The sequence below is a fragment of the Yoonia vestfoldensis genome (assembly GCF_002158905.1).
Taxonomy (GTDB): Bacteria; Pseudomonadota; Alphaproteobacteria; order Rhodobacterales; family Rhodobacteraceae; genus Yoonia; species Yoonia vestfoldensis_B.
Window position 1 is genome coordinate 1,568,914 of the sequence record NZ_CP021431.1, and the last position, 56,702, is coordinate 1,625,615.

55 protein-coding genes, 1 tRNA gene and 1 pseudogene (2 of these 57 only partly in view) are annotated in these 56,702 nt (G+C 55.6%); 15 read left to right on the top strand and 42 right to left on the bottom strand.

The window, feature by feature from the left end; genetic code table 11:
- From LOKVESSMR4R_RS07710 to LOKVESSMR4R_RS07720, 3 genes are all read left to right on the top strand, one after another.
- Positions 1-1,276, top strand: partial view of a DNA primase family protein gene (locus tag LOKVESSMR4R_RS07710; RefSeq protein WP_420645910.1) — the 3' portion only. Its footprint begins 89 nt before the window's first position; the window shows 1,276 of its 1,365 coding nt (coding positions 90-1,365); its start codon lies beyond the left edge, outside the window; it ends in the stop codon at positions 1,274-1,276.
- Between the two features lie 1,104 nt (positions 1,277-2,380).
- On the top strand, positions 2,381-2,659 hold the full coding sequence (locus tag LOKVESSMR4R_RS07715) for a hypothetical protein (RefSeq protein ID WP_237331934.1): 279 nt from the start codon (positions 2,381-2,383) through the stop codon (positions 2,657-2,659).
- 9 nt (positions 2,660-2,668) lie between these two features.
- Entirely contained in the window at positions 2,669-3,229 is a 561-nt protein-coding gene (locus tag LOKVESSMR4R_RS07720; RefSeq protein WP_157898159.1) for a hypothetical protein, read from the top strand.
- 392 nt (positions 3,230-3,621) lie between these two features.
- Here the strand turns inward: LOKVESSMR4R_RS07720 and LOKVESSMR4R_RS07725 are convergent, their stop codons facing one another.
- On the bottom strand, positions 3,622-4,914 hold the full coding sequence (locus tag LOKVESSMR4R_RS07725) for a hypothetical protein (protein ID WP_087207218.1): 1,293 nt from the start codon (positions 4,912-4,914) through the stop codon (positions 3,622-3,624).
- Positions 4,915-5,310: 396 nt separating this feature from the next.
- On the opposite strand from LOKVESSMR4R_RS07725, the gene LOKVESSMR4R_RS07730 reads away from it, so the two are divergent.
- Complete coding sequence (locus LOKVESSMR4R_RS07730; protein ID WP_157898160.1) at positions 5,311-6,333, top strand: helix-turn-helix transcriptional regulator; 1,023 nt, start codon at positions 5,311-5,313, stop codon at positions 6,331-6,333.
- A gap of 24 nt (positions 6,334-6,357) precedes the next feature.
- Here LOKVESSMR4R_RS07730 and LOKVESSMR4R_RS07735 read toward each other — a convergent pair whose 3' ends face one another.
- Positions 6,358-7,479: a hypothetical protein gene (locus LOKVESSMR4R_RS07735; RefSeq protein WP_087207221.1), complete on the bottom strand. Its 1,122-nt coding sequence runs from the start codon at positions 7,477-7,479 to the stop codon at positions 6,358-6,360.
- Positions 7,480-7,678: 199 nt separating this feature from the next.
- Here LOKVESSMR4R_RS07735 and LOKVESSMR4R_RS07740 point away from each other — a divergent pair, with 199 nt between their 5' ends.
- On the top strand, positions 7,679-9,142 hold the full coding sequence (locus tag LOKVESSMR4R_RS07740) for a hypothetical protein (protein ID WP_157898161.1): 1,464 nt from the start codon (positions 7,679-7,681) through the stop codon (positions 9,140-9,142).
- Between the two features lie 524 nt (positions 9,143-9,666).
- Here LOKVESSMR4R_RS07740 and LOKVESSMR4R_RS07745 read toward each other — a convergent pair.
- A complete protein-coding gene (locus tag LOKVESSMR4R_RS07745) occupies positions 9,667-9,948 on the bottom strand; it encodes a hypothetical protein (protein WP_087207225.1) in 282 nt (93 codons plus the stop codon).
- Positions 9,949-10,493: 545 nt separating this feature from the next.
- Between LOKVESSMR4R_RS07745 and LOKVESSMR4R_RS07750 the strand changes: the two genes are divergently transcribed.
- On the top strand, positions 10,494-11,030 hold the full coding sequence (locus tag LOKVESSMR4R_RS07750) for an ADP-ribosylglycohydrolase family protein (RefSeq protein ID WP_157898162.1): 537 nt from the start codon (positions 10,494-10,496) through the stop codon (positions 11,028-11,030).
- On the opposite strand, the gene tnpC is transcribed toward LOKVESSMR4R_RS07750, so the two are convergent.
- The 8 genes from tnpC to LOKVESSMR4R_RS07795 form a co-directional block, all read right to left on the bottom strand.
- Positions 11,022-12,512, bottom strand: coding sequence for an IS66 family transposase (tnpC, locus tag LOKVESSMR4R_RS07755; RefSeq protein ID WP_420645907.1), 1,491 nt, complete (start codon positions 12,510-12,512; stop codon positions 11,022-11,024). The genes LOKVESSMR4R_RS07750 and tnpC overlap by 9 nt on opposite strands.
- A gap of 123 nt (positions 12,513-12,635) precedes the next feature.
- On the bottom strand, positions 12,636-12,989 hold the full coding sequence (tnpB, locus tag LOKVESSMR4R_RS07760) for an IS66 family insertion sequence element accessory protein TnpB (RefSeq protein WP_087206430.1): 354 nt from the start codon (positions 12,987-12,989) through the stop codon (positions 12,636-12,638).
- Positions 12,986-13,417: an IS66-like element accessory protein TnpA gene (gene tnpA / locus LOKVESSMR4R_RS07765; RefSeq protein ID WP_087206431.1), complete on the bottom strand. Its 432-nt coding sequence runs from the start codon at positions 13,415-13,417 to the stop codon at positions 12,986-12,988. The genes tnpB and tnpA overlap by 4 nt, the downstream gene beginning before the upstream one ends.
- Before the next feature lie 340 nt (positions 13,418-13,757).
- Positions 13,758-15,194, bottom strand: a complete 1,437-nt coding sequence (locus LOKVESSMR4R_RS07775) for a DUF2779 domain-containing protein (RefSeq protein WP_237331935.1) — start codon at positions 15,192-15,194, stop codon at positions 13,758-13,760.
- 147 nt (positions 15,195-15,341) lie between these two features.
- Positions 15,342-15,773: a hypothetical protein gene (locus LOKVESSMR4R_RS07780; RefSeq protein WP_087207228.1), complete on the bottom strand. Its 432-nt coding sequence runs from the start codon at positions 15,771-15,773 to the stop codon at positions 15,342-15,344.
- 149 nt (positions 15,774-15,922) lie between these two features.
- Entirely contained in the window at positions 15,923-16,438 is a 516-nt protein-coding gene (gene nusG / locus LOKVESSMR4R_RS07785) for a transcription termination/antitermination protein NusG (protein WP_257790138.1), read from the bottom strand.
- A 370-nt stretch (positions 16,439-16,808) separates the two neighbouring features.
- Positions 16,809-17,306, bottom strand: coding sequence for a hypothetical protein (locus LOKVESSMR4R_RS07790; RefSeq protein ID WP_157898163.1), 498 nt, complete (start codon positions 17,304-17,306; stop codon positions 16,809-16,811).
- Complete coding sequence (locus LOKVESSMR4R_RS07795) at positions 17,303-17,983, bottom strand: hypothetical protein (protein ID WP_087207234.1); 681 nt, start codon at positions 17,981-17,983, stop codon at positions 17,303-17,305. The genes LOKVESSMR4R_RS07790 and LOKVESSMR4R_RS07795 overlap by 4 nt, the downstream gene beginning before the upstream one ends.
- A gap of 473 nt (positions 17,984-18,456) precedes the next feature.
- On the opposite strand from LOKVESSMR4R_RS07795, the gene LOKVESSMR4R_RS07805 reads away from it, so the two are divergent.
- Positions 18,457-19,362 (top strand): tyrosine-type recombinase/integrase, encoded by a 906-nt coding sequence (locus LOKVESSMR4R_RS07805; protein ID WP_087207238.1) that lies wholly within the window; start codon positions 18,457-18,459, stop codon positions 19,360-19,362.
- Positions 19,363-19,367: 5 nt separating this feature from the next.
- Here the strand turns inward: LOKVESSMR4R_RS07805 and LOKVESSMR4R_RS07810 are convergent, their stop codons facing one another.
- A complete protein-coding gene (locus LOKVESSMR4R_RS07810; RefSeq protein WP_237331936.1) occupies positions 19,368-19,802 on the bottom strand; it encodes a helix-turn-helix domain-containing protein in 435 nt (144 codons plus the stop codon).
- 116 nt (positions 19,803-19,918) lie between these two features.
- On the opposite strand from LOKVESSMR4R_RS07810, the gene LOKVESSMR4R_RS07815 reads away from it, so the two are divergent.
- The gene (locus LOKVESSMR4R_RS07815) at positions 19,919-21,010 is read left to right on the top strand and encodes an IS630 family transposase (RefSeq protein ID WP_087207240.1); all 1,092 of its coding nucleotides are present in this window, start codon (positions 19,919-19,921) and stop codon (positions 21,008-21,010) included.
- Positions 21,011-21,034: 24 nt separating this feature from the next.
- On the opposite strand, the gene LOKVESSMR4R_RS20120 is transcribed toward LOKVESSMR4R_RS07815, so the two are convergent.
- The 16 genes from LOKVESSMR4R_RS20120 to LOKVESSMR4R_RS07885 form a co-directional block, all read right to left on the bottom strand.
- Positions 21,035-22,180, bottom strand: coding sequence for an O-antigen ligase family protein (locus tag LOKVESSMR4R_RS20120; RefSeq protein ID WP_157898164.1), 1,146 nt, complete (start codon positions 22,178-22,180; stop codon positions 21,035-21,037).
- 103 nt (positions 22,181-22,283) lie between these two features.
- Positions 22,284-23,690, bottom strand: a complete 1,407-nt coding sequence (locus tag LOKVESSMR4R_RS07820) for a hypothetical protein (RefSeq protein WP_087207242.1) — start codon at positions 23,688-23,690, stop codon at positions 22,284-22,286.
- Positions 23,687-24,127, bottom strand: a complete 441-nt coding sequence (locus LOKVESSMR4R_RS07825) for a methyltransferase domain-containing protein (protein WP_087207244.1) — start codon at positions 24,125-24,127, stop codon at positions 23,687-23,689. The genes LOKVESSMR4R_RS07820 and LOKVESSMR4R_RS07825 overlap by 4 nt, the downstream gene beginning before the upstream one ends.
- Positions 24,128-24,130: 3 nt before the next feature.
- Positions 24,131-24,457, bottom strand: a complete 327-nt coding sequence (locus LOKVESSMR4R_RS20125; RefSeq protein WP_157898166.1) for a hypothetical protein — start codon at positions 24,455-24,457, stop codon at positions 24,131-24,133.
- 46 nt (positions 24,458-24,503) lie between these two features.
- A complete protein-coding gene (locus LOKVESSMR4R_RS07830; protein ID WP_157898167.1) occupies positions 24,504-25,292 on the bottom strand; it encodes a 6-hydroxymethylpterin diphosphokinase MptE-like protein in 789 nt (262 codons plus the stop codon).
- Positions 25,293-25,465: 173 nt separating this feature from the next.
- A complete protein-coding gene (locus tag LOKVESSMR4R_RS07835) occupies positions 25,466-26,170 on the bottom strand; it encodes a cytidylyltransferase domain-containing protein (RefSeq protein ID WP_087207248.1) in 705 nt (234 codons plus the stop codon).
- Complete coding sequence (locus LOKVESSMR4R_RS07840) at positions 26,124-27,071, bottom strand: glycosyltransferase (protein WP_257790139.1); 948 nt, start codon at positions 27,069-27,071, stop codon at positions 26,124-26,126. The genes LOKVESSMR4R_RS07835 and LOKVESSMR4R_RS07840 overlap by 47 nt, the downstream gene beginning before the upstream one ends.
- A gap of 250 nt (positions 27,072-27,321) precedes the next feature.
- A complete protein-coding gene (locus tag LOKVESSMR4R_RS07845; protein ID WP_157898168.1) occupies positions 27,322-28,017 on the bottom strand; it encodes an FkbM family methyltransferase in 696 nt (231 codons plus the stop codon).
- Positions 28,018-28,071: 54 nt separating this feature from the next.
- Positions 28,072-29,535 carry a mannose-1-phosphate guanylyltransferase/mannose-6-phosphate isomerase gene (locus tag LOKVESSMR4R_RS07850; RefSeq protein ID WP_420645904.1) on the bottom strand — a complete coding sequence of 488 codons (1,464 nt, stop codon included), beginning with the start codon at positions 29,533-29,535 and terminating at the stop codon, positions 28,072-28,074.
- Between the two features lie 30 nt (positions 29,536-29,565).
- Positions 29,566-30,546: a GDP-L-fucose synthase family protein gene (locus LOKVESSMR4R_RS07855; protein ID WP_087207256.1), complete on the bottom strand. Its 981-nt coding sequence runs from the start codon at positions 30,544-30,546 to the stop codon at positions 29,566-29,568.
- Between the two features lie 7 nt (positions 30,547-30,553).
- Positions 30,554-31,540 carry an NAD-dependent epimerase/dehydratase family protein gene (locus LOKVESSMR4R_RS07860; RefSeq protein ID WP_087207258.1) on the bottom strand — a complete coding sequence of 329 codons (987 nt, stop codon included), beginning with the start codon at positions 31,538-31,540 and terminating at the stop codon, positions 30,554-30,556.
- Positions 31,533-32,972: a nucleotide sugar dehydrogenase gene (locus tag LOKVESSMR4R_RS07865; RefSeq protein ID WP_204248741.1), complete on the bottom strand. Its 1,440-nt coding sequence runs from the start codon at positions 32,970-32,972 to the stop codon at positions 31,533-31,535. Before LOKVESSMR4R_RS07865 ends, LOKVESSMR4R_RS07860 begins: the two co-directional genes overlap by 8 nt.
- Entirely contained in the window at positions 32,900-34,186 is a 1,287-nt protein-coding gene (locus tag LOKVESSMR4R_RS07870; protein ID WP_204248742.1) for a WcaI family glycosyltransferase, read from the bottom strand. The genes LOKVESSMR4R_RS07865 and LOKVESSMR4R_RS07870 overlap by 73 nt, the downstream gene beginning before the upstream one ends.
- A gap of 7 nt (positions 34,187-34,193) precedes the next feature.
- Positions 34,194-34,880 carry a sugar transferase gene (locus LOKVESSMR4R_RS07875; RefSeq protein ID WP_087207260.1) on the bottom strand — a complete coding sequence of 229 codons (687 nt, stop codon included), beginning with the start codon at positions 34,878-34,880 and terminating at the stop codon, positions 34,194-34,196.
- A 3-nt stretch (positions 34,881-34,883) separates the two neighbouring features.
- Positions 34,884-35,780 (bottom strand): UTP--glucose-1-phosphate uridylyltransferase, encoded by an 897-nt coding sequence (locus tag LOKVESSMR4R_RS07880; protein WP_204248743.1) that lies wholly within the window; start codon positions 35,778-35,780, stop codon positions 34,884-34,886.
- Positions 35,777-36,790, bottom strand: a complete 1,014-nt coding sequence (locus LOKVESSMR4R_RS07885) for a LysM peptidoglycan-binding domain-containing protein (protein WP_087207262.1) — start codon at positions 36,788-36,790, stop codon at positions 35,777-35,779. Before LOKVESSMR4R_RS07885 ends, LOKVESSMR4R_RS07880 begins: the two co-directional genes overlap by 4 nt.
- 710 nt (positions 36,791-37,500) lie before the next feature.
- Between LOKVESSMR4R_RS07885 and LOKVESSMR4R_RS07890 the strand changes: the two genes are divergently transcribed.
- A complete protein-coding gene (locus LOKVESSMR4R_RS07890; RefSeq protein WP_157898169.1) occupies positions 37,501-38,337 on the top strand; it encodes a hypothetical protein in 837 nt (278 codons plus the stop codon).
- Positions 38,338-38,683: 346 nt separating this feature from the next.
- Here the strand turns inward: LOKVESSMR4R_RS07890 and LOKVESSMR4R_RS20130 are convergent, their stop codons facing one another.
- The 5 genes from LOKVESSMR4R_RS20130 to LOKVESSMR4R_RS07915 form a co-directional block, all read right to left on the bottom strand.
- Positions 38,684-39,244 carry a hypothetical protein gene (locus LOKVESSMR4R_RS20130; RefSeq protein ID WP_157898170.1) on the bottom strand — a complete coding sequence of 187 codons (561 nt, stop codon included), beginning with the start codon at positions 39,242-39,244 and terminating at the stop codon, positions 38,684-38,686.
- Positions 39,245-39,385: 141 nt separating this feature from the next.
- Positions 39,386-41,524, bottom strand: a complete 2,139-nt coding sequence (locus tag LOKVESSMR4R_RS07900; protein ID WP_087207269.1) for a GumC family protein — start codon at positions 41,522-41,524, stop codon at positions 39,386-39,388.
- A complete protein-coding gene (locus LOKVESSMR4R_RS07905) occupies positions 41,521-42,321 on the bottom strand; it encodes a metallophosphoesterase (RefSeq protein WP_157898171.1) in 801 nt (266 codons plus the stop codon). The genes LOKVESSMR4R_RS07900 and LOKVESSMR4R_RS07905 overlap by 4 nt, the downstream gene beginning before the upstream one ends.
- Before the next feature lie 8 nt (positions 42,322-42,329).
- Positions 42,330-43,553 carry an O-antigen ligase family protein gene (locus tag LOKVESSMR4R_RS07910; RefSeq protein WP_157898172.1) on the bottom strand — a complete coding sequence of 408 codons (1,224 nt, stop codon included), beginning with the start codon at positions 43,551-43,553 and terminating at the stop codon, positions 42,330-42,332.
- A gap of 115 nt (positions 43,554-43,668) precedes the next feature.
- Positions 43,669-44,349: a hypothetical protein gene (locus LOKVESSMR4R_RS07915; protein ID WP_087207275.1), complete on the bottom strand. Its 681-nt coding sequence runs from the start codon at positions 44,347-44,349 to the stop codon at positions 43,669-43,671.
- A gap of 133 nt (positions 44,350-44,482) precedes the next feature.
- Between LOKVESSMR4R_RS07915 and LOKVESSMR4R_RS20135 the strand changes: the two genes are divergently transcribed.
- The 3 genes from LOKVESSMR4R_RS20135 (at position 44,483) to LOKVESSMR4R_RS07930 (ending at position 46,692) form a co-directional block, all read left to right on the top strand.
- A complete protein-coding gene (locus LOKVESSMR4R_RS20135; protein WP_157898173.1) occupies positions 44,483-45,265 on the top strand; it encodes a hypothetical protein in 783 nt (260 codons plus the stop codon).
- Positions 45,265-46,092 (top strand): hypothetical protein, encoded by an 828-nt coding sequence (locus tag LOKVESSMR4R_RS07925; protein ID WP_087207279.1) that lies wholly within the window; start codon positions 45,265-45,267, stop codon positions 46,090-46,092. The genes LOKVESSMR4R_RS20135 and LOKVESSMR4R_RS07925 overlap by 1 nt, the downstream gene beginning before the upstream one ends.
- A gap of 312 nt (positions 46,093-46,404) precedes the next feature.
- Positions 46,405-46,692, top strand: coding sequence for a MarR family transcriptional regulator (locus tag LOKVESSMR4R_RS07930; RefSeq protein ID WP_087207281.1), 288 nt, complete (start codon positions 46,405-46,407; stop codon positions 46,690-46,692).
- 459 nt (positions 46,693-47,151) lie between these two features.
- On the opposite strand, the gene LOKVESSMR4R_RS07935 is transcribed toward LOKVESSMR4R_RS07930, so the two are convergent.
- The 9 genes and pseudogenes from LOKVESSMR4R_RS07935 to LOKVESSMR4R_RS07975 form a co-directional block, all read right to left on the bottom strand.
- Positions 47,152-47,228: transfer RNA gene (locus LOKVESSMR4R_RS07935), tRNA-Arg, on the bottom strand.
- 48 nt (positions 47,229-47,276) lie between these two features.
- Positions 47,277-48,500: a cysteine desulfurase gene (locus tag LOKVESSMR4R_RS07940; protein WP_087207282.1), complete on the bottom strand. Its 1,224-nt coding sequence runs from the start codon at positions 48,498-48,500 to the stop codon at positions 47,277-47,279.
- Positions 48,497-49,090, bottom strand: a complete 594-nt coding sequence (locus LOKVESSMR4R_RS07945; protein ID WP_087207284.1) for a Yip1 family protein — start codon at positions 49,088-49,090, stop codon at positions 48,497-48,499. Before LOKVESSMR4R_RS07945 ends, LOKVESSMR4R_RS07940 begins: the two co-directional genes overlap by 4 nt.
- Positions 49,087-49,590, bottom strand: a complete 504-nt coding sequence (locus tag LOKVESSMR4R_RS07950; protein WP_087207286.1) for a hypothetical protein — start codon at positions 49,588-49,590, stop codon at positions 49,087-49,089. Before LOKVESSMR4R_RS07950 ends, LOKVESSMR4R_RS07945 begins: the two co-directional genes overlap by 4 nt.
- The gene (locus LOKVESSMR4R_RS07955) at positions 49,590-50,876 is read right to left on the bottom strand and encodes a SufB/SufD family protein (RefSeq protein ID WP_087207288.1); all 1,287 of its coding nucleotides are present in this window, start codon (positions 50,874-50,876) and stop codon (positions 49,590-49,592) included. The genes LOKVESSMR4R_RS07950 and LOKVESSMR4R_RS07955 overlap by 1 nt, the downstream gene beginning before the upstream one ends.
- Positions 50,876-51,631, bottom strand: a complete 756-nt coding sequence (sufC, locus tag LOKVESSMR4R_RS07960; RefSeq protein ID WP_087207290.1) for a Fe-S cluster assembly ATPase SufC — start codon at positions 51,629-51,631, stop codon at positions 50,876-50,878. The genes LOKVESSMR4R_RS07955 and sufC overlap by 1 nt, the downstream gene beginning before the upstream one ends.
- A 25-nt stretch (positions 51,632-51,656) precedes the next feature.
- Positions 51,657-53,180, bottom strand: a complete 1,524-nt coding sequence (sufB, locus tag LOKVESSMR4R_RS07965; RefSeq protein WP_087207292.1) for a Fe-S cluster assembly protein SufB — start codon at positions 53,178-53,180, stop codon at positions 51,657-51,659.
- A gap of 10 nt (positions 53,181-53,190) precedes the next feature.
- Positions 53,191-54,222 (bottom strand): cysteine desulfurase family protein, encoded by a 1,032-nt coding sequence (locus LOKVESSMR4R_RS07970; RefSeq protein ID WP_087212846.1) that lies wholly within the window; start codon positions 54,220-54,222, stop codon positions 53,191-53,193.
- A 75-nt stretch (positions 54,223-54,297) separates the two neighbouring features.
- Positions 54,298-54,758: pseudogene (locus tag LOKVESSMR4R_RS07975) on the bottom strand (Rrf2 family transcriptional regulator).
- Between the two features lie 166 nt (positions 54,759-54,924).
- On the opposite strand from LOKVESSMR4R_RS07975, the gene LOKVESSMR4R_RS07980 reads away from it, so the two are divergent.
- The 3 genes from LOKVESSMR4R_RS07980 to LOKVESSMR4R_RS07990 form a co-directional block, all read left to right on the top strand.
- Entirely contained in the window at positions 54,925-55,578 is a 654-nt protein-coding gene (locus LOKVESSMR4R_RS07980) for an alpha/beta hydrolase (protein ID WP_087207294.1), read from the top strand.
- Positions 55,579-55,631: 53 nt separating this feature from the next.
- Positions 55,632-56,225 (top strand): HD domain-containing protein, encoded by a 594-nt coding sequence (locus tag LOKVESSMR4R_RS07985; protein WP_087207295.1) that lies wholly within the window; start codon positions 55,632-55,634, stop codon positions 56,223-56,225.
- A 133-nt stretch (positions 56,226-56,358) separates the two neighbouring features.
- Positions 56,359-56,702, top strand: partial view of a DEAD/DEAH box helicase gene (locus LOKVESSMR4R_RS07990; protein WP_087212849.1) — the start only. Its footprint extends 1,843 nt past the window's final position; 344 of the gene's 2,187 nt are visible here — the first part of the coding sequence; it begins with the start codon at positions 56,359-56,361; the stop codon falls past the right edge of the window.

Here is a 56,702-nt window from a genome sequence, read left to right on the forward strand (position 1 = left end):
GAATGGGGCCTGCTTCCGTGATGCCGATCGGGACAGTGTGCAGGCGCATGTCTGGAAGTATCTTGATGCCGCGCGGCGGCTGGGAAAAGAAGGGGAGGTGCTGCTGTATCAGCCAAACCGCACGGCTGTCGATAACGTGGTAGAAGCCTTCAAGGCGGTGTGCAACCTGCCAGGGCATGTCGAGGCCCCGACGTGGTTGATTGACGGCAAGAACCGCCCCGATCCGCAGGAACTGCTACCGGTTCGGAATGGCCTGTTGCACCTGCCAAGCGGGCGGCTGTCCAGTCCGACGCCAAGCTTCTTCTGCCTGAACGCCTCGGCGGTCGCGTTTGATCCAGATGCGCCCGAGCCTGTTGAGTGGCTGAAATTCCTCAAGATGATCTGGCCGGACGATGTGCAGGCGATCGAGGCCCTGCAAGACATCTTCGGATACCTCCTGTCACCGGACACCTCGCAACATAAAATCCCACTGATCATCGGCCCAAAGCGATCCGGCAAGGGCACCATCGCCCGCGTGCTGACGGCGCTACTGGGACGGGACAGCGTGACTGCCCCCACTCTGGCAAGCCTTGCCACGAACTTTGGATTGGCCCCGCTGATCGGGAAGTCAGTGGGGATCATAGGGGATGCGCGGCTGAGCAGGAAAGCTGACCAGTCAGCGATCGCTGAGCGCCTGCTCTCGATCTCGGGTGAGGACAGCATCACAATCGACCGGAAGCACCTAACCGCTTGGACGGGGCGGCTGGGGGTTCGGTTCGTTATCATGTCCAATGAACTGCCCCGCCTCTCGGATGCGTCTGGTGCACTGGCCTCCCGCTTTCTTGTGCTGCCCATGAACAATTCATTCTATGGTAAAGAGGACCGGGGATTGGGAAATCGGCTGATGACCGAACTGCCGGGCATTCTGAACTGGTCACAAGCTGGGTATCTCAGGCTGCGCAAGCGCGGATACTTCGTGCCCCCTGACAGCGCGATTCAAGCTGTAGAGGAACTGGAGTCCCTCGGATCACCGATTTCTGCGTTTGTGAAGGAACGCTGCACCGTCGCCCCCGGCCTTCGCTGCGCAGTGGATGACATGTTCGCGGCTTGGCAGTCCTGGTGCGCCAGCAATGGCAGAAAGGAACCGGGCACGGTCCAGAGTTTTGGGCGCGACCTCCGGGCCGCTGTCAATGGGCTTGCCGTGACCCGCCCGGGCGCAGGGGTGATGCGGGTGCGGCACTATGAAGGGATCGACCTTGGCGGGTCAGTGTCATCCGGTTCGCCTGAGGACTGGTGACGACCGCCCTTGTCGGGGTAAGGGTTTGGGCTGGTGCGATGCGCCGGCCCATTTCTTTGGCGGATTACGTCCGTCCGCGATCGTCCGCGACCCGGACCATCCTTACACAATACTCACCTCCCTATTTCACTTCATTTTTCTCAAGTGCGTATTGTTGAAAGGTCGCGGACGTGTGCGGACGTAACTATTTTCAGAGCCTGATAAAAGCTCTCAGTCCTCTGCCGGGCTGCAACCTCAGCTAAAGGATCACCGGCATGGGAGAGATCGTCAAAGCCGAGACAGTACTGATACGAACACAAGAAAAACCGCGACTGGCTTCAAGAGAGAAGCCCATGAACGCGACACCTGCGCCTCATAGAGCCTTACAGGCTGTTAATTACCACTGAGAATTGACCCGACATTGTCACCGAGATCTGACCACCCAGTTATTATGTTCTGCGTATTATGATGTCGTCAATGCTGGTGTCTCCTTTCGTTTCTTTTCGCCGTCTCGGAGCTGGCCTTGAAGCGATAGCTGTCGTTTCCGGTTGCCGGGTCAATTCTCAATGGCAATTAACTATTCTATGCTTTAGATGAAACGAAATAGGCAGAGCTACCTCACGTCCACTCAACCTGATATATCCTTACCTCAGCTCTTTGATTTTGGGCGCTTGTCGATAATCTCATGGCGCGGGGCTGACAGCATAACCCTCAGCAATGCACTGCCCCTGACCATGCCTTTAACGCGCGATAATCCAGTTCGGGGTCACTTGCCGTAATTCTACTGAACAACCGTGTGGGGCCTAAAAGATCAAAGAAAGCAGAAACAAGTATGGCATGTCGTGCGACCGTAATTCATCATAACGCTTGCCCCTTGGCGCAACGCACGCCTTAGGTTTACGTCACCAGCCTGAGTAATGCTGACCTGCCACGGGATATTACCTATCCACTGCGCAGGTCTCACCCTGGCCAGCACGGGTTGCACAAATCGGAACAACGAGAATACGTGGACTTTCTGCGCAAAAGCGGTATGATACTTAAGGCAAGCAGAGGATTAATTGACTTGCATTCTTACTTTGACTTTGTGACGGCCAACATCATTTTCAAAATATGGATCATCTCGCGTTGAACAACAAAATTGCAGGGCTGCGCAACATGCTTTGGCAAATGGAAGTTGAGTTCGGGCTTGAAAAGCTCCCTCAGCCTCAAAAAGACGTGTTCTATGCGGCCTGTCTGACCGCAGATGACAACAAGGTCGTACACAGCGACACCGTCAAACGGCACCCCATGCTCGCACTCATGTCACGGCCAACTTTCTACCGGGCCCTCAAGGAACTTGTCGACAAAGACCTTATGGTAAGAGAAGGGCAGCGCAAAGATGGCCGCTACCTTGTGAAACGCTAGGACGGCTCTGTGCAGTCTTCTGTGATCGAGAGCTGGTTGGTGCCGCTATTTGTTGTGTCACTTTTGTATGTCGGGGCCTTTGCCGTGACATTTTCGGTGCTGATGCCCGTCCAGCGTATGGTGCTGCCGGAGCTGGCGAACAACGCCAGCATCCTTTTCCTCCCGCACGGTGTCCGCGTCCTGACAGCTTGGCTCTTTGGCTGGCGTGCAGTGGTGCTGCTGGCGCCCGGCGGCCTTCTGACGCATGCGTATCTGTATGGCACTGCAGGGTTTTCAAGCGGTTATTTTTTCGCCGCACTTTTTGGAATTTTCTGCGCAACATCGACCTTCTGGATTTTTGCAAAGCTGGGGATGGATTTTCATCAAGAGCAGGCAACGATGATATCATGGCGCGAAATCGTGCTCGCCGGAAGCTTTGCATCTGTCATCAATGTGGCTGGGACATCTTATTTCTACGGCTCCGACATCAGGTCATCGTCTGCATATTTTATCGGTGACCTTGGAGGGCTGCTGGCCTGTATGGTGATATTGATGTTGGGATTTCGATGGATGCGTACGGCACGCACATAACAAGATCTACATCACGCCTCATCCAGCCTGCGCGTTTCGCATGATGGCGGGCAGGACTGGCCAACGCGCTGCAGTTACGCCGCCGCATGACAGGCTGTCGCCGCGCCCGTTTTCCTCAGCTGAGCGCGGCGGTGGGACTGTTGTTAAGTCTTATCGGGAATTTGGTACAGGCGCAGACATGGAAGCAGGCAATATTGCACCTCGCGCACCCAACGCGGGGAGGACGTTCTACTCACATCAAGTCAAAACCACGGGGCTGGCGCACCGCTTACGATTGGTTCAGACGCGCGAACCGCTCCAAATGAGGAGGCCAATCAGACGCGGTCCACCAAGCTATTATAGACGAACCCGGTGGTACCACGCTCCATGCGCGGCTGGATAAATCGTAATGTCTAACGCAATTGGTAGCCCGGGCTCGAGTGTTCGGCGGCAGAGTTGCCAAAGCTAAGATTAGCGGGCGCAGGAAAGGCCTTCAGAAATGCCTCGAGACAAATAGGGAGGCTAGAAGACAGAGTATCCGTACACCAATTGACCCGCACATCATGCGCGTCAGAGGTTCCCGCGATAGCGAACTTTATATCTGACTTTCCAAGCGCGTCTTTGGCGAAGGGCTTGAAATAGGGATCCGCGCTGCCAGACCGACGTATAGGAGAATTGCCAGAATAGTAATCAGAGAGCGGTTTGCCTTTGATCTTAAGATCACCAAAATAGGCCTCAAACCTGCGCGCCCCGGCTATACCGTCGACCTTGGGGCGGACATTCAGCATCACATCGTCGCTGTGCATCGAGAGCTTCAGTTGTAAACGGTAGGGCCGATCGTCGTTCGTTGAAAAGGTCAGGCAGGGATCAGAAGCGCCCTCGACGCTGTAGTGAGCTGGCGTCTCATCTAGTCCTGTCCGCTTGGCCAAGCTCATCGCTTGAGGATAAAGGCCGATACCTGCTAAATTACTCTCAAGGGCAATTTGATAGGGCTCATTGGCCAGCAAATGCAGTCCGGGCTCGATCCGATTGGAAATAATCTTGGCGAAAGGGTCAGATAATACCTGCGTAACGGCGCGCGTCCAGACACGTAGATGCGCTGGGTTATGCATAACTAGCCCTGCGTTTTTTCCGAGGATACGAACCTGGCTCACCAAGGAATTCCCTTGGGTCTTGTTGGAGAGCGCATAGGGTCCGAGCTGGCAAGTGATGAGAAAATACTCTGCAGCAAAGGATTGCAGTTCCGCATAAGGACCTGTCCACTGCCCGAGTTTATGAACGAGCGTGTTGGTTGCGATCTCAGCAAGAGCTGTATTTTTTACAGGAGAGTTGAGCCCAAGACCGGAAACCCATGTGTCTATCATCCGCTCTTTCGAGCTTGAGGCGGGCTTTGCTTTTCCTGGTGTGCGTGCCTTGACGTGATCGACCCAGCGCAGATTGCGGCCCTTGCCCACATAAAAGCAGTTTTCCCAAGACAGCGGCGTCTCGTCGGCGAAGTAGGCGTAAACGTAGTGAGCGGTTTTATCCTTCGGAAAACGCGCTAGAGGCACCTCGGGAGATAGCATAAGAATATCTCGAACGGCCACAAAGCACGCCTCAATGCGCTCCATGCTGTCGCTCCCGACCAAAAGCAATATCTTTTGAGGGTTAATAAACGATGGAGCCGGACTTGCCTCGCAGATCTGCGTGGTGCCATCATCCTGCATTATACCTACAAACACTGCTCACCCTGCCTTTTGTTCAGCAAACTTCTCTGTCTCACACGCTAAAGTCTGGCGGCTTTGTCGCCTGGCGATATACTGCGATCCCGACGCTCCGATCAAAACTCGCAACACGCTTACCAAGCTCCCTTTAACCAGCTAAAGCCTCGCTACAGCTATGCGATAGCTATCCTCAAAACCTCTGTCAGCCAATAGTCTTCGGGAGGTTGGCGTGAGTACAGGCAGCCATTGTCGTCGTAAACTGTGCGGGAACCTCACCGTTCATAAGCTGATTTGCGCAACAAATCAGGGTTTAAGATAAGTTGATCCTTTCTTTGCGTGCGATTGAATAGAGCAGATAGGGGTGCCATAAATGGTCATGCCTTCTTGGAGAAGCAAGTGATGATAAAGGTTGAGAGGGCTTCAGTTGACCGGCAGCGTCCTGCAAAAGACATGCTGCGATTGATACAATTACTCGCTGCAGAAAAAGCGTTTGGTGTGACCTTGGCCGAAATTATGGCCCAGATGGAATGGACAAAACGCACAACGCAACGCTATCTTGCCGCGCTGCAGGACATCGAACCGGATCTCAGCTATCACGTAGATGAAGATACAAATGCAAAACATTGGTACCTACCTTCACCGCGTACACGCATTCCACCAGTTACCGCAGAACAGCTATCGAGTTTAACTGCAATTGCGGCGTTCATGAAGGCACAGGGGCATGCAAGTTATGGGGACATGCTCGAAGAACTTCGTCAGACCCTTCAGGCAGGTCTAGATCGTTCTGCAATGGTGCGCCTAGATCCAGACTTGGAAGTTTTAGACGATAGTGTGAAAATTGTTCACCGGCCCGGTCCAAAGGCATCCTTTGATCCGCTGGTTAGGACCGCCCTTCTGCAGGCAATTACGACTGGTAGTAAAGTGAGTTTTGGGTACACAAATGTTCGAGGTCTCAAATCATCACAAAAGATAGTATCTCCTTATGCGCTGACGGTAGGCCCCAGGACATACCTCATTGCGCATGATGAGTCCGCTTCAGCAACGCGCAATTATGCTCTGTCCGGGATATCAAATCTTAAACTGCTCAGCTCACCGGCAACCGAGCCTGATTTTGATATTAAAGCATATGTATCGCGTTCATTCGGGGCGTTTCATGATGGTATCGCCGAAAAGTGGGTGCTGCGCTTCAGCGCGGGGATGGAATACGAGCTTTCGAACTATCAGTTTCACCCAACCCAGACGATGGAGACTTTGGAAAGCGGGGAAATTGAAATTAGCTTTTACTGCGAGAGCATTCGCGAAGTTGCCTACGAATGCCTACGCTGGACTGAAAGTTTGACTTGGGTTGGACCGGAGCGCCTGCGAGGTTTGCTAACGAGCATATGCAGTGAAGTTGCCGCGGCGTGCCGAGGTGACAACTAGAGCCTGTTGCGGCGCTTGTTCGTGCTAGGCTACTTGCGCAAAATAAGAAAAGTCGAACTCCATGTCATCGATGCTAGGCTCAACCCCTACAAAACTGAAAGCATCCTCAAGTAGGAATGGCTCGAGCATTGAGGCAAAACCATTGATTTTCTGAACACCATTTTCTGCGAAATGGTTTATAATCATCTTTTGAAGCTTTACCGTCGGCTCTCGGTTGCCTTTCAGTTTGATTTCATCAACCTGCCAATGACCGCGATATTTATGGATCGAGACGACAAGATCTTTGTTCCACACATAGAACTGCTTTTCGCCACGCAGCGCGATTGGGACGAAGTTGCCAAGGCAGTTGTTGAATTCCTTTGCGACCTTTTCGAGCTCCAAGCCACACGTGATGTAACGCAAGCGCTCTGTATCGGGTACAATTTGCGGCGGGAAAGGCAGACGGATGTAAATTTCCTTGATCGCTGCTGGAACATTCCTGTTGTTTTTTATGGCTATGAGTAGTTTTTCCTCAACGTCTGGTTTGTCTTGAAATTTGGCTAATTGCATCTCGTTCATCAACCGGACAAAGTCTTTAACGCTTTGTTGATCTTTCAGGCTATTAGCAAAACCCACATTCCGAAGGTCGGCTGGCAGGGCATGAAGATGCCGGATCGTACGCGCTTGCAGTTTTTCAGCCCCTAGCATTTGCCGGCGCAATGTCGGGCCCCCGATCCGCGCAATGTCGTATAGCATCAAATATACTTCGCGGTCCTGCGCTTGTGTGCCAAACCGAGACAGCAGTGCCTCAAAGCTATTGGGTAAGTCGTTGAAGGCAGCTTTTAGAAGTTGGGTAGATTTGGTGTTCAATAGGTCATGACGCAGTTTGACGACCGCTTTCCCCCCCGTTTTGAGGGTATCTTGCATAATTTCTGATGCGATGACGGCATGCCACACTTGGCGTCGGCGATCATTTGTCAACAGATAGATCATTTGCAGGTGGTCGGGAAAGATTTTAGCAACATCGTCATAAAGGTTGCAGGCGATTCTCTTGACAAGTTGCTGATAGTCTTTGGTGATTTGCGCAAACTGCAAAACTTGGATGGCTTGTTGTTTCTTGAGTTCCTCGCTTGCAGGTCCGGCATAATTGATCTGGTTCTTGAACATGTGTGCTCCTTTGTCATCAAATATAGACAATAACACACAGGGGTGACACTTTTGGTCACCGCCAAACCATGCCGGAGTTACCGATTGCGCACTACCGCTGCATGATTGGTTGGCTATCATTTGGCTTCCCTATCATGTCTCAAATCATATATGATCGGAAGTAAGTTATTTGAAATCTGGTGTCACAATGAACCTAAGCATGACTGAAGTTCTGTGCGATACTTCATTGTTTGAGGATCATTTTTGTTCTCCAACGACCGTCAAAAACCTGCGAGGGGTGCCCACGCAGGTCTTGCAGAAAGTCATGCTGGAACTTCATCAACATACAGCGTGCAATGTATTTGCGTCACCTCGGACTTGGACGCCTGCTGGAAGTGAGCAATGCATTGTTGTGGCGGGGTCACTTGGGATTGACGGAAGAACAAGGGGAAACCGGATTGGTCTTTGCGTCGATCGTCAGCCCGATGACAAAGATGATCCTGGCGCCATTTACCTGTGGACGAACACCGCATTGGTGAATGAAATAACTGCAGATGGCTTGGTGAGCCATAACTTTGCAAAGATGTGGGTTAACTGGCGATCCTTGGGCGAGACGAGGCCGGAAAAGTATCTACGCTTGTCGGTGCCTGTTGCCCAAAAAAACAACAGCGGATGGAATGTGAGTTTTGATAGTGATATTGGCGAGCTTATCGCATTCCTCACCGCACTCAGGGGTCGATACGAACCAAAGCCCGCCACATCAAAAGCATTGTCGTCAACTCTGAAGCTGTTTGGCCATTCAGACGGGGCAATAACACCTGCGATCATCGATGCGTATCGACATCCTGACGAAGATGCCCCCGACACTGACGCCGAGTTCGACCAGCCCAAGCCCAAGAGCGTCGTCAGAAACCTTGGCCGCAGCAAGCAAGCACTTCTCAAGAGCCCCCAACCATCCGATGCATACACAGGCAATGCCCGCGAAGTCATCATTCGCAGATTTGAGGCGCACTCGCTTTTTTCGGCACAACCAACGATGCCACCAGCGCCGTCAGTACCATTCATGGATACTGCTTTTCGTTGCCTGAACCTTGATCCTGAACCTTTCCAAGCCGCGGGCCTATATGGGATCTTTTTTAAAGTTACCGCCGCGCAAACGCCCAGCCTGATTTATGTTGGCCTTTACCGGAATGGTAAGGTTGGGTCGGGCCCTGTTTTCGGGGGAAATGTCCTGAGGGATCGGTGGGTGAAACATATTGCAACATGCTCGATGCGCGGGGCAAATGTTGGTATTGGGAAAAGAACGGCCCAGACGATGCGCTTGGACCCCAATCACGACTTTGCCGCCCTTGGCGAGCCGAACGTCGCGGAGCTGATCGTCAAGGACACTGGCTGTAACGCAGGTGAAAACCGCGCACTATTTGCCAAAGGGCAATGGTCCGTTCTACGTGACGCAACGGGCAAGGATATTCTTCCCCTTTTCAGCTTCTCCTATGTGAGGTTAAGCGCCTTTCATGGCGTTGAAGGTGATGACGGCATTAGAAGGCGCGTCAGCGCAGCCGAGGATCGGGTGAAGAAGGAACTTGCACCGATCTGCAACGGAGAGACTTTGCTCGGGCAGCACAAAACACACGTCACGCCGGAACAATTTGAGACATCTGCAACTTTAGCATTGTCCGCGTAAGGTAAAAATTCGGCGCCTCCGATGTCAGCTTTGGTCCATATCTGCAAGTCTAGTTGACCTGCAATCGAGATAGGATTGCGCTGATATTTGAAGGGCGATCACATGTCATATGGGAGCGCCAGCGCTTACAGCAATTAGGCTTGTCGTCAGGGCAAACAGACCCGACAAAATCCCAAATGCTGCTGGATACTGCGCAAGCATCAAGGGAAAGCGGACGGTCCCAAAATGACTGTCAATGCATTCAGTAGCGCGCCACCGCTATGCGGATGACCGCGAGCCGGCCCCAAACTGCACGAAAGAAGCAGGATTGGTCTACCCGCTGCGCTGAAAACTTCACCTTTGGACTATGGTTAAGCGGCATCCTGGGACGATCCATGCTGTTCCAGCAGCTTGCGCGATCGTTAACGCTGCTGGGGGCCCAAAACACTTTTCAAGCGGGCATTTTCAGGTCAGCTTAACGTCATCCGGCAGCCCACTTGTGAAATATCGGGTAGCCGAAGGAAGCTATCTCAATACTTACAATACTAATATCCTGAAAGTCGTTCCGTAACAATTTGTACTAGATCTTTTAACAACAATATATAATCGGTTTGGCCATCTACCTGGACTTTGTCATCCAGTTCTTTCGCCATGATATTTAACGCATCGTTTACTTCAATCTCACATTCGAAAGCCTTATTTTCAAAATCAGCAGTCATGTTATCTATTTCATCAGTGAAATCTACTTCGCCAGATGTAAGATTTTGGAATGTCATATTTTCATGGATGTGTTTTTCGATCTCTGCAAGAAAGTTAGCGTCAGACATTGGTCTCGTGTCCTTATATTTTTTAAACTATCTAATATTCCCAAAGTGGGGTACATTCTGACATCAAGATCGCCTGAATCGACCTTCTGGACAAGCCTTTTTTGCTCTTCAAGGTATATGCGGTCGCATATGTTATCACGGTTAGCTGATCCTGCGAACCCGTATCACTTTGGCTGAGTGGTAATGTTTGACAGCCTTGGGAACCCACCTGTCGTGCCGCTCTAAAAAAGCGCCGCTGCCGAGCAAATGCATTGTGACGGCACAATCGGAGCAGTACACTTTGAGCATCCTGAGGGATCGCAGCTGACGTTCAGAGAATAAAACTACTGTTCATCTGGCAAGATTGGATTATTTAGACGTTTGCGACACCCTGCTTGCGCAATGTCGACTTATGGTTCCAGCTCTAACATAAGTGTCGCGTCACAATGCGAAAGCAATCAAGCTTATCGAGGAGTTCAAGCCTGCCCAATATAACGCACCCCGCGCACACAGATATCCTTTTTACAGGGTTGAAGCTCGGCGACCGCCATGGTGGGCCAACCCGCATGGCAGAAATTCTATTTGCAAGCCTCTCGGAAACACAGACCTTCGATCCCGACGACATCACTGCTCGCTATCTTGCTTGGTGGAAAGAAGATGCCTTTGATACCGGGCCAACATTCGCAGAGGTCTTTAAACGAATTGAATGTGGACTGGATCGAGAGAAGGCAGTCCATGAGGCTGATATTGCGCAAGACGGCCATACCGCGGGCTGTAACCCGGCGCATCGAATAGCCCCACTCGCCTTGTTTCCCTTTATTATGACAGCCGACATAGGAAGGTTTGCACGGCAAGAGGCAATGATTACTCACTACCATCCGCTTGCAGGTGATATGTCCGCCCTGATGGCTTTGATTTGTCGTCTTGCAATAGACGGATATTCTTGGGACGAAGTGAAAAGAATATCAAAAAAAATAGAGCCAAGTGCTTGGGCTGCCGTCGATAACGCAAATATTTCCGCTGGAGGTTTTGCACCAGATGTGATGCGGACTGCATTGCATTTTCGTAAGCGTTCTCAGGAGAGCACTGTCGGTTCAGCTTGACGGCTTGAAGTTCCACGGGAGCAGATCATCGAGGCGGCTTTGCGGGTGGCCATTAGCGATCGCTGTGAGGGTTGCTTTGAGATAGGCGAAGGGCTCGACGTCGTTGATCTTGCAGGTCTCGATCAGTGAGGCGATGCGACCCCAAGCGATGCCACCTTCGTCATGACCGGCGAAGAGCGCGTTCTTGCGATTGAGAGCAATGGGGCGGATCAGGTTTTCGACGCGGTTGTTGTCAATCTCGACGCGGCCATCGGCCAAGAAGGTCTGCAGCCCATCCCAGTGATTATGGATGTAAGTCAGCTTTTCACCCAACCGGGATTTAGCGGAGATCTTGCGGCGTTGGGCCTGCAGCCAATCGCCGAAGGCCGCGACCAGTGGAGCACTGCGGGTCTGGCGGGCCGACAATCGCTGGCTGGGAGAGATGCCACGGATATCGGCTTCGACAGCATAGATCTCGGCGATGCGGCGCAGGCCCTCGGCGGCGATCTGTGATCCATCGCGGTCGAAGACTTCCTTCAGCTTGCGGCGCGCGTGCGCCCAGCAATGGGCCACCTGAATGGGATCGCCGCCCTTGCGGGTCGGCTTGGTCAGCCGGTTGTAGCCCTGGTATCCGTCGATCTGCAGGATGCCGTCAAAACCTATCAGGAATGTTTCGGCATTCTCGCCCGCCCGACCGGGTGCATAGAAGTAGACCACACCGGGCGGGTCCTCACCGCCCCATGGCCGGTCATCGCGGGCAAGAGCCCAGAGATAGCCGGTTTTGGTCCTTCCGCGACCCGGATCCAGCACCGGGGCGGTGGTTTCGTCCATGAACAGCTTGTCTGATCGTTTCAGGTGTTCACCCAGCCGGTCGACGACGGGCTTGAGGTGGAATGCCGCCTTACCCACCCAATCGGCCAGCACAGCGCGGTGCAGATCGAGGCCTGCCCGCGCCAGGATCTGGCTCTGGCGATACAACGGCAGATGGTCGGCATATTTGCTGACCAGCACATGGGCGAGCGTCGCTTCTGTCGGCAACCCGCCCATGATTAGGTGGCAGGGCGCCGGTGCCTGGGTCACGCCGTTTGTGCAGGTCCGGCAGGCATATTTCGGGCGCACGGTGACAATCACACGCAACTGCGCTGGCACGATATCCAGCCGCTCGCTGCGGTCTTCACCGATCTTGTGCATGACGCCACAGCCACAAGGGCAGATCAGGCTGGCGGGTTCGATAATCTCTTCGATGCGCGGCAATGTGGCCGGTAGATTGCCGATGGTCCGCTTTGGCCCGGGCCTGGTTGCCGTCTTGCTATCTGCCTTGGCGGCAAGATGTTCCTTCTGCACCTCGACCTCGGCCAACGCGATGGACAGATCCTCAAACGCCAGCTGCCGTTCATCCTCGGTCAGCTTTTCCGACCGCTTCCCATGCAGGGCATGGTTCAACTCGGCAATCAGATGCTGTTGGCGTTGGGTAATATCCTGAAGTGCGGCGATCGTTTCCATCAAGGTCGCAACCACCGCGCGCTGCGCGGCAGGGATGGTGGAAAGGTCAATGACAGGCGTATCAATCATAGCCCGAGACTACGATTAAACCCCAGTAAAATCACGCAAAAACATATGGTTGATTCATTCTGCCGCAGCAGGTGGGCGCATCTCCAGCGCCTTGACCTTACGCCAGTCCAGACCGGCAAACAGGGCCTCAAACTGGGCGTGGTTCAGCGCCATCACCCCGTCTTTGATCGCAGGCCAGGTGAAGGTCATGTCTTCCAACCGCTTGTAGGCCATCACCAATCCGGTGCCATCCCAATACAAAAGCTTCAGCCGATCCGCCCGGCGCGACCGGAACACAAACACCGTGCCGGTGAACGGATCCTTACGCAGCACCGACGACACGATTGCCGCCAGACCATCATGACCTTTCCTGAAGTCCACAGGTTGCGTCGAGACCAGAACCCGCACGCGGTTTGACGGGAACATCATGGCCGCGCCCCGATTGCCCGCACGATCTCGGCAATCCGGTCAGAACTGGTGGTGCCATCGACCCGGATTGTCACACGACCTATCGCAATCTCGATGGGTTTACAGGACAACCCGTCAGGCTTTGTGAGCTGCCCGGCGACAGCCGGCACATCCGCACCGCCGCCACCATCCGACACGACGATCGGTGCAAAACAGAAGCTGTCATCTTCAACCGCAGGCAAAACCAACCGGCCGTCACGTGCCCGACTACGCCATTCCGATAAATGGTTCGCCCGCAGCCCATACCGCGCCGCAACTTCATTCACGCTCACACCTGGCTGCAAGCTCTCAGCAACGATCCGCGCCTTTATCTCTTCCGGCCAGCGTCGCTGTCCGTTGGTCCTTATGTCCACCCCGTAATCCCGGAGAAACTCCAACGTAGTCGCCATCGCGAAACTCCTGCACTGATCTCCATCGCACATGGAATCGCAGGTCAGACAATCTGTTGGAAGGTGAGGGCCAGCGACCGCTTACGCATTTTCTGGATGGCCAAGACAGCATTCAGCGGGCGATCGATTTCGCCGGTCAGGCGAACTATGCACCTGTTTTGGTAGGTACAATTGATTGCCTGCGACAGTCTTCTGTCGCAGCCTCGCTGGGCAGGTAGGACAGGTCAAGGGCAAGCCCTTGAAGGCGCTTTTCGAAATTTCCTGCGCCATAACCGCAAGCATGATCTCTCAGGCAAAGTCGTGCTGCTAAAGTATGAACTACGTGGATCTCATACCTTCTTCATTTCATTAGCCGGTCAATAAACTGATAAATACGCACCATCGCTAGAGTATCGAGCTTGCAGTACTCTAGCAGGGATTGGCGCATTTTATTTTTCTCTGCAGATTCCGTAAGAGCGATCATCTTTCCCCACGCCTCCATGGCTTCGCCACCGTCTTTGACCTTCAAATTTTGATAAGACAGCTCAGGGATCAAGACAGGAAGCACTTTTTTAATCGACGTCGATCCATCAAAACCGACATCAACGTATCCGGTCTTGAAGATGTCCATAAGGTCGACAGTCCTATCAACAACGTCGAGCAAGAAGTCTTTGGCATGGGGTAACTGCTTGCCCATGTTTTTGTTCTGAGTGTTCTCAAAGCCCTTATTCCAAGCGAAAACAGAGCCGGTGGGCTGAATTGCATCACGCAGAGCCTTTACGAGATCATCGGGCTTCATAGGGCGATCTGCAAGGTATTCTGAATGTTCCAGCCGACCATCCTCCTGAAGAACATGTAGTGAAAACTGGAAAGGAAGCTGTTCTTGAGGCCCATATCCGTCGATAATGGGCACAGCAGACAAAAACGTCTCATAATCCAAAAAATGCAGTGGATACTTCAGCTGAGCAAAGAAGGCGCGAATTTCCACCTTATCAACAAACGGGTTGCCCTCGTTGTGCGCTTTGACAATTAAAGACTGCTGCGTCGAGACCTCATTAGGACAAATGGAAGCGAGGTCGAACCGCCCTTCGTCAACGAACGCAGCGAGTTTTTCCCCGAAGAGCCTCGGAAGCGAGTATATCGAAGGCTTTGGTATTGATGGATTGAAATAGTCAAAACTATCGCAATGATTTGCCCTGCTCAGGTAGCGACAGCTGCAGGAGTTTTCGTCGATTGTTTCACGCCGAAGAAAGCCAAGGGCGGTGTTGATCTCGGCTTGCGTTTCATGGAGCAGCGCCTTCACGCGGACCGTTTCATCTGCAAAGGTTAACAACCCGTTTAGATCAATATCGCCGCTTCGAACGTAGCCTTTGTTCAGATGAACAATCCAGACTTTTCCAACGCGTTCTCCGGCGCGCTGAGCAGTCACAACCTGAAAAGCTGCGTCCTTGAGGTGACTGTGTGAGCTGTCGTCTTTGACACTCGTTGAGGATTTAATTTCAAAGATGTCTACACTTCCATCGGGATTGGATTTGACAATATCACAGCGGGCGTACAATCCATCACTCGTCAGGAAGTCTCGCTGAAAATTATAGGCCCCAGCGTCTGAGTACTGTGAAACAGCCTTCTTGGCATACGCCTCAACTTCGTAACCCTCATCTGCAAGCTTCACTAAAAAGCTTGAGGAACTGCCCGCAGGATAAACGTCCGGTCGATTATGTTTGAGCCACAATGACTTGGGACAATTCTGATACTGAATAAAATCGCTTTTGGTAAGAATAAAGTTCGCCTTAACCATTCAAATCCTCAAATCTGTCTCATGGGTGCTGACATCATACGAGCATGAAACGCATTTGGCACAGCAAGGCCTCATACAAAGGCCGGATCAGTGTGCACTTTAGTTGCTTCATATTGGGCGCAAAGGCTGGCGACGATGCCAGCTGCATCACACTAGAAAATGACGCCCATATCCATCTTTGTTCAAATTACCGTCGGTGACGGCCTTTGACATCACGGCCGGCATCGCGCCGACGTTTACATTTTCCATGTTCTCCTTAACCCAATCGGCAACCTCCCTTGCGGTAAGGCCCTGTGGATTTGCTTCTAGTGCCTTTCGATATGCCTTTATAAGGGTGCCCGGTGCTTGGCGCGTTCCTCTGTTTTTAAGGCCTCGTGTCCCTTCGCCAAGGTCAGTGATGAGTTTGTCGCGAAACTTCACAAGTTCGGATTGAATTTGGTTTAAATAAGCGAGCTGGTTATTGACATCGGTAAGCTGTTGCCGGATCCCATCACGTGCCGCCGACAATTCTGCCAACTGCTTTTTTTGTTGCTCGCGCAATCTTTGCATTTGGGCTGCGAGTGTTTCGTCAAACTCCATTTGATCTGGCTCCTGTTTGTATAATAGAAGATGGTACACGAAATTTAATCACGCGCGAAGCTTTAGACGCGCTCGTATCTAATGATATGCACACAACATCATCGCAGTAGCTTCTCAAACTCGACGAAAGCACAAGCGGGTGGACGCAATTAACTGGCTTCGCGCTTGAGGCTTCGGGCGTCCACCGCAACGCGCGTGGCGCGGCCCATCAGATCGATCAGCAAATACACCCGTTCGGCTGCCGGCGTTGCCTCGACCTGGGCCACAAACTCGGCAAAAGGACCGTCGAGAATTTTGACCCAGTCGCCCTGATCAAATTGCGGCGCGGGCGTGATGTCGGGGGGCGCGAACCGTATCCGCAGCGCCGCGATCAGCCCTGCGGGGACGATCGCGGGCCCCTGCCCCAGCGTGATAAGCTTGGTGATGCCGCGCGTGCTGTTGACGGCCCTGACGCCGCCTGAGGCCGCGCTTGGCTGCACAAAGACATACCCTGGGAAAGCCGGCACATCGCGGGTCACGAATTTGGCGCCGCGGCGTTCCGTGCGCAGCTCTGTCGGCGCGAAATGCACGACCGACTGGCGCTCCAGATTGCGCAAGGCCATCAGAAGGCCATTCGGCCGCAATTGCGCAATGTGCCAGCTGGCAGTGTCGTCTTGGTACGTCACGGGCTTGCTTTCATTTTCTTGCAGGCGGTCTGCGCCGATACTGTATTCTAATTTGGAACTTATATCGGTCGCAAATTCGCTGCAATGCCAGATAACCCGTGCGCGGCAAACAGGCGCGCTGCAGCAACAACTGAAGACATGTGGAACATTATTCCCGGCCTCCTCCCGAAATCATGGGGACCTGAAAACCTGCTATGAAAAAATGGTTGTCAGTGGCCTCCCCGATTTTCAACCTATACTTGTGCTTGGGTTCGTTTCGGTGAATTGTGCTTTTGACCCGTAGCCTCCCTTGGTGCTGGCTCCGATTTGGTGGCCAGCCATGCCGCGAGCGCGCGACCGCGGGCCGCTTTGGCTTCGCTGACGTAGCGCATCAGCAGCCGTTGCGTGCGGGCGGGGTTCGGCGCGCGCTGCTTTTTTTGCTGGCGGATGCAGCCCTCAAGCACGGCGATACAGCGCAGCGCAGCGCATCGCGTCTGCGGCTTTTCTCCGACGACCCGATATCGTTGAGCCAGAAGGTTGTGGCCACCTCTATCGCGTCCGCGTCCCCGAATCCTTGGGGGTTGGTACCGTTGGCCAACGCCTCAAACGCGGTCAGCGCGTTTTGCGCCGCCACGAGGCGGGCTTCGGCCTGCGCCAGGACAAGGGCCTTTTGCGTGGCCTCATCGGGCGCCACGAGATCGCCCAGCGACAGGTGCGGCCGATCGAGAATGACCGACAAATATGCCCCGGCGAGGGCTTGGTCCGGCTTGCCCGTCGCGCCGTGACGGCGCGCATTCATAGCGCTCACCGCCCTGCCCTCCGCAGTCTTAAGGCCGGTGCTTGAGGCGGCATTGGCGCGATTGCGCGCGGTGACACTCTTGCGCGTCACTGGCCTATCACCTCCGCGTCGGGAATATCATGATCTGCGCGCCGGTGCTCCAGCGGTCGCACGGATTGGAGCGCGTCGTAGTCGCGCCGCACCTCACGCCTGCGGCGCTCGAGTTCAGGGATTTTTGCGTCGTGCTTGGCCAAGGCTCCGCTCGTGCTGGCGTAGGCAGCACTCATCAGGGTGACAGTCGAAATGCCGAGGGCCGACACATCGGCTTCCAGCTCAGCCAATGCGGCGGGGTCGCTCGTCATGCAGCGATCGTCGAGGGCTCTCTTAAATGCGTCTGCCGCATCCTTGCTCGGGAGGTGGGGTTCCTCCCAATCGTTCTTGTAGCCGCCGGCATCAATGAATGCGCGCCAATCGGCGTCCAGCGCCGCATCGTGGATGACCTTGTAGTGCGCCTCGACGGCTCTCTTGATCCGGAAGCGGAGGTCTTCGCGCATCTCTGCATTGTGCATCCTGCGCCTCTGGACCAATTCCCACTCGATCGCGATAAGGTTCTCAGCGACGACGCATTCGTAGGGAGTGACGGGGATCAGGGACGCGATCAGGCCCTCTCGAAACGCGTCAAAGCTGCCCGGCACTTCGCCAAGGACGGCGGGGCGCGCAGACAGCAGCTCGGCAAAGCTCTGGATGCCAAAGCGGGCGGGGTCGGGAAGTTTTGGTTGTTTTGGCATGGTACAGCGCCGCTCGCATTCATTTGCGCCCGCATCCCGCGCGCATCGCGTGGTTATGGTGAGCAGTGGAAGACCTCTCCTGCCCGCCATAATATTTAAGATGACTGCAGAGTCCAAACGAAAGAAAACCCCGAACGGGGTTTTTGCGAGGGCCAGTGACGACCGGATCAGAGCGCTGATGAAAGCTTGCTACCTGCGCAGTGTGTCTACGCGGATCCCCGGCCTGTCGTCGGGCGTGCCGACGAATTCGATGCCGTGGGCTTGGAAAACGTTCCTCAAAAGCTGAAGATGGCCCTTGCTCGCTTTTGGTACGCCACTTGTAGCCTCATATCGCTTCAACGAGGAAATGCTGACACCACTTAGGTTTGAAAGCGCACTGATCGAAAGACCCATAACTGCTCGAGCCGCTCTTAGTTGATCTGAGGTTAAGTTTTCGTCTTGCAATTTGAGCTCTTTTGGTTCAAAAAAAGTAAATGACACAAGTCCACAACAGAGACTGGAAAGCTGAGTTTCGTCGCCTTGAGGGCGCCTTTTCTCCGCATACACTGAGGGCATACTACACCGACATTGGCGCCTTCGTCGACTGGTGTGAAAAACTGGAATTAGATTGGCTGCCCACAACGTCGGAGATACTGTGCCGACACCTAAATTGGATGGCGCAGAGAGGGCTGAAGTTCACAACCATCCGCCGCCGGCTTTATGCCGTCCGTCGCCTCAATATGATCATGGATGCACCGGAGTTGACGCGCGATTTGGGCGTCGACTTGACTGTGCGCCGCATCAGGCGCGCGCAGCCCAACAGACCCGGACAAGCGCGTGGCCTGACGGGAGATGTACTCAAAATAATGATTGATGCGCAGCCTGACAATCCGTGGGGCCTCAGAAACAAGGCCATATTGTCATTGGGCTACGACTTGCTTGCGCGCCGATCCGAAATCACGGCGCTGCGAACCGATGACGTAACATGGCGGCCCGACGGGACGCTCGAAGTCATCGTGCGCAGGTCAAAGGCCGACCCGTTCGGGATGGGCCGGTTGGCGTTCACGTCACAACGCTCGGCCGAACTGGTTGGGGAGTGGCTGGCCTGGCGCGGGCCGGACATCGGACCGCTGTTTTGCGGGATCTACCGAGGGGTTGCGATCGACCGAGCGCTATCAGGCGCCAGCATAAAACTCGTCGTCAAGAACGCGGCAAGAGCCGTGGGTTACCACGAGACTATCGTGGGCGAGTTCAGCGCCCATTCCCTGCGCGTGGGTGCGGCGCAGGATCTGCTCAAAAAGGGACATGATACCGCCGCGATTATGCGGGCAGGCGGGTGGTCAAGTGTCACAGTGTTGGGGCGGTACTTGGCGAAAGCGGAGCATAATGTGTGGGCTTAGCCGCATTAGAAGGCGGTGACAGGCACTTTGTGATACGCGACAGGTCCAATGCGCCCCACGCTCGAAGGCGAGATGCCCATGGCTTCGGCCATCAGCGCGCGGCTCCACTGCCTGGCATTGGGTGGGGTTTCCTGTACCGTCCTCGCGATCACCTTCAGCCTTGTTTCCATGGGCAGCGGCGGCACCCGCAAGGGCCGCGTTTTGTCGCGCTTGAGACCGGCCAGGCCTTCATTGAGATACCCCTGCTGCCAGCGCCAGACTGTCGGCTTCGACATGCCCGTCCGCCGCATGATCTCGGTCGTGCCCTGACCGTCCGCGGTCGCAAGTACGATGCCCGCCCGCCAGGCGAGCTTGCGCGGCGTGTTGCGATTACTCAGCAAAGCGTGAAGCTCAGCGCGGTCGGCGGGGCCAAGGTAAAGGCAGATGTCGGAACGTCTCATCTGCCGATCATGCCACGGCAGAGCAAGATTGGGAAGCCTATGTCAGGTGTGGAACACTAGTATTCCCCGCCTGACATAAGATTCCCAAGGCCGCCGCATCGTGGCATGATCGGCGGATGAGACGAACCGACATCTGCCTTTACCTTGGCCCCGCCGACCGCGCTGAGCTTCAAGCCCTGCTGACCAACCGCAACACGCCGCGCAAGCTTGTCTGGCGGGCAGATATCGTGCTGGCGACAGCGGACGGTCGGGGCACCGTTGCGATCATGCGGCGGACGGGCATGTCGAAGCCGACGGTCTGGCGCTGGCAGGAGCGGTATCTCGATGAGGGCGTGCCGGGGCTCAAGCGCGACAAGACGCGTCCCTCGCGCGTGCCGCCGCTTCCCAGGGAGGTCCGGTTGAAGGTGATCGCGAAGACCGTGCAGGAGACGCCGCCCAATGCCACGCACTGGAGCCGCACGACGATGGCCGAGGCGGTGGGCATATCGCCGTCGAGCGTCGGGCGGATATGGGCGGATGCCGGGCTGAAGCCGCATATCGTGAAGGGGTTCAAGATCTCGAACGACCCTATGTTCGAGGAGAAGGTCACCGACATCGTTGGGCTCTACCTCAACCCGCCGGATCGGGCTGTTGTGCTCTGCGTCGATGAGAAGTCCCAGATCCAGGCGCTCGATCGGACGCAGCCGGGCCTGCCCCTCAAGAAGGGACGCGCGTCGACGATGACCCATGATTACAAGCGCCATGGCACCACCACGCTCTTCGCCGCGCTGGACGTCAAGTCGGGCTTGGTCATCGGCGACTGCATGCCCCGCCACCGCGCCAAGGAGTTCCTGATCTTCCTCCGCCGGATCGACCGGGCCGTGAAGAAACCGCGCGACATCCATCTGGTTCTCGACAACTACGCCACCCACAAGACGCCCGAGGTGCAGGCCTGGCTGGAGAAGCATCCCCGGTTCAAGCTGCACTTCACACCCACCAGCGCGTCCTGGCTGAACCTCGTCGAGCGCTTCTTCGCCGAGATCACGGCAAAGCGCATTCGCCGCGGCAGCTACTCCAGCGTCGACGATCTCGAAGGCGCAATCTACGACTACCTGCTCCAGCACAACGCCAAGCCGAAGCCCTTCGTCTGGAGCAAAACCGCCAAGGGCATCCTCACCCGAGAGCGCCGCGCACTCGACGCGCTCGACCAAATCAGGGGAAATCGGTAGCAAATGTCGGACTCAGAACACTAGCTAAATTATTTTTGTTACTTTTTTTCTTTCTAATCGTAACAAGAAAACTGTCGCAAGATACGGCAGCAGGACAACGAACAGCAATCCGGGCGGATTAGCGACGTTAAGCGGCCTAGAGTCGGTTATTCCCATCCCAAGATAAACAATAAGAAATGAAATTAATATTATATTTCGAGATGCAAAAGCCCCTCCAAGCGCGAGGCCTACTATAATTAGATAAAGGGTTCCACCAATCACTCCCATATCAAAAAACATTGTAAGATAAGAGTTGTGAAGCGATTCTATATCACCAGCCACATAAACCTCGAAGAAGTTAGACGCATAGTACCGACCAGAGTCAAATCCATGGCCTAAAAATGGGCGATCTTGGAAAACGTGAAAAGCTTCAGCCCATAGGGCCGTACGCCCTGATAGGCCGCTCCCAACACCACGAGTGCTAGATTCAAATTGAAAGACAGCACGAACAAAGTCAAGATTCGATATAATGAGAATCACTAATGCCGAAAGCGCAATTGTTATTGAAGAAATTATTAATAATTTTGTGTTTGTGTTTGATTTGCCACCCATCAATCTAACTGGTAAAAATACTACAAATGAGAAGATTGCCCAAGAAAGGGCAGCGCGGGTTTGGAACTCAAACGCGAGAAGGTACAAAAAGAACGCTGAGATAATAAGTTTGAAAAGTAATCTAATTTTCGAAAAAAAGACGAATGGGAGAGATGTTGCAACAACAAATCCCCATAAGTTTGGATGCAAGTTACCTGAAAGCCTAGCGAATATTCGATCATTATCATATAGAACATAAACCAGCACGAGAGCGAGTCCAATAGCGTATGCAGGTAAAGCTCTCTCAATAATATAATGATCAAGGCGCGCGGCGAAAAGCAAGCCAATAATCAAATATCCCATAATTGCAAACATTCGCAAGAAACTACTGATACCAATTACTTCTAGGGAAATTAAATTTGAAAAAATCAACATAAAAAATAACAACCCAAATAGAACCAAAACAGACATTGGCACCAAATTTGTCTTTTGATAAGTTGTTACAATAAATGACAGAACTACAAAAACAATAAGCGACGATATTTGAATAATTTCCGGGCTGCCTTCATAAAGCACTTGGAGCAGCATCATAAATGCCATGAACGCCCCAATTATAGCGGGGCGCCTATCGGGTGAATAGCTTGCCCTGCGATTTTGGATGCCAAATGATCTAATCATCCCCAAAAAAACCTTTCCAGCATGATCACATCCCCCTCGTAATAGCCCAGAGCAGAACGACGAGCGGCAGGACCGAAGTCTTCAACTCGAAACCGGGGATGGGCAGCGCGTAGGTGCGATAGCTGTTGATCATGCCTATGGGCAGATAGATCATCAGCAACGCCAAGGCTTGTGCAGCAGGAAAGGCCGCCACCCCAAGCCATCCGAACAATCCAACCGCCAGCCCTAGGAACACAAGCGCCGTCAACCCATTGGCCCAATGCACAAGTATATGGTTAGTCGAAGAGTAAAGTTGCAGATGCATCGCCCCCATCCGCTCCAGATAACCGGCCAGCCCTATAAGAAGCCATAATTGCAGCGGCACCTGCAGCCCTCTCCCCTGCATCTGCGCCAGCAACGGCAGTGCCAGCGCCACCCCGAGCACCATCGCCATGTGCAGCAGATAGCTTTGACGCATACTGCGCTCGGCAATCGCCTGTTGTGCCCCCCTCTCACCCGAGACTTGCAGCCGCGCCAGAACCGGCACCTTGGTAAAGAAGGGTACCTGCGCGAACTGCCCAAGCGGGCGGATCAGCGACATCGCGAACAGAAACGCAGCAACCTGCGCAGGCTCCCCGATCGTGGCATAATACAGCCCCGCCCCTTGGGTGGTTCCCAGATACACAAAGGTGCCGACCCCTGTCCGCCAGACACTGGGCCAGAGCTGGACAATGATATCACGGTCGGGCCGCCAGCACCGCACGAAGCCCAGTCGCGCAGACTGGTCACGGCGGCACAGCCATATGTTCCACAGGATATTGGCGGCCAGCGGCACTTGATAGGCCAGCGCCAGTCCGAGTAGCCCCGCGCCGGTCCAGATGGCGGTACACGCACTAATGAAGGCTACAAACCAGAAAGCGGCCTCCCACCAGCGAACAAGTGTGATGCGCTCGACCCCGTACAGATAGGACAAGTGCAGCCCTCCATAGGCGCGCAAGCCCGCACCGACCGCAAACACAGCCAATGCGGGCCTAGCCAGATGTTGGGGCCCCAGATAGCGGACAATGTCACCGGCGCTCCAGGCTCCTACAATCAAAGTCATCAAAGCCGTGAGTAGCGCCATGCCAGCATAGAGAACCGCCCCTGTGTTCCAAGTTCCCGAAAGAAGCACATGATTAGGCGATAGTCCTGCTTGCATCGGCGGTCCCACGTCAATCCGCAACCGATCCGCCCCGCCCATCGCATAGGAAAAACTGCGCACAAAAGATGCCGTAAGGCTGGATTCAAACAGCAATTGCAGACCTTGCAACGTGATCAACACCAGCCATATCGCCAAGAATGCAGGCTCTGCGCGCAGCGCGATAAAGACAGGTAACAGAATAAGCGGTAGCGCGCGAAATGTGAACGCGGCCCATGTGGCAATGGCTGGTCGCGCGGCAAGCCGCCGTATCATGGGCGTTTCTGAATAAAAATATGAAACTTCGCCGACAACGAGCGCGGCATCAACCAGCCCCAAAACTGGATCAGCCGGAACAGGACAGCATTATTCCCGTGATAGCCGGGAACTCCATTAAAGCCATATGTGCAGTTCTTCCACTCGGATTTGTCGAAATAGTGACCCAGCGCCGCCATCGTGTTCATACCGTATACGGTGGGAAACACATCCTCGGCCTTTCGGTTCGGCTGCAGTTTCTTTAGGAAAGCCACGTGCAGCGCGTTGGGCACAAGTCGCGCTCCGATCCCAATATAGCCCCACTTCGCAGGGGTGCGGGCGCACAGCCACCCCCCGGGTTTAAGCACGCGCGCAATCTCGCGCACGAATTCGGCCGGCGCGGCAACATGCTCTAGCACATGGTCGCACAGAATGATGTCAATACTCTGGTCCGGTATCGGCTAAACACCAAATGGATCGATAACATGAGCTTCGTCCACATCCGGGTTTGACAGAACTGCAGCATCGATATCGACAGCGATCACACGCTTGATCCGTCCACGTAGAGTTTGCAACTTTCGTCGGAATGGCGATGCGTCCATTAACACGGCGCGACCACGTCCCGCCCCAAGGTTGAGTAACGTTGTATTTGGCTGCATGAGAGCGTCTAACCGAGTATAGAAAGCAACGGTACAGTCACAATGCGCGAAATAGCCGGCTCCGAATTCGGGGTACATGTGGTTTTCGATGTGCAGTATTGCAGGAACGTCATTTTTTTCTCGGCTCATGGCATAGTCCATCTGGGTGCAGCGCCATATGCGCAAGGAAACAGCGTTAAAAGCGGAGGCGCAAAAGCGTCTCGGCATCTTCCACGGACATCTTCTCAAACACGTTCAGCTTGCCGCCAACGGTCGCGTCGTAGACCTTGCGCCCATCCGCTTCGAATGCATGGCGGGCAAGGGTATAGTCAATCTCAGACTGATCCAGGTCCGGCGTGCCCCAATAGGTACCAGATTTGAAATAGTTGGGATCAAAGTGGTTGGTGTCGGGCCCTTCGCGCTTCTGATAGGTAGCTTCGGGCCCGGTAAACTTGAAACTATGGTCTACGCCGAAAATGATAACCGGGTCCGCGCCCATCCAATAGGCCATCTGCAGTGCGATATAGGTGACTGTCGCGGAACTGCCAAACCCCGCAACGGCATCTTTAGAAAATGCATTCGTCAATGTTGTGTTGAAGAAGTTCACCTTTCGCCGGGTGTCACGCCGCAGATACCACCGCGCCTTCCAACCGACGAATATCGGGATGCTACTTGCAGCGAATATGTCCTGATGCTGAATCGCCACAAGATTGTTAACACAAACAACTAAATCGGGCCGCCAATTGGTCCGTGGGTAGATAAGGTCGATTTTATTCATGCCGATAGAAGGGACCCCTGCAAAACACTCAAGTGGCGTTTGGTTCAGGCTAGGGCCATTTCCGACGACCAGCATAGGCTTGCCCTTGTGTCGGTCACGCAACGCGTCAAGTGGTTCTTGACGGCCCGTCATCTTGAACGTGACACTATCAAACGCGTAGCGCGCGGGCTGGGTCATTCGAACAACAGATCGGCTGAGTGGGATCATCTACACATGTCCTTTGAGTTTACAAGATGTGATGAACAAACTTGATAAAGTAGCCTGACGTTGATCGAATTACCCTCTGGCAAACTCGGGGCGTTTCATGACCTGTGCCTCGGCAAGCTATTTTAATTCATCAATCATGCCCAGCATCGGTGAACAAGTTACCAGAACAGATTTCATGATTTCAGCACCGTTTCTGCGTTACGCAGTTGGACGATCGCCTCGGCAAAAGACCAGTCTTCCAACGTGTCTATATCAGTGACTTCCAGTTTGTCCATCAAATGCATGGCCGGTTTCTTGCCGATCCGCGCCTTGGTGCATGCAAAACTTTCACGAGAGAAAATATAGAGGTTCGAATTTTCCTCAAACCACGGCTCCAGATCCTGTGTTTGGATCAGATTATCGGGATCATGGTTCACAGCGCTAGCATCGGCACGATAGAAACGGCTTTGTATCTTGTTAACAGTAAACAGAGAGTCACATGTTCCCGCATTCAGTCCATTATAGTAGGCATTGATCGCTTCCTGAATTGTAGGGGCAGACAGCATCGGGTTGGTTGCGTGTGTCATCAGGTAAGTGTCTGCCTCGATCGCGGCAACATCATCTGCCAGAATCAAATTCATTGACACCGAGTCGCCACAAAGTTCGGGCGCGCGGTCTCGGATGCGGATACGTGGGCTGTCGGTTAGGCCATGTTCAGCGAGTATATCGCGAGCATCTGTATTGATGATGACCTCTGCAATTTCGTCAATTTCGAGCAGAGTGTCGAGTATCCATCTAAAAAGGGGTTTGCCATAAAGCGGCCGAAAGTTTTTTCCGGGCACGCGTTGGCTGTTAGCTTTTATTGGGAGAAGTGCGACGCACCGGCCTGAGGGATTCATCCTGTTCTGCCTTATCTTGTAAATGTGGATAGAAAAATTTTTCCTTCGCTTTACGCGAAAGACAACGATGTTCAGTATTGCCCTTGAACGAACCGAGGTACTGGTTCCAACGATAGCGCAGCATATTTATCTTGGAGGTGGAGGTCACGCCATTCAGTCGCGCCGCGCGCCAGTCGCAATATGTGCTTACAATGACGCAGCGTATGACATCCAGCCAAGACAAATGCACTTCCGGCATAATTATTCGAAGTGCTAGGGCCTCACGCTCAAACCGGTGCCGGATCTGCGTCCAGCTTTCATTGTGGTGATGGAATACGACCGCATCAGCGACATATCCCACTTGCATCCCTTGCGCGACAAGCCGTTTTGCAAGTTCCATGTCTTCCAGCCCGGTCAGTTCCTCGTCGAACGGGAATTTTTGCCATGTACTGCGCAACAGAGCTGAGTTTGCATTGTTGCAAAAAAAACCCTCTTGCGGAATGGCTGATCGGTCTGGAAAATACTTAGAGAAAATAAGGCGTTCACTGAAATTGCTCTCGTCGTCACCAATTTGACGACCATAGCTATAAGACACCGAACTATCTAAAAGGGGTCTGCAAAGGTTTTGCAGCCAATAAGAATTCGCTGGAACACAATGTCCAGATATGAACACCAATATCTCTCCATTTGCATATTTGCACCCAAGGTTGAGAGATCTTCCGAATGAGAAATCCTCTTTTTGTATCGTTGTGACACGCACTCCATGAGACCGTGCGATATCTAAAGTATTGTCGGTAGAACCTGAGTCAATCACTACAGTTTCAAGTTCGAAACCTTGGCAGTTCTGTTGTTCAATCATGACCAGCAGGTCATCTAAGTGCCGGCCCTCATTCAGAGATCTGATTACAATGCTAACGAGCATAAACTTCAGTTTTGTTTTTATATTTCATTAACATTTGAAAGCTACGCCAAACGCGTTAGTTGGTATGTATCTTCTTCGATATGTACACTAATTATTAGGCTATTGAGTGCAGCATGGATGATTTGGCTGATGACACCTACACATATGTTTGAATAACCCAATTTTTTGTAAATTTGAGAAAATTTGAGGGTACTCAATCCTTCAAAAATTTTCTTATAATAAAGTATCATGTATCATATTTTTATATCAATTAATTTGAAACATGATTTCTTTTGAAAAGAAAATCCCCCTGGATTGTTCTCCCTTGGTAAAGAACGGAGCGATCACAGGTTACAGATACAAGTTTCCACCCACGTATCGATAGCCATGCAATTATTTCATCGGCCAAGGCCTGCCCTGAGTATAACTCAATGAACGATGCCTCACAGTAGATCCAATCAAAACTGTCCAGTAAACGCTCACTACCCTTCAAGACCTCGCCTTCGAAACCCTGGACATCAATCTTCAGAAGTGCTGGCGACACGATATCTTCCTCGCATAGTACATCCTGAAGTGGTAGCACACAAACAGCCTTCTGAGAAACCACATGAGAACCGGGAAAGATCCGTGACTGAGCATCAGGGGCTAGCAAAGATGAGCTGTCAGATTTAGCTGTCACGTTAATTAACTGATTAGTTGCTTGACTTCCAATCGCGTGACGATAAAGCTGAACGCCTGATTCATGTCCTAATACATCTAGATAAGTGTCGGCAGCCTTATTTAGCGGCTCGAATGCGTGGATATGTGCGTTTGGATGAACGATTTTGCACAGTAGAGAAAATTGCCCAACATTTGCCCCAACATCGACGAGACATTTTATGTTGTTTAAACCTTGCAGTATTTCAAAATGTTCGAAGCTCGGTGCAACACCATGCTTGAGTGCCATCCGCGAAAGTGGATAGCGCAAGGAACGCAACGCCTTCCGAATTTGACGGAGCCTGCGACTAAATTTAGTCATGGTTCATGACCGCTCGTCGCCATTAACAACGTCAATTAACGATACGCGTGCATAAATATCTTCATGCCGCTCAATGTCGTCTTCACCTAAGTAGGCACCAGTCTGGACCTCAATGAGCACCATCTGCACCTTTCCTGGGTTTTCCAGGCGGTGTTTTGCCCCGAGGGGAATATAGACAGACTGGTTCTCGGTCAGGAGCTGCACCTCGCCTCCAATGGTCACTTTTGCGGTGCCCTTTACAACAATCCAGTGTTCAGAACGGTGCAAGTGACTTTGCAAGCTCAAAGCAGCGCCTGCCTTGACGTGGATGCGCTTGACTTGGAAGCGGTCACCGATCGCGAGGCTCTCAAACCATCCCCAAGGTCGGTGGTCGGTTGGGAAACTGACCGCCTGCGTAACTTCGCGGCTCTTCAATGCAGCGACGGCCTCCTTTACCCGCTGTGCCGACGCCTTGGGCGCGACAAGAACGGCATCTGACGTTGCCACGACAATCAAATCGCTCAGGTCAATGCCGACGACCTCCACACGGGGGCTGTCCGACCGAAGCAGTGACCCATCGCAATCAATCGCCGTGGCATTTGAGGATATGACGTTGCCAGCCCCATCGGGCCTGCCCTGCTGCAACACGGCATCCCAGCTGCCCAAGTCCGACCAGCCCGAGGCGTATGGCATGGCCACAATATTGTCGGCGGGTTCCATGATGGCATAGTCAATGGAGATGTCCGTGGCCTTTGACCACGCCTCTTCGCACAGCCGCGTAAAGCCAAGGTCGACGCGAGCGCTCGAGACAGCATCACCGACCTGGGTGATCAGGTCGGTGCAGTGCTGTCGTGCAGCAGCAATAATCGTCTCCGTCGTGAACAAGAACACCCCGGAATTCCAAAGCACGTTGCTAGAAGCCAGTAGTTGGGCCGCACGTTTCGCGTCTGGCTTCTCAATGAACCGGGCGATTTTTTGTGGCTCACCCGGCGCAGCCTTCGCGGACAAATCAAGCTCAATATAGCCATATGCCGTCTCGGGGCGGTCGGGCGTGATGCCAAAGGTGACAATGTCGCCTGCCAAGGCCATTGGGATTGCGGCCTGAACTGCTGAACGAAATGCATCTGCGTCGACAAAGACATGGTCAGTGGGCGCCACCAACATGAGGGCACCGGGCTCAAGCCCCTCTAAGTACAGGGCCGCAGACAGGATTGCGGGGGCCGTGTTGCGGGCGTCGGGCTCAATGAGGATGGCGCGTGGGGCAATTTGGCAGCCCGCAAGTTGCTCCGTGACGATAAAGCGAAAGTCGTCGCCCGTTACCACGACAGGTGGCGCAAAGCCTAGCCCTGTAAGGCGCTTTGCTGCCTGCTGGAAGAGGCTTTCATCACCAATTATTTTGGTGAACTGCTTTGGAAAGCTCTTGCGCGAGACGGGCCAGAGCCGTGTCCCGGATCCACCGCACAGCAGGATTGGGTGAATATCAGGCACTAACCGCATTCCATGATCCCAAACTCATCATTATTTTCTCGCGCTCTCGGCATTCTCAAGATACCAGCGATAGGTTTGCGCGATGCCATCACGAAGGCTGATGCCCGCGCTCCAGCCGATACGCGACAGCCTGCTTACGTCCATGAGCTTGCGTATCGTTCCATCGGGCCTGCTTGGGTCTGTCAATATTTGCCCGTGATACCCTGTAATCTCGGCCACCAAGTGGGCGAGTTCGAGGATCGATATATCTTCGCCCGTGCCGACATTGATTTGGCTCAGCATAGGCGCGGTATTGGCAGCGTAGATCTCTTGCGGTAGGTCGAGGACAAAGAGGCTGGCCGCGGCCATGTCATCCACGTGCAAAAACTCGCGCCTTGCTATGCCGCTGCCCCAGATCGTCACGCTGTCCTGCCCCGACTGAGCGGCCTCGTGCATGCGCCGGATCATGGCTGGCAGGACATGGCTATGCGAGGGATGGAAGTTGTCACCTGGCCCGAAGAGGTTCGTCGGCATGACTGAGCGGTAATCGGTTCCATACTGCCGGTTGTAGCTTTCGCAGAGCTTGATCCCCGCAATCTTGGCAACGGCATAAGGCTCGTTCGTGGGCTCGAGCCGACCGGTCAAGAGCGCATCTTCAGACATGGGCTGGCTTGCCTCGCGTGGATAGATACAAGACGATCCCAGAAAGAGCAGGCGCTTCACCCCAGCCGCAAAGGCTTGGTGAATGACATTGGCTTCGATCATCAGGTTTTCATAGATGAAGTCGGCAGGGTAAGCATTGTTGGCGGCGATCCCGCCAACCTTGGCGGCGGCCATGATCACAACATCGGGGCGCTCGGTGTGCATGAAGTCACGCACCGCCGCTTGTTCGGTCAGGTCCAAGGCGGCTCGGTCGCGGAACAGGATATCCAGCGGCTCTTCGCCATCGCTCTGGGTTGTGAGTCGCCGCAAGATCGCGCCGCCCACCATGCCGTTGTGACCCGCTAAAAATATTCTTAACCTCTTACGCATTGTCTGCTCACATTAGATCGTTGGCGTGAGGATATTTGCTATTCTTCCTGTACCAATTTATTGTTTCAATAAGACCGAGATCTAGCGAAACGGATGGGTTGTACCCAAGCATACGCATTTTGCTGATATCTGGACACCGACGCGATGTTGCGCCTACTGCGGAATCACTTGCAATTATATCTAAATCAATCTCTAAAATTCTTCCTATTGCTTCAGCAAGCTTTTTGATGGAAATTTCATCCTCTGCTCCAATGTGGTATATTTCACGATTACCGCCGAGCTCATACATTTTGATTATACCATCAACAACGTCACTAACATATGCAAACGCGCGTGTTTCGTTTCCACTGCCTTGAATGAGAAATTTTTTGCGACCATCGCTATAACCTTGTCGATCAAGCGCTCGGAGGATAAATTGAGGTATTACATGCTTCCAGCCCATATCTGGCCCATAGACGTTGTGCGGGCGAAAGACTTGAACCTTTCTGAAGTGGTCTCGACCGTAATTAAATGCAATAAGCTCTGAAATTATTTTTGAACCGCCATAAGAATATCGTGGATTTAAGCTGTCAGGTAAAGTAAGAGCAATAGTCTCTGGTGTGGGAATAATTAAAGGTTCTTGATATACTTCAGCAGTAGATGCCACTACTAAATCGGGAACGCCGGCGCGCTGGCACGCGCTCACAACTGATAAAATCCCTCTAACGCCAACATCCAAAACTAGATCAGGATGCCTGTAAAAATTTTCTGTTCCGTTAATCGCAGCAAGGTGCATCACGACCTCGCAACCATGTATCGCTGCAGTGACCCTATCTTCATCTCTAATATCACAGTCTATTAATTGCACTTCATTATAAACGTCAATTAGCCGCCGTCCGTCTCCACGCGCCATGTTATCAATTACAATTACTGACCATCCAATCTCCACGAGCCTTCGCACCAGATAAGACCCAATAAATCCGCCACCTCCCGTTATTGCAACTGTTTTAAGCATTCTCATTCCTCCACAAGCTGCCAAGAGCTAGATACCTATTACTAAATGCTCTATCAATTGAATTCGAATGATGGTTCCAATAGTCATAGATAATTCCATTGGGCTGCATTAATTGAAAGATCGCATTTGGAGGTATAGATCTGAATTTTGGGTGGTTGTTTGCAATAACAACAAGCGAACTACCCCTAACCGCATCCCAGATGTTATCGCATACGAGATCATTGGAAAAATAGTCCCTAAGCGTTATTACGTCAATTATAGGATCAAAGATCATAAAGTTTGCCCTCGGAAAAAGTGATCGCAACTCTTCTAATATTTTTGTTGACATAGATCCACGGAGGTCGTCAGTTTCTGGAACACCCTTAAAGGCCATTCCCAAGATTGCTATTTTCAACTGCCCTTCGATACCGCGATTCATTAATTCTTTCTTAATTGTTTTTGCTGTTTCACTTGGCAGCCGCTCATTCACCAACCGCGATGCGCGCGTAATTTCCAGATCAATATCTTTCGTTTCCGCACTTTCAAGGAGTATATGAGGATCCTTTTCCAGACATGGGCCACCAACAGGCCCAGGGAGCGGAACATTTGTCCGTGAATAACCTAGCTTTCCCGCCGAAATGATTTCAAATGCATTTAGATTAAATGCATCACACAGGCGCGCTACCTCATTAGAGAAAGCAAACTGAACGTCTCTATAGGTGTTATCAATTAATTTTATGGCTTCTGCAGCCTCAGGTCCTTGTACTTGGATGACTGAGGACGTCAGTTTGTGGAATATCTTGGCGGCACTCAATCGCGTGCATTCGCTGTCGGCGCCCACAATTTGTGGCAGCTCATGCAGTTCTTTCATTGCGTTGCCTTCTAATGTTCGCTCAGGGCACATTGCAATTTCAAATTTTTTCCCAGATTCGTTTAAGATTGGTGAGACTACATTGCGTGTTGTTCCAATTTTAACAGTAGACCGGAGTATAATCAGTGCTTCATCAGGCATCGCATCAGCAACTTGCCTTGTTGCCGCCTCAATCATATCCAAACGGGCAATTCCATTCTGATTGAGGGGTGTGCCGACAGTAATGATGTAAGTGCCGCAGGGCTTATGATCTTTAAGGTCCTGTACCGCGAAAAAATTTTGCGAATTTATAACTTGTGAGAGCAGAGCGCTAAGGCCCGTTTCGGCAAAGTGTGGCGTTCCATCGTTTGTTAAATTAACAATTGCTTGATTTTTCTCAATGCCGATAACTTGGTAACCGACCTTAGCGAGTGCAACTGCTAGAGTTAAACCAACATAACCAAGTCCGATTACACATACTTTTTCAGAGCGATGCATTTTAATTAATTCCGTTACTTCAGACATAGGCTTTAGCTTGAGGTTGGATCTTTCAACTCCAAAAGTTGTGCTTCGAATTCCTTGAGGATCACTGATGGGTTCCATCGCGTTCTCACAAGCTTGCCACCTCTTTGACCCATCGCGAGCCTGCGCACGGGGTCGTCGACCAGCTCACAAATGGCCAGTGCCAATGCCGATGCATCTCCGGGCGCTGTGATGACGCCAGCATCGCCGATCTCGTCCGCCAAGGCCGTTCCCGGATTTGCCGTGGCGACAACCGGCCGGCCTGATGCCAACATGTTCTTCAGCTTAGACGGTAAGACCAGGTCGGCCGCGCCCGCGATTTGTGGTAGCAAATGAAGGTCGGCAGCGCGCAAGAGAGCACCCAAGCGTTCCTTGGGCTGAAGTGGTGCAAACCTCACGTTGGGTAGATCTTTGCAGGCCTGATGCAGCGAGCTGCGCATCGGACCATCGCCGCAGATGAGCATTGTAATATCACCGCGGTGGGACAATCGCCTCGCTACTTCTGAGAGTATTTCAAGGCCCTGCTTATTCGCGAGATTGCCAGAGTAGAGCACGACATGAGGTGTTGTGATACCGAGCGTCGCCCGCATTTTGGCATCAACGGGTCCCGGCGAGATCAAATCGAGGTCCGCCCAGTTGCGCAATTCACGAACGCGGTCTTGCGCGACACCTTTTTGTGGTAGTTTGGCGAGCATTGGCGCTGAAATCGTGCTGACCCGGTTAAACCGTTTCAAGACAAACTGTTCAAATGCGAGCGCCAAGCGGCCAAGGCGTCCGCCAGGTTTAAGGAGCCCGGTTGCAAGTGCGGCCTCGACTTCAAAGTCTTGGATATGAAGCCACGTCTTGGCCCCACTCACGCGCGCGGCGATCAAGCCGGTAAGCGCCGAAAGGAGCGAGGGAGCCACCACGATGACAACATCGGGCCGCGCTCTCGATAGGGCGGATGCGAGTGCTGGGGCAAGTGACGTCAGCGCAAAGCTGGCGTGGTGGAGAATGCGGCGCAGGCCAGTTGGGCGGCCCGGTACGTAGAGCGGGCAGTGAATGACGCTCAGGCTAGGATGGGCTTGATCTAATGCCGATCTGACATATCGCAGCCGAGGCCATCCCTTCCGGAAGCACCACTCTGGATAGTATGGATGAGCGGAAACCACGCTTACGTTGTGGCCCCGCCTTGCTAAAAATTGGGCCATTCCTGTCGTGTAGACACCTGTGGAAATAATCTCCGGCGCGAAGTTGATGCCGATGATGAGAATATTCAGGCCATCAGGCTCGCATGTCTGTGCGGCAGCGTTCAAGAGCTCCTCACCGCCCCGTCATCTTAAACGGCACAAGGGCCGTCCGGAGCAGCAGCGTCCGATCCACGGCCGCAGCGCATTCTGCGGCGTAGTCTGCATCATAATTCGCGCGCGCGACAAAGCGCTTGTCTCGCTCACGGTCGAGCTGCCATGGCCCGGTCACGCCCGGCCGCAGGTGATAGTATACAGCAGAGCGCGGGCATGCGTCATACATGTCTTTCTGGGATGGAATGAATGGCCGCGGGCCCACAAACGACATATCGCCCCGCAGAATGTTCACAATCTGCGGCAACTCGTCGAGCTTTGTGCGGCGCAGGATGTGGCCGAGTTTCGTGACGCGGGGGTCGGGGTCGAGGCGCTGGTTTAGCTCCCACTCAAGCGCGATGGCGGGGTCGGATGCGCAGAGTTCCTCGAGGTATACCTCGGCGTCGACGCGCATGCTCCGGAACTTGTACATCCGGAATACTTTGCCGTCCTTGCCGACGCGGTCTTGCATAAATATAACCTGCCCCCTGTGGGCCATGCCCAGAGCAATCAGCGCCATCACCGGCAGGAGGATCGGCAGCAAGACCAGAGCTAGCGCCACATCCATCACCCGCTTGCCGTATCGCGTGTAGAACGTATCACGGATTGTCACGATCGCGCACGGCTCCGCCAGCTCTATGACGTCCTGCCGCTTGGGTCCACCGTCCACGCCTCAGGCTCCCACGCCCGATTGCGACAAGCTCTCAGCCATCAGCGCCCGAAACTCACCCCCGAACTCCGGATGGCTTGACGCGGCCGCAACAATCGCGCCCAAATATCCCAAATGCGTGCCGCAGTCGTGGCGCGTACCGTCAAGCGGCAGGGCACCCACGCGCCCGCCGCGTGCCAAGATGTCAATCGCATCGGCAAGTTGGATTTCACCGCCGTGGCCCGGGCCGAGTGCAGCGAGGATGTCAAAAATCTCGGGGTGGAACACGTAGCGCCCGATGGATGCCAGCGTTGACGGCGCCTGACCGGGATCAGGCTTTTCAACAAGGCCCGCAATGCTCTCATCATCCGCACCCCGAATGGCAATGCCGTATTTGTGCACCTCAGTCGGCGGCACGTCTTGCAGCAAAACCTGCGATCGGCCGCTGGCGGCGTAGGCCAAACTGAGCGCCGCTGTGGGGTTGGCCGCTCGCGGGTCGGGCATGATGAAGTCATCCGCCAGCAGCACCGCAAATGGCTCGTCCCCGAGGGCTGGACGCGCGCAGAGCACCGCGTGGCCGAGACCCAGCGGGATGCGTTGGCGGATATAGACGGCGTGGACGTGGGCCGGCAGCGTGTCGCGCACGGCGGCGGCCAGATCAAACTTGCCCGCCTTTTCCAGTGCGCGCTCCAATTCGGGTGCCGCGTCGAAATGATCCGCAATCGCGCGCTTGGTGCGCCCCGTCACGAAGACGAACTTTGTGATACCCGCAGCCAGCGCCTCTTCGACAGCGTACTGGATGATTGGGCGATCTATGATCGGCAGCAGTTCCTTTGGCATGGCCTTGGTCGCGGGTAAAAACCGCGTGCCAAGTCCAGCCACCGGAAACACGGCCGTGGTCACTTTAAGCGCATTGCTCAATTGAGATCGCTTTCGAGAATTTCGAGAAGAATGGCGTGCACCAGAATTGCGTGGCCGGCCCCGTCGGGGTCGGGATCAATGCCCAGAAAATCGCCATTGCCGTGCGCCAGCGGCGGCACCGCATATTCAAAGCTGTGTGTGGTCGGGGCGGGTGTCAGGATAAAAGACTGCCATCCGGAATTGCCGAGATCATTTGTGGAATAGGCCAGTGCCGCGCGCGCGCCCTCGGGGCCCGACAGCGTAACGGATACGCGCACGGTCTGTGCCGCGGCGTCGGCCTCAAAATCCTCATCGAGCCGAATAAAGGCGCCGCCCGTTGTCCCCGTCGAGTAGAGCCCGGGCACGTGGCCGGAGATGCGCACAGCGCCGCCCTCATCCGTAATCTCGTGGCCGTGGTACGACCGAAATGCCATCGGGCGCGCGCCTGCGCCGTAAGTCACCGCCCCGACGGCCAGCGTTTCGACCGCTATTTCATCCGGGCCAACCACCGCGGTGTCAGTAACATCCGCGACTTCATCCGCAGCGGGGGCGGCCGCGATCTGCGGCACGTCCGGCACATTCACGGGCTCCGCCATCACCGCCTCGAGGATTTCCTGCACGGTCGTGTCAGGCTCTGCGATCACCTGATCCCCGAAGAATGCAGCAAGGCTCGCGTCAGCGCCCTGCAGTGCCGCGTCATCCAGATCGCCGCCCAGCGTCAGCGAAAAGCTGTCCAAGGGCTCCACCGCGTCGATGGTAGGCCGCGCGACCAAACGCAGCGGCTCACTGGGGCGCGCGGCAATTGCGTCACCGCCAGCACTTTCAGTGGCTTCGCCCAAGATCCGCGCGCCCTCAGGCAGCGCAATGACGACACCCGCCCTCAGCAGATCACAATTCTCGAGCGTGCCGTGATTGATGCGGCACAAATCATCCCAACTGACAGGCACACCCGCGATCTGGCGGGCGATTGAGGCAAGGGTGTCGCCCTGCCGGACGACGTATGTTTCCTGCGCAGCAGCGCCACTGGCCATGAGTGCAAAACCAGTGGCTGTAATGAAAAACGAGCGTGTGGCAGTCTTTACCGTGTCAAATTCCCGATAAATCACAACACTGCCCCGCCTGAGCCCCGTCCTTTGAAATCAATCACCCGACAGAGCGGAAAATCCCCGGCACGCCCGCCCGGCCCCTGGATGGTGGCGCCGCACAACGGCTACCGCACGGCGCCTCGCTTGAGGCTACCCTGGGTCACGCATTGCCGGAGACCAAACGGCCGTCCCTACCTCTTCATGCGTTAACCAATAAGTGTCAAGTTGAAACCAACTATGCTGCGGCAATGCAGCACAGCTGGACCTGCCCCGCGCAACGGCTGTCTTGCGCAACCCGTGTGGAACTTTCTCGCAACGCACTGACGGAGGTTGCAGCGAGAGCCCGTATTTGTTGTCATTTTGACAGAAGCAGAGACGTTTTTGTGAGTGTTTTGATCAGCCGCCGTCGCAAGCATGGCGCAGTTGGCTGTTGCGCCTGTGATGACACCCCCCCTCGCCTTGCCGCATCAGGGCGCTGTCGCTTGCCTGAACGGGACCGCAGGCGCCATCGCCAGACTGCGGCACTCTGCACCTGATTGGTTTCGTTTTAAAACTTGCGGATTGCACAAAGTGTTTCAATCAGATAGTATCAAAACAATACTTTTTTGATTCACATTCAAGCGCATCCCGGAGGCCTTATGATCAAGCAACTCACTATGGCGACAGCCCTCGTCACAATCCTTGCAAGCGCAGGCTTTGCCCAGACGGCGGTCGAGTCGGCACAGTTCGAGGCCGCCATTGCATCCGCCGAGGCCGCATGTGCCAGCGGCGGCAGCAATTGCGCTGCCCTGATGGAAGTGGCCATCACCGCAATTGCCGCAGCGCCCGTCCCCGCCGCAACGCGGATCCAGCTCGTTGCCAGCGCCGCTGCACGTGTCACACAATCGCTGCCCGCCAGTATGGCGTCAAATGTCGTAGCAGAGATCACAGCCGCCGCTGGACGGCAGGCAACTGACGCCGCCAACAGCATCGTTGCAAGCGCGCCGCCAGCCGAGCGCACAGCCGCCCTCGCCGCTGTACCTGCCGCGGTCGCACAGGTCTCGACAGCCGCGACAAACAAGGCGGCAGAGCGGCCCGAGGTTGCAGCGCAAATCGCCTCTGGCGTGATCGAGCAGATCGCACGTGCACCGATGACTTCGGCAGCGCGGATTGAAGCCGTGTCGCGTGCCGCAGCGCAGGTAACTGATGGTCTGCCGACAACCGCCTCATCCGCGATTGTCGCGGCGTCAGTCTCGGTCGTGCTTGAGGCGGCCGCCACAACAACGCGCACGATTGCGGCCGCCGCGCCAGCGAATGAAGCCGCCGCAGTGCAGGCGGCCGTGACAGCCGGGAGCACTGCCATAGCATCTGCGGCCGCGGGCCAAGCCGCGCGGCGTCCCGATATCGCTGGCACCATTGCGAGCGTGGTCGAGGCGACACGGACCGCACCTGGCACCACCACAAATGTGCCAGAAATCGTATCTGTGCAGGTCCCTGAAGCAAGCCCGACCTGACCTGTGAAGCGTCGCGCAGCCCTGCGCTTCAGCGCGGCTCGTGATAGCACAAATACGCAAAGGGTCCGTTACGCACGGGCCCTTTTTGCATGCGATTGTGTCGGTCGTCTGTGAAACAACGCGCCAGTGCAGTGGGTCGCGCATGGCTCAATCACTGCGCCGCCAGGATGTGACGGGGCAGTGAGCATACCATGAGGTATCGCTGACCTACTGCGCATTATCTGGCTGCATCATGCAAAAGCAGCGCGTGACCCCGTCTTGCGTGGCCTTATCTGACACAAGACATCAGAGCGGCAAACGCGCATCATCCCAGCTATTTTCAGCAAAGCTCGCGTGAAGGGGGACGTTAACGCAGCGCGTTCGCTGTCAAACGATCAAAAATCCGAAATGACCCCATCAAAAAGACCAAAACAAGAAATAAACCGCTGATATCCCCGATGACATAGGCCGAAAAGATCATCGGGCTCGGTGCCGAGAATTGCAGCAAAGAAAGCCCTGCAGCATTGCCAATCGATCCAAGGACACCTGCAACCATGATTTGCTGCCAGGAGAACCGCGCCGATGACACCCATAGTCTTTCAAAGAAATGCCGCGCCATTGCAACACCAATAAAGCAGCTAAGCAACGATATCGCCGTTCCTGCAATGTGATATCCGTTTAGTCCAGAACCAAACACCATGAGCATCCACATCAAAAACGCCCCTGGCAAAAGGTAGATGAGCCCCATCCAGCCACAAAAGTAGAAAGTCAGGATCCGCACACCATGTGGCAAGAATACCAAGCTGACCACCGCTGGCAGCTCTGGAAACACTGCTTTCTGCACAGGTGATATCAATAGATTCATCACAATGAATGACCCTATGTAAGCTGTGGTGACAACGACCATTGCTTGCATAGAAAACCGCATTAGAAATCCCCATTACTCATGTGGAAAATTTGTGAAATGACTTTTTATCACCGTTTTATTTAATATCACCACAATATCAGATAGAAGGCATCAAAAATCTATATGAGTCTTTCAGTCTTTTTTTATGCGCAGTCTGCGCCCTTACGTCCGGCTGCTGTATCCGGAATAATAGCCGCCATAATAATAGGCTTTCTTGCCTCTTCTCTCCATTGAAAGAACGGGCAGGACATGGACGCCCTGATGCATGTCGCCACGAATGCGTTCTGCCGCACGCCTGACATCGCGCTGATTGGTTGCGGCATAGCGCACCATCATCACAACCAAATCGGCATAGGGTGTGAGGTAAAGCGTGTCGACCACGGGTAGAACGGGCGCCGTATCGATGACAATCGCATCGAATTCTTTTCTCAGCTTATAAAGAAACTGCACGGTGCGGGTCGAGGAAACCAGCGTATCTGTCGGCAAGTCAGACCGCCCGCCTCCGACCAGAATATCAAGACCTGTCTCCGGCTCGTGGAAATGACATCGCGCCAGATCGGCATCTGTCGCGCGCCCCGATAGCGCATCAAGAAGCGCAGTCGACGCAGGCGCGCCAATCCGGTGCGCGATGGACGGCTTGCGCAGGTCAAAATCCACCAGAAGGGTTTTTGTGCCGGACAGGGCCAGCGTGCGCGCAAAGGCGATCGCGGCTGTTGTCTTGCCTTCTTCCGGCACAGCCGAAGTGAACAAGTAGATGCGTCCACCTTCGCCAGGACGCGTGAGCCGCGCGGCCTGTCTGCGGACCTGTCGCAAGCTTTCCGAAAAACCCGACATCGGCGCCTGCCAGATTTGTGATGTCACATCGCCTTCTTCCGGCGTCGAAATGGCAGGCACCGGCAGCGCCACTGGCGCATTCAAAAGATCGCGCAGCTGATCCTCTGACGTCACACCGCCAATCAGGAATTCGTTGATAAAGGCCAGACCGACGCCCACGCCGAACGCCGCCACGATGGCAAGCGCAAGGATCAGCTGGCTGTTGGGAAAAGACGCCTTGGACGGCATCACAGCGCTTGACGCCATCACCGCATCGGAAATCTGCACATCGGCCAGGGTTTCCAACTGCCGCAGACGCCGCAGCAGGTTTTCATAATCAATCCGTGCCGTCGCACTTTCTTGTTGCAGCCGGTAAAACATCGACAGATCGGCAGATGGCAAGTCAGAGGCCAGAGCCGCCTCGCGCAATTCGGCACGCGCGCGCTCTGCGACCTGTGTCAGGTCCGAGATACCCGCCAGAGACGCGTCTCTGTCGCGCGCCGCCATCTCGCGCAGGCGGTTGTCGACATTTGCCAGTTCGGCCCTCAACGCCTCTGCATCGATCCCGCTTGCACTCGGGTTTGTCTCCAGCTGGCGTTGCAAGGCTTCGCGCTGTGCGGCCAGTTCAAGAACGGCTGCGGACAGCAGGTCGCTTTGATCCGCCTGAATGCCACGTCCTTCAACGATGGCGCGCAGCGCCGCGGATTGCTGCCGCAACCCGTCCAGCTGCCCCTGCGCAAGCGAGAAACGATCCCTGACCCCGATCAGGTCTTCGCGGTCGCTATTCTCGACAAAATCGTTAACCACATTTTCGAGGAACCGGTCCGCCTCGGTCTGCAACCGTTCCAGTTCTGCTTGCGCACTATCGATACGGGGCGCCAGAATATCGCGTGAGGCAAGGATCTGGCGGATTTTGTTTTCAACCTGCCGCGTGGTGTAGATCGAGACAAGAAGGTTGGCCAATTCTGCCGCCCTTTCAGGGTCCTCAGATGTGACCGATACCTCGACAAGATAGGTCAAGCCGCGCCTGCGGACCTGAACGGCATCGCCCACACGCCGCAGGATATCTGTCACGGCAGCGCCGGCCTCTCTTGTTGTGTCGGTCTCGATCCCGAGCCAGGCCATGACCTGCGCGCTGCGCGACACTGTCACACCAAACTCCGGATCGGACACCAGATTTGCCTCTGCGATCAAGGCCAACAGAACATCGCTTGATTTCAGGATCGCGACCTCGCCTTCGACCTGCGCGGAAATGGCCGCGCTATTGTTCTGGGATGAAACATCTTCAGACAGAACACCGCGATTTGGCTCGATCGAGACCAGCGCGGTTGCCGTATATTTGGGCGTGACAGCAAATAGATAGATCACAGCCAGCACGATGATGCTGGCAACAGACATAACAATCACGCGGTACTGACGGCGCAGAACGCCGATGAATGCGCTGATGTCGATTTGATCATCAGCGCGCGGGATGTCTTGATGTGTCATTGTCTGCTCGTCCTATCAGGTTTGTAGACTTCAAAAAATTCGGTGGTGGCGTCGCTTGTGCGGGGTATCACGCGCAGCGCTGTCAGACGGTCCGTGGCATAGGCGCCCGTATCGATGCAGCTGGTCTGACCAATCGTGCGGACCTGATCGGCAGCGAAATGCCCAAAGACCAGACGGCCTGCACATTGGGACAGCGCCGTCACATCGCCGGCCGCACCCCAGGTCAAGTCTGCAGCGGTCTGGGCCTCATCGGTTTTGGTGGGATCGAGCCCGGCATGGGTAAAGCGCCAGTCACCCGATCGCACGGCCCGTGGCGCGCGCCTGAGGGCGTCAAGATGCGGGCGCGGGATGCTGGCGCGTAAATGTTGCAGCACTTTGCTGCGCGGCATCCGCATGATGTCGGATTTGGTCAGGTAAATGCCATAGGAGTTCAGCGTCTCGCCGCCGCCATGATCCAGCCAAGCAAGGTTTGCCTCTGGTCGGTCGACAAAAGCGAGAAACATTTCCTCGTGATTGCCAAGAAGGGTCAAGCGACGCACGCCTTTGGGCGCAGGCGCGGTCAGGTGATCAAGCACATGGGCGCTGTGCGGGCCACGGTCGATCAGATCGCCAAGGTAAAGCAGCACCACGTCGCCATAGCTGCGTTGTGTCCAATCCTGCGCCAGCACGGCCTCCATCGCCGCTAGCAGATCGCGCCGCCCATGCACGTCACCAATGGCGTAAATCGCCTCTGGCGGCGGCACATCATGCCAAAACGATGGCGCTGTCGGCGCGGGGCGACGTTTGAAAAAAGACATAATGCCCTTCATCCCTTGGCCCCACGCGACAAGCCCGATGAATTGGGCGCCAGACCAAGGACGATCACGGCCACGAATAAATAGGCGTTCGCGGGCATCTCGAGTGAGAAGTCGAGCAGCGAATGAAGGCCCACAATCACGACCGCGGCAAGGGCAGCATCCGACAGATGTGACACCGGTGTCACGATCTTTGACAGGCTCCGGCGCAGCAGGGCCAGCGCGACAAGCCCAGCCAAGACAATCGGCAAACTGCCCAGAACAATGCCCAGCTCTGACCACAGGGCAAGATAGGTGTTATGGGCAAGGTGCCAATCACGGTCGGGGCTCACGGGCAGGCGTTGATAGGCACGGAATGCCTCGCCAAAATTGTCGAGCCCGACACCAAGCAACGGATTTGCGCGGATCATATCGAGAATGTTCAGGTAAAGATCGATCCGCACGCTCGCATTGTCCGCAGTGCTGCCAAGGCGTTCTGCGACAGCGCCACCATAAAGCAATGCGACCATGATGAGACTAAGCCCGCCAAGAAGCACCAGAGCGAGCGCCACTACACCGACCAGACCTGTGCGTCCGACAATACGCCGCAGGCGCAAGATCACCACGAGGCTCGCGCCAACAAGTGCTACGAACAGCCCCATGCGGGACGCTGTTGCAAAAATGGCCGCAAGACAAAGCAGCGCCACGGTCGCCAGAACAAGCGATCGCATTCTGCCCTCGAGTGGGCTTGCGCGATGTCCGCTGCGGTGCTGCCGGCCCACGCCCGTGTCGTCCGCAAGCGCGCTGGCCAAGGTCAGGCACATCCCCATCGCAAGGAATGTTGCAAAGGAATTGCGGTTCACAAAAGGACCGGTGGCAACGCCGTCATACGCGGGCCTCGTGAAAAAGAGCCATTCCGTGCGATCAATGGTGATCAACCCGTAAACCGCGTAAAACAGAAACCCGACCACCAAAATCGTCGCATAATCCAGCGCGCGCTGGCCACGCGTCAGCGCCTGCAACAGTGTCCAGCCCAGGGCGGCATAGGATAATTGCCGGATCAGCCCATAGATAGCATCGGTGTCGGACGCCGCCCCGCCAACAAGCAAGACATGCAGACATAGCCCTGTCAAAAACACCAGATAAAGCGGGGCCAATCCCGGCGCACCATGGGTCAGAAAACGGATGTGTCGGTTTGACCGTACCAAGCTATATGTGACGATTGCGGCGGCAAAAAACAGGACGCTTGCAAACATCAGCCACCAATGCGGACGAAATCCCCCAACCGCCATCGGCGCGATCACAACGACCGCCAAACAGATCGCGGCCGCAACCCGCACAGCCCATTGCGTCCGTATCCCAGAGTTCGCCTTATCCACGAATTTCTCTCCGCAGGGCGTTCAGGAACCTTTGTCGGTCGAGGGCAGGCAATGCGTCGGCGATCCGGTCGACAATGGGGCGCAGTTCTGCCATCTGCACGTAAAGCGAGGCGGCAATTGTCACACCACGGCCAGAGCCGATCAGAACAGGCAGCTCCCCTTCCAGCAGGCCGCCATTTTGCGTCAGCTGTTCTGGTGAAAAGGCGAGTAGTCCGATCCGGATACGGTAGAGGATCATGGCCAGATCGGTTGGCGCCAGCGCCAAAGAGTGCCGGAGCATCTGGTCCACAGCAGCAAGATCACCCGCGGCCAGTTGCTCGACCGCCAAAACGGCATGTATCTCCGCCAGTTCCAGCCCCGATGCCTGCGCATGATGCGCCTGGATCGCACAATTGTCGGTAATTGCCTGTCTGACTTCTGCGGCTTGAAAGGACAATCCCTGCGAAGAAAGAAGAAACAGACAGCTCGACAGCAACCGGCGTTGGTGACGGCTTCCCGAGGATATCGGCAACGCAACAGGAGGATCCGTCCAGAATAGGATAGAGGACGCCCTCTCGTCGGGACCGACAAAGGCTGCCGAAAGCTCACGTGATGCAAGGCCGGCACTCACGGCGCCGAGCGTCACCAGAATAACCATGGCTGCGATGGAAATAATTGCCGTAAATAGTTTCATTAAGGCACTGTAAACTTTATTATATTCATGATTAAAGCTTTTTATAATGGCTCTTGAGTGAGACTGATCTAACTTTTACTACCAAAATGCAACTGATTGTCGACCTGAAGCGACAAAATGTGGGAGCAGCCAGATGGAGCCGGTAGCGGGAATTGGGGCAGGCTTTGCGCAAGCGATACTTGGTCTCGCAGACTTGCTGAAAGGAACCTCCGCCCCGGGCATGGTTGCGCTTACTCTTTTTGTGGCGACAGGTGGGATGATGCTGATAGCCCATATCCGGTTTTTGCGGGCCTGCTCCTATCCCAAAGACCTTACCCTCGTGCTGAAAACAAAGCAGCGTTCCATCACGCGCGCACTGGTGACGGGCCTTCATATACCACTGCCAAAGCGAAATTACGGGCCAGTCTCCGCACGTCAGATGCGGGTTTGGACAGCTTTTTGCGACGAATTGTTGTACACATCAGATGCATCAGGGCGCGCAGCCAGCCCCATCGATCCAGCATTCGCGCTGTCGCGCGAGGCGCTTGGTCTGCGCCTTGGCATCTGGCGCATTGTGCCAGCGACACTGGTCGGCATTGGCCTGGTTTTGACCTTTCTTGGCCTGATCGCCGCATTGCGAGAGGCGGGCGTTTCCATCACCGCATCGGGAACTGATCCCGATATGGTCAAACAGGCACTGTCCGACCTTTTAACGATCGCGAGCGCGAAATTCATCATGTCGCTCGCAGGGCTCACCGGGTCGATTGTGTTCGGCGTTTTCCTGAAGTTCTGGGAGGTGCGGCTCGAAACAATCGCCACCGCGCTCTCTGACGAGGTGCGAAGCCGGTTGGATGTCGTGACACCAGAACGCGCCTTGCAGCAGCTGCTTGCGTCGTCCCACCGCCTGGAGGGGCTGCTCAAGGCTGCGAAGCTCTAATGTTTCAGCGCCGCGTCATCAATGATCACGACGAGGAAGAGAGCATCTTCATCTCGATGACGGATTTGACCGTTTCGATGATGCTTTTACTTGTCATCCTGCTTGGCTTTTTTGCGTCTCAATTCCGTGACGCAAACCTTCTCGAACAAGCCGAGCAACGATCCGAGGAAGTGCGCGCCCTGCAAGTGGTTGCGGCGCAAACAGAGCGCGACATGCGCGCTTTGACGCAATTCGTGACAACGCTGGAAGCCGCGTTGCTGACATCTCAAGCAGAAGGCATTGCCTTGAAAGAAGACCTGCGGACAGCGGCACTTGCCAGCGCAGAACAGGCAGAGCTGTTTTCTGCACAGCTGGGGGCAAAGCAAGCTGAGAACGTAGCGCTGCGATCCGAGAGTGCGGCGTTGGAGCAGAGAGCCGCTAGTCTTGAGGCTGAGCGTGATCGCGCGACGGCCGCACTTGAACAAGCGACAGCAGCGTTTGAAGAAGGCTTGACGATTGCCCTCTCAGATGCGGCAGAACTTGAGGCCAGATTGCAAAGAGCTGAGGCTCTGCTTGCCGCAGAACGCGCGCGGGCTTTTGCGCTTGAAGATGATCTTGAAAGTGCCACCGAGGCTTTGTCTGCGCAGCAGACAGACAGTCTCGCTTCGCAAGAGCAGCGCCTTGCGAATGCGGCGCTTGAAAGGCAGGTGATCGCACAGACAGCGAAGGTTGTGGCATTGCAGTCAGAACTGCAGTCATTGGAGACCTTGCTAAGCGCCGTCATGCAAAGCACGACGTCACTTTTGGGCAATAGAGCGCCAAAGCGACCGACAGCACTGGCTCCTTAACAAAGCGGCGCCACGCTTCAATCCCACCTGTCGTGCGTCCGATCAAGACAGTGCAGTCCGAGCTCGCGGCTGGCGTAAAGACATGTCGCGGGTCACCGGACATATCGTATGTTGCATCAAAGGACTCAAAGGCTCGATTCGGCCCCGGTCAATCAAATTTGTCCCATTATGGAACATTATGTGGCGCATATCGTTAGTTATATCTAAGGTTTAAAGCATCGCGCCGCCCACCATGAGACCCAAAATGGAAAATTTGAACATTACGGTGCTTCTCTATATAGTTCGAGAACTAGGGACCATGTGGCGGAAGTTATGACAAACGGCTTGATGCGCTTAGCGGATCTGAGACAGCTTCTATTGGATATGGAGCGTGATTTTGGGCTCGATGACCTGCCGGAGCAAGAGACCCGCCTGCTCTATGCCATGGCTATGCAGACCCGCGAGAAATCAGAGGTTTCGTTGGTTGAACTGCAGGAGCATCCTTTGACGGCTGACATATCGCGCAGTACCTTTTTCCGTGCACTCAAGCATCTTGCACAGCGTGGTTACATCGAGAAAACCGGCCTTGAAAAACGCGCAGGCTACAAGCTTTTGAAGTAGCGGCCCTTCTTGTAACGAGCTCGGCGATAGGCGACACGGGATGCCTCGCGACCATGTGAAAGCGTGCAGAGGCGGCTCCGCGCTATTAACGCAAGACTATCACAATTGCTCCGGGAGACCTGCCGCCCTCCACCATGGCCCCCCTCTTGCAGGCCTTCCGTGACGCGCTGGGCCGGGCTTTCAGACCTCGCGCCTGTGTGCCGCGATCTATGCTAACGATCCTGGCGACGGGCCGAGATAGATGATGCTGCATGCGCAACTTCACAGCAAAATTGACATTGGGCGACAGTCATGATGCGCAAGATGGCGGTTGCGGGTCACACCATGCGCCATAAGGACGATCCACCAAAACACAGCGTCACTTTTCCGCATCATGCTGAACCTGTGCTGAACCAAATAGCGACCACAAATAACACCCGACACAAAAAGCGGCCAATAGTCTGATTTTTTGTGGTTATATGGCGCACCCGACAGGATTCGAACCTGTGGCCTCTGCCTTCGGAGGGCAGCGCTCTATCCAGCTGAGCTACGGGTGCAATAGGCGTTCTATAGCGGCCCCGCTGCGGGGTCGCAATGCAAAAACATCAGCTGAACAGATCGTGGCACAGTTCCAGCGCGTCGATCAGCACATCGACTTCTTCGACCGTGTTATAGACCCCGAATGACGCGCGGCAGGTCGCGGGCACGCCGATATGATCCATCAGCGGCATCGCGCAATGCGAGCCTGCGCGCACGGCCACGCCTTTCTTGTCCAGCACGGTGGAAATGTCATGCGCATGCGCCGCCCCGTCCAATGTGAACGAAAAGATCGCGCCCTTGGTGTCCGACGTGCCCTGCACCTGCACCCAATTCAGCCCGTCCAGCCGGTCGCGGGCATAATTGCGCAAAAGCCGTTCATGTTCGGCGATATTGGCCATGCCCAGCCCGGTCATGTAATCCAGCGCCACCCCCAGCCCGATCATCTGCACGATGCCGGGTGTGCCGGCCTCGAACATCATCGGGGGATCGTTCCAGGTCACCGCATCGCGCGATACATCGCGGATCATGTCACCGCCGCCCAGAAAGGGGCGCATTTCGGCCATCCGTTCCTTGCGCACATAGATCGCGCCCGACCCCGAAGGACCATAAAGCTTATGCCCGGTGATCGCATAGAAATCGCAGCCCAAAGCCTGCACATCGACGGGCATATGCACGGCGGCCTGTGATCCATCCACCAGCACCGGCACGCCTTTGGCCTGCGCGGCCGCCGTGATCTTGGCGATATCCACCACCGTGCCCAAAACATTGGACATATGGGTGATCGCGACCAGCTTGGTTTTCGGGCCGATGGCGTCGATCACCTTTTGCGGGTCCAGATCGCCGCGTGTATCGACATCGACCCATTTGATCACCACGCCTTGGCGTTCGCGCAGGAAATGCCACGGCACGATATTGGCGTGATGTTCCATGATCGACAGCACGATTTCATCGCCTGCCTCCATCCGCGGCATGGCCCAGCCATAGGCGACCATATTGATCCCCTCGGTGGTGCCGGAATTCATGATGATCTCATCCTCGGACCCGGCATTGAGGAACCGTGCGATCGTGCCGCGCACGGCCTCGTATTTCTCGGTGGCGAGGTTGGACAGGTAATGCAGGCCCCGATGCACATTGGCATATTCATGGGCATAGGCCTGTGTGACCGCGTCTATCACCACCTGCGGTTTCTGCGCCGAGGCACCATTATCAAGATAAACCAATGGCTTGCCATTGACCTGCCGCGACAGGATGGGAAAATCGGCGCGTATTTTCGCGACATCTAGGGTCATATTTGACCTCCGGTTGGGGCGACGCCCAGGACTGTCAGAACGATCCCCGCGATCAGCGCAGTCCCGATCACGGCGAAAAGCAAGGTGCCAAAGGCTTTGCCCAGGCTGTCAAAGCGATGCATCACATTGACGAAATTCACCAGGCAGCGCAGCAGGATCGCCAGCGACACAAGCCCAAAGATAGAGGCGATCTGCGGGCTGATCACCACCAGCAGGACCTGCACGGCCTCGAGCGCGACACTGATTGACTGGAACATGACGATCACGGTCAGGCTGTCTTCGACACTGCCCTGCCCGCCCATCATCCGGCCGATATGATAGATCGTATAGACCAGCAGGAACAGAAAGATCGTGATGATCATCGCATAGCGGAACGGTGTCAGCACCATGCCCGGCTGCATCATCACCGGCATCGGCGAGGCGGCCTGCAACAGCGCCAGCATCAGCACATTCAGCACCGCCACCAGCGCCAGCGCGGTCCATAGATTGCCCAGCCCCAGCCGCCAATCCAGCACCTGCCTTGCGGCACCCGCAGGGTCGGTGATCGCCCCCCACAGGGCGCGCGTCGCAGATTGCATCGTGATATTCATGGTCTGCTTTCTGCTTCACGCATTGATTGCACCCAGATCACCGCAAAAGCGGCCAGCCAGAATGCGCCGACGATATTGGTTTCCAGCCCCGGCCCGATAAAGCCGCGCGTCATGCCATGCAACAGGATCGCGGGCGTGGTCGCCAGCATGGTCCAGAACAGGGCGATCCGCGCGCCATACATCGTGCCTTTGCCACCCAATAGCTTTGCCACAAGATGTGTGGCCCCGCCCAGAAAATACAAGAACAGCGGCCAGACCATCAACCAGGCCACGAATTCATAGGCCATCAGACGGTCCAATGCGGGCACCTCTGCACCGGGCGGCAGGTCAAACCCCGCCGCCATGCGCGACAGGCGCGGCCATTGCGCGACAAAGATCACGAAACAGGCGATCATCAGATAGGCAATCGCGCGATCCTCGCGCCGTCCTTGATCCAATATGCTGCGCATCACCGCACGCGGCGCGCGCCATGTCCGCACGATGTCGCTGGTGACCGGCATCAGGCCCGCCGTGCCAGCCAGCCTTCCAGCCGGGTCTGCAATTCCGCGGCCAGCGCCTGATCCTCGATTTCGGCCAAGGCTTCGGCCAGAAAGGACAGGGTCAGCAGGTTGCGCGCGACTTCCATCGGCACCCCGCGCGACCGCAGATAGAACAGCGCGGTTTCGTCAATGGCCCCGGTGGTGGACCCATGCGAACAGGCGACATCATCGGCATAGATTTCCAGTTCCGGCTTGGCCAGAAACTGGCTGTCATCATCCAGCAGCAAAGATTGGCTGATCTGGTAGCCATCGGTCTTTTGCGCGCCCTGTTTGACAAGGATCTTGCCCTGAAACACGCCCACGGCCCCGTTGCGCAACACTTTCTTGAACACCTGTCGGCTTTCACCGCGTAGCGCGTCATGGGTCACGAAAACCGTGTCATCATGGTGGAAATCATCCCCATCCCCGACACAAGCCCCCGCAACATGCGCCACCGCATCATCGCCCCGGATATCGATCACGCATTCATTGCGCGTCAGCACGCCGTTAAAGGTCAGCGTGAAGGATTTGAACACGGATTCCGCCGCCAGCTGCGCGAAACAATGCGTCACCGCACGGCGTTCATGGTCGTTGCCCTGCGCGCGGATATGATGAAACTGGCCCGCTGCGGCGATATCAACCTCCAGGCAGGTGGACAGGCGCGCGGCACCGGGGCCGGTTTCCAGCAAGGTCAGGCTGGCGCCCGCCTCGACCCGGATCACATGATGCAATGTCGCGTCGGATGTTTCCGATTGGTGCAGATAGACCAGATGCACCGGTTTGTGCACCGCGCCGGTCGCGCGGATCACGACACCATCGCTGGCAATCGCGGTATTCAGCGCGGCGAGCGGGCGGTCCACCGGCTGCTGGCCGCGGCTTTCCAGCGTGCCGTAAAGATCCTTGGCCCAATGGATATCGCGCTGCGTGACATCGGCCAGACGGTGGATCTCCACCCCCTCGCCCGCCAGATCGCTGGACGCAGCGGCATCAAAGACGCCATCCACAAAGACCAGCGTGATCCGGTCCACATCCGCAAAAAGCGGCGCTTCGCCATTGTCGAACAAGGCCGCAGGCGGCGTTTGTGCCGCGATCAAGGCGGCCGGGTCGGTATAGCGCCAATATTCATCCCGCCGCGTCGGCAGGCCCATGGCACTGACCCGCGCCAGCGCATCGCTGCGCGCCGCATTGGCCCAAGTCGCCCCCGCTGGCAGATTGATCCCCGCCAGCCGCGCCAAGGTCACATCCTGTTTCAGCTGCGCCAAAGCCATCAGGCCACCCCTGCCAGAATATCGGCATAGCCGTTGTTTTCGACCTCAAGCGCCAGTTCCGGCCCACCCGATTGGATGATCCGGCCATCGGCCATGATATGCACGACATCGGGTTTGATATGGTCCAGCAGGCGCTGGTAATGGGTGATCACCAGGAATGACCGCCCTTCAGAGCGCAGCGCGTTCACGCCATCCGCGACCAGTTTCATCGCATCGACATCAAGCCCGGAATCGGTTTCGTCCAGAATGCACATTTTCGGTTCCAGCATGGCCATCTGCAGGATTTCATTGCGCTTTTTCTCGCCGCCAGAAAATCCGACATTCACCGGGCGTTTCAGCATCTCGGCGTCGATCTTCAGATTCTTGGCCTTGGCGCGCACGACTTTAAGAAAATCACCCGCGCTCAATTCCTCCTCGCCACGCGCCTTGCGCTGCGCATTCACAGCCGTGCGCAAAAAGGTCATATTGCCGACGCCGGGAATTTCGACCGGATATTGAAAGGCCAGAAACAGGCCAGCGGCGGCGCGCTCTTCTGGTTCCATCTCCAGCAGATCGACATCTTCAAGCATGGCCGACCCGCCGGTGACGCTATAGCCATCCTTGCCGGACAGAACATAGGACAGGGTGGATTTGCCCGACCCGTTCGGCCCCATGATCGCATGGACAGTGCCCGGCGCGATCGACAGATCGACACCTTTCAGGATCTGCTTGTCTTCTTCTTCCAGCTTGACCTTCAGGCCCTTGATTTCCAACATTGTTCTTTCCTTTATTCCAGCGGCCTCAGCCGACCGATCCTTCAAGCGAAATCGCCACCAGCGCCTGCGCTTCCATCGCAAATTCCATCGGCAGGGCCTGCAACACTTCCTTGCAGAACCCGTTGACCACCAAAGCGACGGCCTCTTCCTCATCCATGCCGCGCGACCGGCAATAGAACAGCTGGTCATCATCCACCTTGGATGTCGTCGCCTCATGTTCGACGCGCGATGAATTATTCTTGACCTCGATATAAGGCACGGTATGCGCGCCGCATTTATCGCCGATCAACAGGCTGTCGCATTGGGTGTAATTGCGGCTGTTCTTGGCGCGCGGATGCATGGACACAAGGCCGCGATAGGTGTTCTGGGCGCGGCCCGCGCTGATCCCCTTGGACACGATCCGCGACTTGGTGTTCTTGCCCAGATGGACCATCTTGGTGCCGGTATCGGCCTGCTGCATGTTGTTGGCGATGGCGATGGAATAGAATTCCCCCTGGCTGTCGTCACCACGCAGGATGCAGCTGGGGTATTTCCAGGTCACGGCGGAGCCGGTCTCGACCTGGGTCCACATCACCTTGGCGCGATCCCCCCGGCAATCGGCGCGCTTGGTGACGAAATTGTAAATCCCGCCCTTGCCGTTCTCATCGCCGGGATACCAGTTTTGCACGGTGGAATATTTCACCTCTGCATCTTCCTCGATGATGATCTCGACCACGGCGGCATGCAATTGCGCGACATCGCGTTTGGGGGCGGTGCAGCCTTCGAGATAGGACACATAGCTACCCTTATCGGCGATGATCAGCGTGCGTTCGAACTGGCCGGTATTTTCGGCATTGATCCGGAAATAGGTGGACAATTCCATCGGACAGCGCACGCCGGGCGGCACATAGACAAACGACCCATCCGAAAAGACCGCCGAATTCAGCGTCGCATAATAATTATCCGATTGCGGCACGACCGAGCCAAGGTATTTCTTGACCAGCTCGGGGTGATCGCGGATCGCCTCGGAGATCGAGCAAAAGATCACGCCGGCCTTTTTCAGCTCTGCCTGAAAGGTGGTGCCGACGGACACACTGTCAAACACCGCATCCACGGCAACCTTGCGGCCTTCGGCGGGCATATCCTCGGCGCCTTCGACACCGGCCAAGATCGCCTGTTCTTTCAGCGGGATACCCAGCTTGGCATAGGTCGCCAGCAGCTTGGGATCGACCTCATCCAGCGATTTGGGCTTGACCGCCATGCTTTTGGGGCGGGCGTAATAATAGATATCCTGGAAATCGATCTTGGGATAATCCACCATCGCCCAGGTCGGCTCGGTCATTTTTTCCCAGCGGGTAAAGGCCTGCAAACGCCATTCGGTCATCCATGCGGGCTCTTCGTTCTTGGCCGAAATCAGGCGCACGATATCGGGGGTTACGCCTTTGGGGGCGTAATCCATCTCGATCTCGGTTTCCCAGCCGTATTTGTAATTCCCCGACAGGGCCGTGACCGCATCGACCGTGTCCTGATCGACGCCTTCTTTCACTTCGATCTTGTCCAAAGCTGTCATGTTCTTCCCCTTATGCCGCGCGCAGACGTGCGCGTTTTTCTGTCCAGGCCTGCGCGAAACGCAATACCTGATCTTGTGTTGTCTCCAGCCCGAGCGAGACCCGCAGCGCAGAGGCAGCAGCATCATCATCCAGACCCAGCGCGCGTAACACGCGGCTTTGCTTTACCTTGCCCGACGAACAGGCCGATCCCGCCGAAACGGCGAAACCCGCCAGATCCATCGCCATGACCTGCGTTTCGCCTTTCCAACCGGCTGTCACGAAACAGCTGGTATTGGGCAGACGTGGCAGGTCTTTCCCGACAAAAATAGTGTTCTTTCCGGCAGCCTCAATGGCCATTTCTAGAATATTTCTAAACTGGGCAATTTGTTCCCACCGCCCCGCCGCCAGATCGGCCTGTGCTGCGGCGGCCGCCGCCCCCATACCGGCGATCCCGATCACATTCTCGGTGCCCGACCGGCGGCCCATCTCTTGGCCGCCGCCTTTGATCTGGGCATGCAGCTCATGGCCGCGCGGGATGATCAAAGCGCCCACCCCTTTGGGTCCGCCAAATTTATGCGCCGACAAGATCACCATCTGCACCCCGGCCCAATCATAGGCAAAAGGCACCCGGCCAAAGCCTTGGGTAATATCGGACAGGGCCAGCCCTGCGGGCAGATCCTGCAAGATGCCGGTCTCGGAATTGGCCAGCTGTAGCGCGCTGCGCGCCGGATCATCCAGCTGCACGCGGCCCGCCACCACCGGCAGCACCGGATCAACCCAGGCATGGACCGCATCATGCTCGACCGGCGCCGCCTGCAACCCACGGCCCGCCAGCGCCAGCGCCGCAGCCTCTGTGGCGCCCGAGGTAAAGACGACATCAGCCGTCCCCGCGCCCACCGCTGCGGCGATCTGGGCACGGGCCTGTTCCACGATCGCCTTGGCGGCACGGCCCTCGGCATGGACACTGGACGGATTGCCCACAATATCCATCGCCGCCAGCATCGCCGCGCGCGCCTCGGGGCGCAGCGGCATTGTGGCATTATGATCCAGATAGATCCGCATCACATCTTCCGAGCCCAAATATCCCGGGGGAGCCCCGGATCACATCCGGGGCGGGGGCTGGCCCCCGAACTGCGCTCACTCCTCATCGACGATCTCGAACAAGGCGGGCACAGCCGGGCATGGCGCCAGCGAATTGCTGACCACATCCGACAATCGCGCCTGGTGCAAGAACACATAGACATGCGCGCTCAACCCTTCCCAGAGCCGGTTGGTCAGCGATTGCGCGCGGCTGCCCGAAGCCCCCCCGAGGCCCCCGCCCCCTTATGCATCGCCGAGACCGTTTCATCCACCGCCCCCAGGATCTCGACCACGCGAATATCCGAGGCCGGACGCGACAACCGATACCCGCCGCCCGGACCACGCACGGAATCAACCAGCCCCGCACGGCGCAGCTTGACGAATAATTGCTCCAGATAGGGCAAGGAAATATCCTGCCGCTTGGAAATCTCGGTCAGATTGACCAGCGCATCCGCGGGCTGCAAGGCCAGATCAGCCAGCGCCACCATCGCGTAACGGCCCTTTGTGCTTAACTTCATGCGGCCCACCCTGTCCAATCCAGCAAATACATTGACGGCGCACGGCTGCGTCATTACTTCACCGTTAGCCAGACATGGATCATACCATAGTTTAGAATCCTTCTAAGGTGACTGATAGTTTTCGTCAAGATTGCTGTCGCCACCCAACCAGCGACGGAACACCGCCATGCCCGAAGTCATTTTCCCCGGACCCGAAGGGCGCCTCGAAGGGCGCTACCATCCGCAAAAGGACCGGGACGCCCCGATTGCCATCGTGCTGCACCCGCATCCGCAATTCGGCGGCACGATGAATAACCGGGTGGTCTATAACCTGCATTATGCGTTCTATAATCTGGGCTTTACCGTGTTGCGGTTCAATTTCCGCGGCGTCGGGCGCAGCCAGGGCGAATATGACCAGGGCGTGGGCGAATTATCCGATGCGGCCTCGGCGCTCGATTACCTGCAATCCATGAATAATAACGCCAAACATTGCTGGGTCGCGGGCTTTTCCTTTGGGGCCTGGATCGGGATGCAATTGCTGATGCGGCGGCCCGAAATCACCGGTTTCATCTCGGTCAGCCCGCCGGCGAATATGTATGATTTCAGCTTCCTGGCCCCCTGCCCGGCCTCTGGGCTGGTGATCAACGGCAGCGGCGACCGCGTGGCCCCGCCGCAGGACACGGTCAATCTGGTCAACAAGCTGCATGAACAAAAAGGCATCACCATCACCCATGACGAGGTCGCGGGTGCCGGGCATTTCTTCGAGGATCCGCATATGGACCCGATGATCGACACGGTGAAAACCTATGTCCGGCGGCGGCTGACAGAAAACACGCGCTAGATCATGGCCCGCGCCACAGCCCATCAGATTGCACCAGTAGATATGGTGCCATCATGACCGACCGGATCGCGGCGCAATTGCGCTTTCTGACAGAGGCTTGCAAGCTCAAATCGGTGCAGCGCGCAACCACGCTCTGCGACGGGTCACGGCGCGAAAACAGCGGCGAGCATAGCTGGCATATCGCGCTTTATGCCTGGGTGCTGGGCGATCAGGCGCAGGCGGATGTCGATATCGACCGCGTGATCCGGATGTTGCTGATCCACGACCTGGTGGAAATCGACGCCGGCGACACACCGATCCACGCCGCACAAGACGCCGCCGCCCAGGCCAAGATCGAACAGATGGCCGCAACGCGGATCTTTGGCCTGCTGCCGCCAGATCAGGCGCAAAGCTTCCGCGCGCTCTGGGATGAATTCGAAGCCGCCGAAACCGCCGATGCAATCTTTGCCAAATCCATCGACCGGGTGCAGCCGGTCATCGCCAATCTCGAAACCGACGGCGGCACTTGGCCTGCCTATCACGTCACCGCCGCCCAACTCGAAGCCCGCGTCGGCACCAAGGTCGCGCGCGGCGCACCGGCGCTTTGGGCCGCGCTGAAACAGCGGATCGACGCCTGGTTCGCCGCAAGACCCCCCTCTTTCGAGTAAAAATATCCCGGGGTCCGGGGCTGGCCCCGGTCCGGCCGCGCAACAATTCGCCAAGGCCCCTATACAAACAGGGCCAGCAGGCGTAGGGCGCGTGCTTTAGACATGCCGAGAAAGCACCCGATTGATGACGACGATGATCCCGACCCTTGCTGCCGCCCTCTCCGCCCAAGGCTATACCGACCTCACACCCGTGCAGGTGGCCGTGACAGAGGCAGCGCTTGCCGATCAGGATCTGCTGGTCTCGGCACAGACCGGATCGGGCAAGACCGTGGGCTTCGGGCTGGCCATCGGGCCAAGCATCCTGCCCGAGGACGGCCTGTTCGGCCCCGCCGGGCGGCCTGTCGCCTTGGTCATCGCGCCGACACGCGAATTGGCCCTGCAGGTCAAACGCGAATTGCAATGGCTTTACGCAGGCACTGGTGCGACACTTGCCTCTTGCGTCGGCGGCATGGATTTCCGCGATGAAAAGCGCAGCCT

What these genes read in the sequence shown, in the direction of transcription:
- LOKVESSMR4R_RS07725 (WP_087207218.1), bottom strand. Translation starts at nt 4,914, where the DNA reads ATGCAGGATGATGGCACCACGCAGATCTGCGAGGCAAGTCCGGCTCCA.
- LOKVESSMR4R_RS07730 (WP_157898160.1), top strand. Translation starts at nt 5,311, where the DNA reads ATGATAAAGGTTGAGAGGGCTTCAGTTGACCGGCAGCGTCCTGCAAAA.
- LOKVESSMR4R_RS07735 (WP_087207221.1), bottom strand. Translation starts at nt 7,479, where the DNA reads ATGTTCAAGAACCAGATCAATTATGCCGGACCTGCAAGCGAGGAACTC.
- LOKVESSMR4R_RS07740 (WP_157898161.1), top strand. Translation starts at nt 7,679, where the DNA reads ATGACTGAAGTTCTGTGCGATACTTCATTGTTTGAGGATCATTTTTGT.
- LOKVESSMR4R_RS07745 (WP_087207225.1), bottom strand. Translation starts at nt 9,948, where the DNA reads ATGTCTGACGCTAACTTTCTTGCAGAGATCGAAAAACACATCCATGAA.
- LOKVESSMR4R_RS07750 (WP_157898162.1), top strand. Translation starts at nt 10,494, where the DNA reads ATGGCAGAAATTCTATTTGCAAGCCTCTCGGAAACACAGACCTTCGAT.
- tnpC (WP_420645907.1), bottom strand. Translation starts at nt 12,512, where the DNA reads ATGGAAACGATCGCCGCACTTCAGGATATTACCCAACGCCAACAGCAT.
- tnpB (WP_087206430.1), bottom strand. Translation starts at nt 12,989, where the DNA reads ATGATGTTCCCGTCAAACCGCGTGCGGGTTCTGGTCTCGACGCAACCT.
- tnpA (WP_087206431.1), bottom strand. Translation starts at nt 13,417, where the DNA reads ATGGCGACTACGTTGGAGTTTCTCCGGGATTACGGGGTGGACATAAGG.
- LOKVESSMR4R_RS07775 (WP_237331935.1), bottom strand. Translation starts at nt 15,194, where the DNA reads ATGGTTAAGGCGAACTTTATTCTTACCAAAAGCGATTTTATTCAGTAT.
- LOKVESSMR4R_RS07780 (WP_087207228.1), bottom strand. Translation starts at nt 15,773, where the DNA reads ATGGAGTTTGACGAAACACTCGCAGCCCAAATGCAAAGATTGCGCGAG.
- LOKVESSMR4R_RS07795 (WP_087207234.1), bottom strand. Translation starts at nt 17,983, where the DNA reads ATGCCAAAACAACCAAAACTTCCCGACCCCGCCCGCTTTGGCATCCAG.
- LOKVESSMR4R_RS07805 (WP_087207238.1), top strand. Translation starts at nt 18,457, where the DNA reads ATGACACAAGTCCACAACAGAGACTGGAAAGCTGAGTTTCGTCGCCTT.
- LOKVESSMR4R_RS07810 (WP_237331936.1), bottom strand. Translation starts at nt 19,802, where the DNA reads ATGAGACGTTCCGACATCTGCCTTTACCTTGGCCCCGCCGACCGCGCT.
- LOKVESSMR4R_RS07815 (WP_087207240.1), top strand. Translation starts at nt 19,919, where the DNA reads ATGAGACGAACCGACATCTGCCTTTACCTTGGCCCCGCCGACCGCGCT.
- LOKVESSMR4R_RS20120 (WP_157898164.1), bottom strand. Translation starts at nt 22,180, where the DNA reads ATGGCATTTATGATGCTGCTCCAAGTGCTTTATGAAGGCAGCCCGGAA.
- LOKVESSMR4R_RS07820 (WP_087207242.1), bottom strand. Translation starts at nt 23,690, where the DNA reads ATGATACGGCGGCTTGCCGCGCGACCAGCCATTGCCACATGGGCCGCG.
- LOKVESSMR4R_RS20125 (WP_157898166.1), bottom strand. Translation starts at nt 24,457, where the DNA reads ATGAGCCGAGAAAAAAATGACGTTCCTGCAATACTGCACATCGAAAAC.
- LOKVESSMR4R_RS07830 (WP_157898167.1), bottom strand. Translation starts at nt 25,292, where the DNA reads ATGATCCCACTCAGCCGATCTGTTGTTCGAATGACCCAGCCCGCGCGC.
- LOKVESSMR4R_RS07835 (WP_087207248.1), bottom strand. Translation starts at nt 26,170, where the DNA reads ATGAATCCCTCAGGCCGGTGCGTCGCACTTCTCCCAATAAAAGCTAAC.
- LOKVESSMR4R_RS07840 (WP_257790139.1), bottom strand. Translation starts at nt 27,071, where the DNA reads ATGCTCGTTAGCATTGTAATCAGATCTCTGAATGAGGGCCGGCACTTA.
- LOKVESSMR4R_RS07855 (WP_087207256.1), bottom strand. Translation starts at nt 30,546, where the DNA reads ATGCGTAAGAGGTTAAGAATATTTTTAGCGGGTCACAACGGCATGGTG.
- LOKVESSMR4R_RS07860 (WP_087207258.1), bottom strand. Translation starts at nt 31,540, where the DNA reads ATGCTTAAAACAGTTGCAATAACGGGAGGTGGCGGATTTATTGGGTCT.
- LOKVESSMR4R_RS07865 (WP_204248741.1), bottom strand. Translation starts at nt 32,972, where the DNA reads ATGGAACCCATCAGTGATCCTCAAGGAATTCGAAGCACAACTTTTGGA.
- LOKVESSMR4R_RS07885 (WP_087207262.1), bottom strand. Translation starts at nt 36,790, where the DNA reads ATGGCCAGTGGCGCTGCTGCGCAGGAAACATACGTCGTCCGGCAGGGC.
- LOKVESSMR4R_RS07890 (WP_157898169.1), top strand. Translation starts at nt 37,501, where the DNA reads ATGGCGACAGCCCTCGTCACAATCCTTGCAAGCGCAGGCTTTGCCCAG.
- LOKVESSMR4R_RS20130 (WP_157898170.1), bottom strand. Translation starts at nt 39,244, where the DNA reads ATGCGGTTTTCTATGCAAGCAATGGTCGTTGTCACCACAGCTTACATA.
- LOKVESSMR4R_RS07900 (WP_087207269.1), bottom strand. Translation starts at nt 41,524, where the DNA reads ATGACACATCAAGACATCCCGCGCGCTGATGATCAAATCGACATCAGC.
- LOKVESSMR4R_RS07905 (WP_157898171.1), bottom strand. Translation starts at nt 42,321, where the DNA reads ATGTCTTTTTTCAAACGTCGCCCCGCGCCGACAGCGCCATCGTTTTGG.
- LOKVESSMR4R_RS07910 (WP_157898172.1), bottom strand. Translation starts at nt 43,553, where the DNA reads ATGTTTGCAAGCGTCCTGTTTTTTGCCGCCGCAATCGTCACATATAGC.
- LOKVESSMR4R_RS07915 (WP_087207275.1), bottom strand. Translation starts at nt 44,349, where the DNA reads ATGAAACTATTTACGGCAATTATTTCCATCGCAGCCATGGTTATTCTG.
- LOKVESSMR4R_RS20135 (WP_157898173.1), top strand. Translation starts at nt 44,483, where the DNA reads ATGGAGCCGGTAGCGGGAATTGGGGCAGGCTTTGCGCAAGCGATACTT.
- LOKVESSMR4R_RS07925 (WP_087207279.1), top strand. Translation starts at nt 45,265, where the DNA reads ATGTTTCAGCGCCGCGTCATCAATGATCACGACGAGGAAGAGAGCATC.
- LOKVESSMR4R_RS07930 (WP_087207281.1), top strand. Translation starts at nt 46,405, where the DNA reads ATGACAAACGGCTTGATGCGCTTAGCGGATCTGAGACAGCTTCTATTG.
- LOKVESSMR4R_RS07940 (WP_087207282.1), bottom strand. Translation starts at nt 48,500, where the DNA reads ATGACCCTAGATGTCGCGAAAATACGCGCCGATTTTCCCATCCTGTCG.
- LOKVESSMR4R_RS07945 (WP_087207284.1), bottom strand. Translation starts at nt 49,090, where the DNA reads ATGAATATCACGATGCAATCTGCGACGCGCGCCCTGTGGGGGGCGATC.
- LOKVESSMR4R_RS07950 (WP_087207286.1), bottom strand. Translation starts at nt 49,590, where the DNA reads ATGCCGGTCACCAGCGACATCGTGCGGACATGGCGCGCGCCGCGTGCG.
- LOKVESSMR4R_RS07955 (WP_087207288.1), bottom strand. Translation starts at nt 50,876, where the DNA reads ATGGCTTTGGCGCAGCTGAAACAGGATGTGACCTTGGCGCGGCTGGCG.
- sufC (WP_087207290.1), bottom strand. Translation starts at nt 51,631, where the DNA reads ATGTTGGAAATCAAGGGCCTGAAGGTCAAGCTGGAAGAAGAAGACAAG.
- sufB (WP_087207292.1), bottom strand. Translation starts at nt 53,180, where the DNA reads ATGACAGCTTTGGACAAGATCGAAGTGAAAGAAGGCGTCGATCAGGAC.
- LOKVESSMR4R_RS07970 (WP_087212846.1), bottom strand. Translation starts at nt 54,222, where the DNA reads ATGCGGATCTATCTGGATCATAATGCCACAATGCCGCTGCGCCCCGAG.
- LOKVESSMR4R_RS07980 (WP_087207294.1), top strand. Translation starts at nt 54,925, where the DNA reads ATGCCCGAAGTCATTTTCCCCGGACCCGAAGGGCGCCTCGAAGGGCGC.
- LOKVESSMR4R_RS07985 (WP_087207295.1), top strand. Translation starts at nt 55,632, where the DNA reads ATGACCGACCGGATCGCGGCGCAATTGCGCTTTCTGACAGAGGCTTGC.